The 55337-nt window shown below is 70.1% G+C and carries 56 protein-coding genes and 1 pseudogene; 32 read left to right on the top strand and 25 right to left on the bottom strand.

Annotated elements, in window-relative coordinates:
- Nucleotides 1–2: 2 nt before the first annotated feature.
- The 3 genes from ACFQS9_RS02340 to ACFQS9_RS02350 form a co-directional block, all read right to left on the bottom strand.
- The gene (locus tag ACFQS9_RS02340; protein WP_378401157.1) at nt 3–647 is read right to left on the bottom strand and encodes a TetR/AcrR family transcriptional regulator; all 645 of its coding nucleotides are present in this window, start codon (nt 645–647) and stop codon (nt 3–5) included.
- A gap of 43 nt (nt 648–690) precedes the next feature.
- Nucleotides 691–2895: a phosphocholine-specific phospholipase C gene (locus ACFQS9_RS02345; RefSeq protein ID WP_378401159.1), complete on the bottom strand. Its 2205-nt coding sequence runs from the start codon at nt 2893–2895 to the stop codon at nt 691–693.
- 168 nt (nt 2896–3063) lie between these two features.
- Nucleotides 3064–3903 (bottom strand): alpha/beta hydrolase, encoded by an 840-nt coding sequence (locus ACFQS9_RS02350; protein WP_378401161.1) that lies wholly within the window; start codon nt 3901–3903, stop codon nt 3064–3066.
- 72 nt (nt 3904–3975) lie between these two features.
- On the opposite strand from ACFQS9_RS02350, the gene ACFQS9_RS02355 reads away from it, so the two are divergent.
- Nucleotides 3976–4908, top strand: a complete 933-nt coding sequence (locus ACFQS9_RS02355; RefSeq protein ID WP_378401164.1) for a DUF5996 family protein — start codon at nt 3976–3978, stop codon at nt 4906–4908.
- Nucleotides 4909–4939: 31 nt separating this feature from the next.
- Nucleotides 4940–5800: a DUF6929 family protein gene (locus ACFQS9_RS02360; RefSeq protein ID WP_378401166.1), complete on the top strand. Its 861-nt coding sequence runs from the start codon at nt 4940–4942 to the stop codon at nt 5798–5800.
- Between the two features lie 30 nt (nt 5801–5830).
- On the opposite strand, the gene ACFQS9_RS02365 is transcribed toward ACFQS9_RS02360, so the two are convergent.
- On the bottom strand, nt 5831–7168 hold the full coding sequence (locus tag ACFQS9_RS02365) for a YhgE/Pip domain-containing protein (RefSeq protein WP_378401168.1): 1338 nt from the start codon (nt 7166–7168) through the stop codon (nt 5831–5833).
- Nucleotides 7169–7247: 79 nt separating this feature from the next.
- Nucleotides 7248–7970 carry an SIMPL domain-containing protein gene (locus tag ACFQS9_RS02370; RefSeq protein ID WP_378401169.1) on the bottom strand — a complete coding sequence of 241 codons (723 nt, stop codon included), beginning with the start codon at nt 7968–7970 and terminating at the stop codon, nt 7248–7250.
- A 185-nt stretch (nt 7971–8155) separates the two neighbouring features.
- Between ACFQS9_RS02370 and ACFQS9_RS02375 the strand changes: the two genes are divergently transcribed.
- From ACFQS9_RS02375 to ACFQS9_RS02415, 9 genes are all read left to right on the top strand, one after another.
- Nucleotides 8156–8902, top strand: coding sequence for an alpha/beta fold hydrolase (locus ACFQS9_RS02375; protein WP_378401171.1), 747 nt, complete (start codon nt 8156–8158; stop codon nt 8900–8902).
- Entirely contained in the window at nt 8878–9261 is a 384-nt protein-coding gene (locus tag ACFQS9_RS02380; protein WP_378401173.1) for a Zn-ribbon domain-containing OB-fold protein, read from the top strand. The genes ACFQS9_RS02375 and ACFQS9_RS02380 overlap by 25 nt, the downstream gene beginning before the upstream one ends.
- 97 nt (nt 9262–9358) lie before the next feature.
- Nucleotides 9359–10324, top strand: coding sequence for a pirin family protein (locus ACFQS9_RS02385; RefSeq protein WP_378401175.1), 966 nt, complete (start codon nt 9359–9361; stop codon nt 10322–10324).
- On the top strand, nt 10321–11103 hold the full coding sequence (locus ACFQS9_RS02390; protein WP_378401177.1) for a pirin family protein: 783 nt from the start codon (nt 10321–10323) through the stop codon (nt 11101–11103). Before ACFQS9_RS02385 ends, ACFQS9_RS02390 begins: the two co-directional genes overlap by 4 nt.
- A gap of 164 nt (nt 11104–11267) precedes the next feature.
- Nucleotides 11268–12041 carry a pirin family protein gene (locus tag ACFQS9_RS02395; protein ID WP_378401178.1) on the top strand — a complete coding sequence of 258 codons (774 nt, stop codon included), beginning with the start codon at nt 11268–11270 and terminating at the stop codon, nt 12039–12041.
- An 86-nt stretch (nt 12042–12127) separates the two neighbouring features.
- Nucleotides 12128–13033: a PaaI family thioesterase gene (locus ACFQS9_RS02400; protein WP_378401180.1), complete on the top strand. Its 906-nt coding sequence runs from the start codon at nt 12128–12130 to the stop codon at nt 13031–13033.
- A 98-nt stretch (nt 13034–13131) separates the two neighbouring features.
- Complete coding sequence (locus ACFQS9_RS02405; RefSeq protein WP_378401182.1) at nt 13132–13824, top strand: DUF4190 domain-containing protein; 693 nt, start codon at nt 13132–13134, stop codon at nt 13822–13824.
- 99 nt (nt 13825–13923) lie between these two features.
- Nucleotides 13924–14820 carry an intradiol ring-cleavage dioxygenase gene (locus ACFQS9_RS02410; protein WP_378401184.1) on the top strand — a complete coding sequence of 299 codons (897 nt, stop codon included), beginning with the start codon at nt 13924–13926 and terminating at the stop codon, nt 14818–14820.
- 24 nt (nt 14821–14844) lie between these two features.
- Complete coding sequence (locus tag ACFQS9_RS02415; RefSeq protein ID WP_378401186.1) at nt 14845–16803, top strand: M13 family metallopeptidase; 1959 nt, start codon at nt 14845–14847, stop codon at nt 16801–16803.
- 34 nt (nt 16804–16837) lie between these two features.
- Here ACFQS9_RS02415 and ACFQS9_RS02420 read toward each other — a convergent pair whose 3' ends face one another.
- The gene (locus tag ACFQS9_RS02420) at nt 16838–18217 is read right to left on the bottom strand and encodes a DUF2252 domain-containing protein (protein ID WP_378401188.1); all 1380 of its coding nucleotides are present in this window, start codon (nt 18215–18217) and stop codon (nt 16838–16840) included.
- A gap of 20 nt (nt 18218–18237) precedes the next feature.
- Nucleotides 18238–20001 (bottom strand): ABC transporter ATP-binding protein, encoded by a 1764-nt coding sequence (locus ACFQS9_RS02425; RefSeq protein ID WP_378401190.1) that lies wholly within the window; start codon nt 19999–20001, stop codon nt 18238–18240.
- A gap of 79 nt (nt 20002–20080) precedes the next feature.
- On the opposite strand from ACFQS9_RS02425, the gene ACFQS9_RS02430 reads away from it, so the two are divergent.
- Entirely contained in the window at nt 20081–20659 is a 579-nt protein-coding gene (locus ACFQS9_RS02430; RefSeq protein WP_378401192.1) for a TetR/AcrR family transcriptional regulator, read from the top strand.
- 79 nt (nt 20660–20738) lie between these two features.
- On the opposite strand, the gene ACFQS9_RS02435 is transcribed toward ACFQS9_RS02430, so the two are convergent.
- From ACFQS9_RS02435 to ACFQS9_RS02465, 7 genes are all read right to left on the bottom strand, one after another.
- Nucleotides 20739–21668 carry a L,D-transpeptidase gene (locus ACFQS9_RS02435; RefSeq protein ID WP_378401194.1) on the bottom strand — a complete coding sequence of 310 codons (930 nt, stop codon included), beginning with the start codon at nt 21666–21668 and terminating at the stop codon, nt 20739–20741.
- A gap of 217 nt (nt 21669–21885) precedes the next feature.
- On the bottom strand, nt 21886–23097 hold the full coding sequence (locus ACFQS9_RS02440) for a serine hydrolase domain-containing protein (RefSeq protein ID WP_378401196.1): 1212 nt from the start codon (nt 23095–23097) through the stop codon (nt 21886–21888).
- A 5-nt stretch (nt 23098–23102) separates the two neighbouring features.
- A complete protein-coding gene (locus ACFQS9_RS02445; RefSeq protein WP_378401198.1) occupies nt 23103–23690 on the bottom strand; it encodes an HdeD family acid-resistance protein in 588 nt (195 codons plus the stop codon).
- A gap of 108 nt (nt 23691–23798) precedes the next feature.
- Nucleotides 23799–24878, bottom strand: a complete 1080-nt coding sequence (gene ligD / locus ACFQS9_RS02450; protein WP_378401200.1) for a non-homologous end-joining DNA ligase — start codon at nt 24876–24878, stop codon at nt 23799–23801.
- The gene (locus ACFQS9_RS02455) at nt 24878–25924 is read right to left on the bottom strand and encodes an ATP-dependent DNA ligase (RefSeq protein ID WP_378401202.1); all 1047 of its coding nucleotides are present in this window, start codon (nt 25922–25924) and stop codon (nt 24878–24880) included. Before ACFQS9_RS02455 ends, ligD begins: the two co-directional genes overlap by 1 nt.
- A gap of 77 nt (nt 25925–26001) precedes the next feature.
- The gene (locus ACFQS9_RS02460) at nt 26002–26769 is read right to left on the bottom strand and encodes an alpha/beta fold hydrolase (protein ID WP_378401204.1); all 768 of its coding nucleotides are present in this window, start codon (nt 26767–26769) and stop codon (nt 26002–26004) included.
- 104 nt (nt 26770–26873) lie between these two features.
- On the bottom strand, nt 26874–27086 hold the full coding sequence (locus ACFQS9_RS02465) for a dodecin (protein WP_378401206.1): 213 nt from the start codon (nt 27084–27086) through the stop codon (nt 26874–26876).
- A 129-nt stretch (nt 27087–27215) separates the two neighbouring features.
- Here ACFQS9_RS02465 and lppU point away from each other — a divergent pair, with 129 nt between their 5' ends.
- Complete coding sequence (lppU, locus tag ACFQS9_RS02470) at nt 27216–27791, top strand: LppU family putative lipoprotein (protein WP_378401208.1); 576 nt, start codon at nt 27216–27218, stop codon at nt 27789–27791.
- Between the two features lie 10 nt (nt 27792–27801).
- Here the strand turns inward: lppU and ACFQS9_RS02475 are convergent, their stop codons facing one another.
- Nucleotides 27802–28737, bottom strand: a complete 936-nt coding sequence (locus tag ACFQS9_RS02475; protein ID WP_378401600.1) for an endonuclease/exonuclease/phosphatase family protein — start codon at nt 28735–28737, stop codon at nt 27802–27804.
- Between the two features lie 92 nt (nt 28738–28829).
- On the bottom strand, nt 28830–29894 hold the full coding sequence (gene corA, locus ACFQS9_RS02480) for a magnesium/cobalt transporter CorA (protein WP_378401602.1): 1065 nt from the start codon (nt 29892–29894) through the stop codon (nt 28830–28832).
- Between the two features lie 443 nt (nt 29895–30337).
- On the opposite strand from corA, the gene ACFQS9_RS02485 reads away from it, so the two are divergent.
- The gene (locus tag ACFQS9_RS02485; protein WP_378401210.1) at nt 30338–31231 is read left to right on the top strand and encodes an Ig-like domain-containing protein; all 894 of its coding nucleotides are present in this window, start codon (nt 30338–30340) and stop codon (nt 31229–31231) included.
- Between the two features lie 340 nt (nt 31232–31571).
- On the opposite strand, the gene ACFQS9_RS02490 is transcribed toward ACFQS9_RS02485, so the two are convergent.
- From ACFQS9_RS02490 to ACFQS9_RS02515, 6 genes are all read right to left on the bottom strand, one after another.
- A complete protein-coding gene (locus tag ACFQS9_RS02490; RefSeq protein ID WP_378401211.1) occupies nt 31572–32240 on the bottom strand; it encodes a signal peptidase I in 669 nt (222 codons plus the stop codon).
- Entirely contained in the window at nt 32237–32788 is a 552-nt protein-coding gene (locus ACFQS9_RS02495) for a hypothetical protein (RefSeq protein ID WP_378401213.1), read from the bottom strand. Before ACFQS9_RS02495 ends, ACFQS9_RS02490 begins: the two co-directional genes overlap by 4 nt.
- Before the next feature lie 5 nt (nt 32789–32793).
- Nucleotides 32794–33315: an alternate-type signal peptide domain-containing protein gene (locus ACFQS9_RS02500; protein WP_378401215.1), complete on the bottom strand. Its 522-nt coding sequence runs from the start codon at nt 33313–33315 to the stop codon at nt 32794–32796.
- A 72-nt stretch (nt 33316–33387) separates the two neighbouring features.
- Complete coding sequence (locus ACFQS9_RS02505; protein ID WP_378401217.1) at nt 33388–35127, bottom strand: signal peptidase I; 1740 nt, start codon at nt 35125–35127, stop codon at nt 33388–33390.
- 7 nt (nt 35128–35134) lie between these two features.
- On the bottom strand, nt 35135–35746 hold the full coding sequence (locus tag ACFQS9_RS02510; protein ID WP_378401219.1) for a SipW-dependent-type signal peptide-containing protein: 612 nt from the start codon (nt 35744–35746) through the stop codon (nt 35135–35137).
- A 156-nt stretch (nt 35747–35902) separates the two neighbouring features.
- Complete coding sequence (locus ACFQS9_RS02515; RefSeq protein WP_378401221.1) at nt 35903–36424, bottom strand: alternate-type signal peptide domain-containing protein; 522 nt, start codon at nt 36422–36424, stop codon at nt 35903–35905.
- Nucleotides 36425–37063: 639 nt separating this feature from the next.
- Between ACFQS9_RS02515 and ACFQS9_RS02520 the strand changes: the two genes are divergently transcribed.
- The 6 genes and pseudogenes from ACFQS9_RS02520 (at nt 37064) to ACFQS9_RS02545 (ending at nt 42597) form a co-directional block, all read left to right on the top strand.
- Nucleotides 37064–37672: a helix-turn-helix transcriptional regulator gene (locus ACFQS9_RS02520; RefSeq protein ID WP_378401604.1), complete on the top strand. Its 609-nt coding sequence runs from the start codon at nt 37064–37066 to the stop codon at nt 37670–37672.
- On the top strand, nt 37669–38856 hold the full coding sequence (locus ACFQS9_RS02525) for a sensor histidine kinase (RefSeq protein WP_378401223.1): 1188 nt from the start codon (nt 37669–37671) through the stop codon (nt 38854–38856). Before ACFQS9_RS02520 ends, ACFQS9_RS02525 begins: the two co-directional genes overlap by 4 nt.
- Nucleotides 38853–39896 (top strand): hypothetical protein, encoded by a 1044-nt coding sequence (locus ACFQS9_RS02530; protein ID WP_378401225.1) that lies wholly within the window; start codon nt 38853–38855, stop codon nt 39894–39896. Before ACFQS9_RS02525 ends, ACFQS9_RS02530 begins: the two co-directional genes overlap by 4 nt.
- Before the next feature lie 199 nt (nt 39897–40095).
- Nucleotides 40096–40326 (top strand): annotated as a pseudogene (locus ACFQS9_RS02535) (LuxR C-terminal-related transcriptional regulator); the annotation flags it as partial.
- Nucleotides 40327–40351: 25 nt separating this feature from the next.
- On the top strand, nt 40352–41533 hold the full coding sequence (locus ACFQS9_RS02540) for an ATP-binding protein (protein ID WP_378401227.1): 1182 nt from the start codon (nt 40352–40354) through the stop codon (nt 41531–41533).
- Entirely contained in the window at nt 41530–42597 is a 1068-nt protein-coding gene (locus ACFQS9_RS02545) for a hypothetical protein (protein ID WP_378401229.1), read from the top strand. Before ACFQS9_RS02540 ends, ACFQS9_RS02545 begins: the two co-directional genes overlap by 4 nt.
- A gap of 37 nt (nt 42598–42634) precedes the next feature.
- On the opposite strand, the gene ACFQS9_RS02550 is transcribed toward ACFQS9_RS02545, so the two are convergent.
- On the bottom strand, nt 42635–43396 hold the full coding sequence (locus ACFQS9_RS02550; RefSeq protein WP_378401231.1) for an SDR family NAD(P)-dependent oxidoreductase: 762 nt from the start codon (nt 43394–43396) through the stop codon (nt 42635–42637).
- 170 nt (nt 43397–43566) lie between these two features.
- On the opposite strand from ACFQS9_RS02550, the gene ACFQS9_RS02555 reads away from it, so the two are divergent.
- The 11 genes from ACFQS9_RS02555 to ACFQS9_RS02605 all read left to right on the top strand — a co-directional run bounded on the left by ACFQS9_RS02555 (nt 43567) and on the right by ACFQS9_RS02605 (nt 53719).
- On the top strand, nt 43567–44289 hold the full coding sequence (locus ACFQS9_RS02555; protein WP_378401233.1) for a FadR/GntR family transcriptional regulator: 723 nt from the start codon (nt 43567–43569) through the stop codon (nt 44287–44289).
- The gene (locus tag ACFQS9_RS02560) at nt 44286–44966 is read left to right on the top strand and encodes a sterol desaturase family protein (protein ID WP_378401235.1); all 681 of its coding nucleotides are present in this window, start codon (nt 44286–44288) and stop codon (nt 44964–44966) included. Before ACFQS9_RS02555 ends, ACFQS9_RS02560 begins: the two co-directional genes overlap by 4 nt.
- A 184-nt stretch (nt 44967–45150) precedes the next feature.
- The gene (locus ACFQS9_RS02565; RefSeq protein ID WP_378401236.1) at nt 45151–46002 is read left to right on the top strand and encodes a 3-hydroxybutyryl-CoA dehydrogenase; all 852 of its coding nucleotides are present in this window, start codon (nt 45151–45153) and stop codon (nt 46000–46002) included.
- Nucleotides 46003–46088: 86 nt separating this feature from the next.
- The gene (locus ACFQS9_RS02570) at nt 46089–46763 is read left to right on the top strand and encodes a hypothetical protein (RefSeq protein ID WP_378401239.1); all 675 of its coding nucleotides are present in this window, start codon (nt 46089–46091) and stop codon (nt 46761–46763) included.
- An 18-nt stretch (nt 46764–46781) separates the two neighbouring features.
- The gene (locus ACFQS9_RS02575) at nt 46782–48245 is read left to right on the top strand and encodes an MFS transporter (RefSeq protein WP_378401240.1); all 1464 of its coding nucleotides are present in this window, start codon (nt 46782–46784) and stop codon (nt 48243–48245) included.
- 101 nt (nt 48246–48346) lie between these two features.
- Nucleotides 48347–48754: a hypothetical protein gene (locus tag ACFQS9_RS02580; RefSeq protein ID WP_378401242.1), complete on the top strand. Its 408-nt coding sequence runs from the start codon at nt 48347–48349 to the stop codon at nt 48752–48754.
- 102 nt (nt 48755–48856) lie between these two features.
- Nucleotides 48857–49630, top strand: coding sequence for a VOC family protein (locus ACFQS9_RS02585; protein ID WP_378401244.1), 774 nt, complete (start codon nt 48857–48859; stop codon nt 49628–49630).
- 18 nt (nt 49631–49648) lie between these two features.
- Nucleotides 49649–50236: a TIGR03086 family metal-binding protein gene (locus ACFQS9_RS02590; RefSeq protein WP_378401246.1), complete on the top strand. Its 588-nt coding sequence runs from the start codon at nt 49649–49651 to the stop codon at nt 50234–50236.
- Nucleotides 50237–50238: 2 nt separating this feature from the next.
- Complete coding sequence (gene ilvD / locus ACFQS9_RS02595) at nt 50239–51951, top strand: dihydroxy-acid dehydratase (RefSeq protein WP_378401248.1); 1713 nt, start codon at nt 50239–50241, stop codon at nt 51949–51951.
- Entirely contained in the window at nt 51944–52984 is a 1041-nt protein-coding gene (locus tag ACFQS9_RS02600; RefSeq protein WP_378401250.1) for an adenylate/guanylate cyclase domain-containing protein, read from the top strand. The genes ilvD and ACFQS9_RS02600 overlap by 8 nt, the downstream gene beginning before the upstream one ends.
- 69 nt (nt 52985–53053) lie before the next feature.
- Nucleotides 53054–53719: a GNAT family N-acetyltransferase gene (locus ACFQS9_RS02605; protein WP_378401252.1), complete on the top strand. Its 666-nt coding sequence runs from the start codon at nt 53054–53056 to the stop codon at nt 53717–53719.
- A 36-nt stretch (nt 53720–53755) separates the two neighbouring features.
- Here ACFQS9_RS02605 and ACFQS9_RS02610 read toward each other — a convergent pair whose 3' ends face one another.
- Both ACFQS9_RS02610 and ACFQS9_RS02615 read right to left on the bottom strand, forming a co-directional pair.
- Entirely contained in the window at nt 53756–54253 is a 498-nt protein-coding gene (locus tag ACFQS9_RS02610) for a DUF2871 domain-containing protein (protein ID WP_378401254.1), read from the bottom strand.
- Between the two features lie 31 nt (nt 54254–54284).
- Nucleotides 54285–54653 carry a DUF4267 domain-containing protein gene (locus ACFQS9_RS02615; protein ID WP_378401256.1) on the bottom strand — a complete coding sequence of 123 codons (369 nt, stop codon included), beginning with the start codon at nt 54651–54653 and terminating at the stop codon, nt 54285–54287.
- Nucleotides 54654–54734: 81 nt separating this feature from the next.
- On the opposite strand from ACFQS9_RS02615, the gene ACFQS9_RS02620 reads away from it, so the two are divergent.
- The gene (locus ACFQS9_RS02620) at nt 54735–55301 is read left to right on the top strand and encodes a TetR/AcrR family transcriptional regulator (RefSeq protein WP_378401258.1); all 567 of its coding nucleotides are present in this window, start codon (nt 54735–54737) and stop codon (nt 55299–55301) included.
- Nucleotides 55302–55337 lie beyond the last annotated feature (36 nt).

The raw sequence follows: 55337 nt of genomic DNA on the forward strand, positions 1-55337 counted from the left end.
ACCTAGGTCTCGGAGGCGTCGCGCGCCAGCGCGCTCAGCAATGTCGTCATCACCTCGACGAGACCGGCGACGGGGGGCCGCGGATCGGTGGTGCTCCACTGGTGCACCAGCGCCGTGAGCGCGCCGATGAAGGCCGTCGCGGCCAACGGGTACCCGCCCGGCGGTTCGAAACCCTCGCCGACGACACCCCTCAGCGTCGACTCGAAGAACCCGGCCCAGACCACCCGCTGGTCGAGTCGATGCTGCTCGACGCGGGGGCTGACGCCGACGATGTCGACGTACGAGATCTGCGCCCGCCGCGGGTCCGAGCCGATCGACTCGACGAAGGCCTCCATCGCGGCCGCGACGAGATCGCGCAGCTCCGACGAGGCCACCTCGGCGAGCGCCGCGACCATCGCCTCCCTGGCATCGGACTGGATCTGATCGTAGAGCGCGAGAAGGAGATCCTCGCGGCTGGCGAACTCGGCGTAGAACTGGCTCCGGGCGAGTCCCGCGGCGGCGCAGACATCAGCGACCGAGCTTCGCGCGTAACCCTTTTCGGTGAACACGGCGAGCGCCGCAGCGATGAACTGAGATCGGCGTTCGGCCCTGCGGGCCGTCACCGATCTCCCGCCGTACTGTCGCTCCACCTCACCCACCGCTTCCACCCCACCAGACTAGGTCCAGCAGGCGCCCGTCCCGATTCCCGAACTACGCCGACCCGGTGCCGAGCATCGACGACGCCCCGGCGAGCGACCCGGATCCCGCCTCCGGCGCCGCCGGCGGGGGTGGGGGCGTCCAGGTCAGGTCCCCGGTCGGGGCCACGACGACCGCGCCCTGGCTGACGCTCACCTTGCCGTTCTCGATGTGTCCGAGCCAGCGCCTGCGGAAGGAACCGTCCTCGGCGATGGACAGTTCCGCCTCGTACCAACCCTCACTCGAGGGCACCGACCAGGACGACTCGGCGCCGGCCGCGACCACCCCTCCGCGATCACGCCCGCCCACCGACAACCGGACGGTCACCGCCGAGGAGCCGGGGTTGCGCACGCTCACGCGCAGGCTCCGATCACCCTTATCGATGCTGGTGCGGACCGCCAACGCTGCGGCGGCGCCGGCCAGGCTGCCCCCGAACTCACGCCGGAACCCGTTGGGGCCGAGCGCGATCAGCGAGTACCGATCTCCCGGCACCGCCACGGCGGTGGAGGCCGACTCGGCGACGTCGAAGTGCAGCGGACGCTCGAACTCCTGAGCGTAGGGGTACAACGCGAAGTGCGCGCTCTCCGCTCCCTTGTTGGCGAAATCCACGGTCAGCTTCCGCGCGCCGGGGTCGAGGACCGCGCTCGCATCGGGCTGATAGGGAAGCGCCCTTGCCGGCCTGGTGCCCGATTCCTGGACCGCCATCTGCTGCGCCTGCGGCGGCGTGGGCGTCCATCGGGGATCCAGTGGCGGGGTGGCGGGCGGCCGGGTGAGCGTCGGTCGCGTGCGCGGCGTCTCGAAGTCGAAGGCCGAGGTCAGGTCGCCGCTGACGGTCCGGCGCCAGGCACTGATCTCGGGCTGCGTGAACCCGAACCGCTTCTCGAGGAACCGGGTGGTCGACGTGTGATCGAACACCTGGGAGCACACGAACCCGCCCACGGTCCACGGCGAGACGATGGTCATCGGGACCCGCGGCCCGAGCCCGAGCGGCTCGGCGCCGACGAACTCGTCGGCCACCTCCCGTGACGGCATCGGCGGCGGCACGTGGTCGAAGTAGCCGTCGTTCTCGTCGAAGTTGACGAACACCGCTGTCTTCGACCAGGTTTCGGGGTCGGAGGCGATCGCGTCGAGCACCTGGTAGAGCAGCGTCGCGCTCGCGGCGGGCGAGGATCCCGAGGGATGCTCCGAATCGACGGTGTTCGGTACCAGGTACGAAACCTGCGGCAGCGTCCCCGCCTCGACGTCCGCCCGGAAGGTCGACGCCAGCGTGCCGGGCCTCCCGCGACGCAGACCGCGATCGAACAACCGCCGGTCGGCGGGCGAGAGTCGACCCACCGCATCGTCGAGGATGCGGAGCAGCGCGTCCTGCGCCGGCGGCGGGAGGACACCGAGCGCGAGGTAGAACCCGGGCAGGGTCGCGATCTGATAGGGGACCAGCCCGGGGTGACCGAAGACCTGGGCGGCGACCCGCTTGAAGCTCGTGAAGTAGTCGAGGTTGTTGTCGGAGAAGTTGTCCCACTCCTGATAGGTCTTCCACGAGACCCCGGCCGCCTCCAGCCGCTCGGGCACCGTGGTCCAGTGGTACCCCTCGTGCCAGGGATCGTAGGCCGCGTTGGTCACGGCGCGGGACCCGTCGGCCTCGAATCCGGTATACCCGCTGACCCAGTAGTTGCGGTTGGGGCTGGTCGAGGTCGGGACCGAGCAGTGGTACGCGTCGCAGATCGTGAACGCGTCCGCCAGCTCGTAGTGGAACGGGATGTCCCGGCGATCGTAGTGCGCCATGGTCGCCGAGGTCTTGGCCGGAATCCACCCGTCGTGCCAGCCGCCCGCCAACGACTGGTGGCCGCCCTCCCACGAGTGATCGAGGCCGGTGATGTTCTGGGTGTCCATCCGCTGCGCCGCGGCGGACGCACGGATCGGGTACGGCACCACCACGCCACCGGCGCCGGGTTGCTCGAACACGGTGCGGCCGGTCTTGAGCGTCAACGCGTTCGGGTCACCGAACCCGCGGACGCCGCGGAGCGCGCCGAAGTAGTGGTCGAACGACCGGTTCTCCTGCATCAGGAGCACGACGTGTTCGACGGAGTCGAGCCCGCCGGGAGCGACGGGGGCCGCCAGGGCAGCCTGCAGGGACGGGGGCAGCAGCGAGCCCGCCGCCGCGGCGCCGAGCGCGCCCGCGCCGAGGGTCAGGAATCGTCGGCGGGGCAGGTCGCGAGTCAAGGAACACCTAACCGTACGAGGGAGGGACGTCAGTGCCGGGACGAGGACCGCGCACCTCTGCGAGCGCGGTCGACCGAACCACCCGTAGCGTGCCATCGAGTTGGACGCCTGTCCAGATTTTGGCCCGATCGATCCTCGCGGGCGCTCGCGTCCAGGCTCGGGCTCGGGTCAGCTCTGGAGGCGCGGCTCCAACCACTCGACCACATCGTCGAGCACCTGCTCACGCTCCGGCTCGTTGAACACCTCGTGGTACAGGCCCTCGTACTCCGTATAGGTCAGGTCCTCCGAGCCGGCGATGTCCGCGATCATCCGGCTGCCGTTCACGTTCGCCAGCCCGTCCTCGCTGCCGTGCAACAGCAGCAGCGGAACCCGCAGCGTCGGCAGCCGGTCCGGCAGTGACTCGGCGTTGACGATCATCCCGCGGGCGATGCCGGCCGGCACCTTGCCGTGGTGCACCAGCGGATCCGCGTCATAGGCGGCCACCACGTCCGGATCGCGGGAGACCAGCTTCGAATCGAGCGACTCGACCGGCACCCGGGGCGCGTACCGGCCGAGGAACTTGCCCACCTCGACGACCACCCGCGGCACCCCGGTCGTCACGTCCACGGCGGGGGCGGACAGGATCAGCCCGGCCAGGTCGCCGGGGTGATCGAGCGCGTAGGACAGCGATATCGCCCCACCCATGCTGTGGCCGAGCAGGTACCGGTCGAGGCCCGGGTGCTCGGCGGCCGCGATGCCGAACAGCCGTCGCAGATCGTCGGTGAAATCCGACCAGTCCTTCAGCTCGACCCGCTTGCCGCCCGAACGGCCGTGACCACGATGGTCGGGGGCGTACACCACCAGGCCCAACCCCAGCAGACGCTCGACGACGTGGTCGTAGCGGCGGGCGTGCTCGCCGAAGCCGTGCGCGAGCACCAGCACCGCGATCGGCGCCCCCTCCGGCGTCCAGACGTCGTAGTCGATGCGGGTGCCGTGCTTGCCGGTGAACGAAGACTCGGTGTGCGCCACGGATCCGAGTCTAGGTGGCAGACTCGGATACGCATCGACGATTCCGGGGGCGCATTCACCGAGGGAGCAACGATGACCGAGACGACGGCAACCGATGCGTGGCCCACGCTGCGCGTCGACGACTGGACCGCCACCCGCGACACCCTGCACATGTGGATGCAGATCATCGGCAAGATCCGGCTCTCGTACGCGCCGATGCTCAACCACTGGTGGCAGGTGCCGCTGTACGTCACCCCGCGCGGACTCACCACCTCGACCATCCCCTGCGGGACGCGGGTCGTCGACATCGAGTTCGACTTCTGCGATCACCAGCTGCGCATCCGCACCAGCGACGGCGGCACGCGCCGGATCTCCCTCGAGCCGAAGTCGGTGGCCGAGTTCTACGCCCAGACCGTGGCGGCACTCGGGGAGCTGGGCGTCGAGGTGCGGATTCAGGCCAGCCCCAACGAGGTCGCGACGGCGATCCCCTTCGCCGAGGACGAGGTGCATGCGTCCTACGACGCCGACGCCGCCAACCGGTTCTGGCGCCAGCTGGTGCAGGCCGACAGGGTGCTGCACCTGTTCCGCTCCCACTTCGTCGGCAAGGTCAGCCCCGTGCACTTCTTCTGGGGCGGCATGGATCTCGCCTGCACCCGATTCTCCGGACGCACCGCGCCCACCCACCCCGGTGGCGCCCCCAACTGCGGCGACTGGGTGATGGTCGAGGGCTACTCACACGAGCTGAGCAGCTGCGGATTCTGGCCGGGCGGCGGCGAGGAGGGCGCCTTCTACGCGTACGCCTACCCGGAACCGGACGGCTTCGCCGACTATCCGGTCGAACCTCCGGAGGCGTTCTACAGCAAGGAATTCCGCCAGTTCCTGCTGCCCTACGAGGCGGTGCGGACCGCGGCCGACCCCGACGCGGCGCTGCTGGGGTTCCTGCACTCCACGTATCGGGCGGCGGCCGACCGCGGGGGCTGGGACCGTGCCGCGCTCGAGGCAGACCCCGCCCGGTGGGATCGGTAGCGCGCAGTAGCGCTCCCCTACTGTGTTGATCGTGCGATCGGAACTCAGTGCCCGCCTCGTCGCGGTACATCCCCTGCCCGGTGTGCGTGCCGGCTCGGCCCTGGTGCGTGTCGGCGACCGCCTGCTGGCGGTGCAGGACGACGCATTCTGCGCCGCCTGGGTCGATCTGCCCGGTCTCGCCGTCACCCCGATGCCGCTCAAGGGCGACGGCGCGGCGCTGGCCAAGAAGGACAAGCCCGACTTCGAGTCGGCCCTGCGCGCCCCGGACGGGACCGTCCACCTCCTGGGCTCCGGGTCGCTGGGGAACCGCTGCACGCTCGCTCGGATCGATCCCGTCGGCGCCGCCGTGACACTGCGCGAGGCGCCCGAGATCTACGAAAAGGTCCGGCTGGCCCTGGGTCTCGACGAGAGGCCCAACATCGAGGGCGCCGGTGTGGACGGCACCCGGCTGCGGTTGTTCCACCGTGGTGCGGGCCCCGCACCGAGTGCGAGCGTGGATCTGCCGCTGGGCGTCCTCGACGGCGAACGCCCTGAGGTGCTCGGGTGCACCTGGTTCGAGCTGGGCACGCTGGACGGCGTCGGCCTCGCCTTCACCGATGCGGTGATCCTCGGCCACCACCGCACGGTGTTCCTCGCCGCCGCCGAGCAGACGGACGACGCCGTCGCCGACGGTCCCGTCGCGGGCGCGGCGGTCGGTCTGATCGACGGCGCCCACGATCCGCACACGGTGCGCTGGACCCGCCTCCTGGAGTCCGACGGCCGGCCCAGCCTGCGCAAGGCGGAGGGCATCGCCGTGGACGACGACCTGCGCGGCGGCTGGCTGATCACCGACCCGGACGACCCGCGGCGGGCCGCCGAGCTGTGCCGGGTCGAGCTCGACGGATTCGGCTGAGGGCCCGGTCGATTCGCGACACCGCGACCGTCAGTCGGTGGACGTCGATCCCGACGGGCGTCGCCGCACCGACCACACCAGCGCGGCCGCGAGTGCGGCGGTGGTCGCCGCGAACACGATCGCGAGGTTCCGAGCGGTGAACAGCTCGGACCCCGCGTCGGATCCGCCGGTCTGGACGACCGCCACCGGCGCGCTGAGCACGGCCCCGATCCGTTCCTGCTGGGTGGCATTGCGGGCCGGAATCGTGTTGACGCCCTTGGTCAGTTGCTCGCCCAGCTCCGTCGACACCGACTTGAGCTGACTGACACCGGTCAGGATCTGGTCCTTGGTGGTGCCCAACAGCGCGGGCGCCTGCTCCGCGATGGGACCGATCCCGGCCTGGAGCTGATTGCCCGCGTCGGTGAGCTGCGCGGAGACGTCCTGCAGCCGGCCGAGCCCACCACGCAGCGCGCCACCCAGGTCGGTGTCGGGTCCGACGTCGGTGCCGAGCAGCCCGGTGATCGAGGTGAGCTGGTCCGATACCAGCGCGAGATCGGTCCGTGTCTGCTCCAACGTCCGCAGCGCATCGCCGCCGATCCCGGTGGCGCGCAGGGTCGCCGCCGCGGCATCGAGTCCGCCCCGCAGCTGCTCGGTGGAGCGGGTGACGTCGCCGAGGGTGACGCCGAGCTCGGTCAACCGCCCCGACACCTCGGTCGCCGGGCCCGCCGCGCCCTCCACCATCGCCGAGACCTGCCCGGCGACGTCGACGAGCTGGTTCGCACCGTCGTTCGCCGTGGCGAGGAGTGGAAGCACCTGGTCGGCCTGACCGAGCAGCTGTTGGGCCTGCGCGTCCGCGGCGTTCGTGGCCGCCGTCAGCAGCTGGGCGGGCAACAGCGTCTGCTGCAACTGCGCCCGCGCCGACGCGATCCCGGCCAGCACGTCTGTGATGCCCTGCGCCCCGGTCTGATCCGAGACGGTCGTCATCAACGCGGACATCGTCTCCCGGTCCGCGGACGAACCGTCGCCGTTGTAGTGCACCGCGAGTTCCGCCTGCCGGGGGGCATTGGTGGAGAGCGAGTTCACCGCGTCGGAGAAGTCCGCCGGGATGGTGACGGACGCCAGATACGTCTCGGCCGACCCCTCATCGGCCGACACCGTCTCCCAGTCGAAGTCGCCCGATTCCTGCAGCGCCGCGACGACCTGCTCGCCCGCGTTCATCGGCTTGCCGCCGACCACGGCACCCGCGTCCTCGTTGACGATCGCCACGGTTCTCGTCGACGTCCCCTCCGGCGAGACCAGGAGGTAGACCCCGGCAACAGCGGCGAGGAGCGCCACCACCGCGGCGATCACCCACGGCCCACGTCTCGAACTCGCATGTGCGGCAACCATATGCCGGACCGTACGGGCGTTCTCTGGCAAGGAGGTGGCGCGAGTGTGAGAAGACTGTGAGGAAGTGGGGCGTTCGCGATCAGTCGATCTCGTAGACGACCGCGACCGTCACGGTCAGCTCCTGGCTGCCCGGCTCGATCGGCGTCGACGCGGCCCGGTCGCCGAGGGCGGCCTCGGGATACGGCGCCGGCCCGGCCGCGGGCAGCTCGGTGATCGAGCGCACCCCACCGAGTCCGACCCCGGCGGCCGCCGCGATCTGGCTCGCCTGCGCCTGCGCCTGCCGCACCGCATCGGCCCGGGCCTGCGCGCGCAGGTCGCTGTCGTCGGCGATCGAGAAGGAGGTCTGCTGGACCCGCACGGCATCGCCTGCCGCGGCCGCGGCGGCGTCGATCAGCCCGCCCGCCGCACTCACGTCGTGCACGGTCGCCGTCACCTGGTTGGTGACCTGGTAACCGGTGATCGTGGACGGGTCCGGGCCGTATGTCGGCTGGACGCTCAGCCCGCTGGTCTGGATGTCCTCGGCCGCGACGCCCTTGGCCTCGAGGGTGTCGATGAGTGCGTTCGCCTTCGCCGCGTTGTCCTCGAGCGCGGCGTTCGCCTGTGGCGCCTGGGTCTGCACGGCGAGCACGACGGTCAAGGTGTCGGGCGTTCCGCTGACCTTCCCGACGGCCTGAGTGCTGATCCCCGGGGGAGCGGAGGTCCCCGACTGGGCGCCCGAGCCGTCGGCGCAGCCCGCGGCGAGCAGGCCGACGGTCGACACGGTCAGCGCCGCCGCGACGACGAAGGTTCGTTTGGTGGCCACGCACTCCACTATGACCGATCACGACCGGCCGCCGCCGAGTTTCGCCTCCCCCGGGCAGCGGCGACACCCGGCCCGCCGCACTCCGCGGGAAACAGGTAGGTACCCCCGTAGTTCTGCCGTCGTCCCCCGGTCCGACCGGAGGAAGAGTGTGATCCACACCACCACCCGCCACACCCGAGGTCCCGATGCCCCACCACCAGCACACCCACCCGCTCCCCGGCCCCGCCGATCCGACGACGCTGACCTCGCTGCGCACCCGCATCGACGGGCGATCCGTGTCCTTCGGTGTCGCAGGTCGGGGCCGTCCGCTGGTGTTCCTGCACGGATGGGGCCTGAGCCATCACACGTACCGGCGGGCGCTGGTGCGGCTCGCCCGCGACGGCGCTCGGGTGCTCGCGCCCTCGCTTCCCGGGTTCGGGGGGACGGCCGACCTCCCTCCGGGTGAGCGGAATCCGGCCGGTTACGCGCGCTGGCTCGGGCGGTTCCTCGACGCCGTCGGCGTCGAGGAGCCGGTGACCCTCGTGGGGCACTCCTTCGGCGGCGGCGTCGCCATCCAGACCGCCCACGATCTCCCCGACCACGTCGCTCGGCTCGTGCTCGTCAACTCGACCGGCGGGGCCGCGCGCCCTCCTTCCGCTGGGGACTCGCGCCCCGTCCGTCCCGGGCTGGTGCGCGAATGGCGCGTCACGACGGGCGGCGATCAGACGTGGCACCTCGCCCGCCTCGCGGGCCGGGGCCTCCCGGTCACCCTGCTGTGGTCCCGCGGCGATCGGATCATCCCGAGAACCGATTTCGAGTCGCTGCGCGCGGCGCTTCGGCGTCCGGCCGTGTTCACGGTCGAGGGCGCCCACGGTTGGCCGATCAGCGATCCCCAGTGCTTCGGGAACGCCATGAGGACCGTGCTCGCGTGGCCGTCGAGGGTCGCGGCATGACCGCGCCGGACATCGCGGGCGACCTCCCGCCGGCGGTGCTGATGATCAATCGTTGCGAGCACTGCGCCGCCCTGCTCGCGCCGCTGACGGCGACCTGCTCCTCGTGCCGGGGCTCGGAACTCCGCGCCGTCCCCTCCTCGGGCGCCGGGTCGGTCGTGTCCTGGAAGGTGACCCACCCGACGGACGACGCCGGCGCGGACTCCGGACCCGCCGTCGTCGGGATCGTCCGACTCGACGACGGCCCGTGGATCTACACGTGGATCGACGGTGAGCTCCCGGCGGGCGCAGACGTTCGCGTGGAGTACCGGCCGACGGCCCGGGGCGAGCGGTTCCCGGTGTTCGCCGTCCGATCGGACTGACGATCCACTCCGCACGACCGGGAATACCTCCGCTCCCCCGGTGTTGACTACGGTGAACTAGTTGAACAATCAACTACCTACCCCGGAGGAGCGCACCATGCCTGCCGTGACCGTCGACAACGTATTGGCCCTACCGCGCATCGCCGACACCGCGCCGGACGCCGCGGCGCGGCCGGTTCTGGCCGTGACCACGGCGCCCGTCGGATATGAGGGCGAGGGCTTCCCGGTGCGCCGCGCGTTCGCGGGCGTGGACCTCAAGCATCTCGACCCGTTCATCCACATGGACCAGATGGGTGAGGTGGACTACGCACCGGGCGAGCCCAAGGGCACCCCGTGGCATCCGCACCGCGGCTTCGAGACCGTCACCTACATGATCGACGGGATCATGGAACACCAGGACTCCAACGGTGGCGGCGGCACGATCGGCGGTGGCGACACCCAGTGGATGACCGCGGGCGGCGGCATCCTGCACATCGAGACCCCGCCCGAGCACCTCGTCGTCAGCGGCGGCCTGTTCCACGGCGTGCAGCTGTGGGTGAACCTGCCCCGCGACAACAAGATGGCGGCCCCGCGCTACCAGGACATCACCGGCAACAAGGTCGCGCTGCTGTCCTCTCCCGACGGCGGCGCCCTCGTCCGCGTCATCGCGGGCGAACTGGACGGCCATCGGGGCCCCGGCTCCACCTACACCCCGATCAGCCTGGTGCACGCGACCATCGCACCGGGGGCGAGCCTGACCCTGCCGTGGAACCCCGAGTTCAACGCACTCGCCTACGTGCTCGCGGGCGAGGGCATGGTCGGTGCCGAGCGCAGGCCGGTCCGGATGGGCCAGACCACCGTGTTCGGACGCGGCGACACGCTGACCGTCGCAGCCGCGGACACCCAGGACTCCCGGACCGAGTCCCTCGAGGTCTTCATCCTCGGCGGCAAGCCGATCCGCGAGCCCGTCGCGATGGCCGGGCCGTTCGTGATGAACACAAAGGCCGAGGTCATCCAGGCGTTCGAGGATTTCCAGGCCGGCCGGCTGGGCTCGATCCCCGCCGCACACGAGACCCTGGCGTGACGGTGCCGTCCGTCGAGATCCGGCGCGGCAGCGACCGCGCGCGCCAGAACTACGGCTGGCTCGACTCCCGGCAGAGCTTTCCCTTCGCGGGCAACTTCGACCTGGCCGCGCACGCGCACGGGCTGCTGGTGGTCAACAACGAGGACATCGTCGACGCCGGGTCCGGCTTCGACACCCACCAGCACCGGGACGCCGAGATCGTCACCTGGGTGCTCAGCGGATCCCTGGTCCACCAGGACTCCGAGGGGCACTCGGGAGTGGTCTTCCCCGGGCTAGCGCAACGGATGAGCGCGGGCCGCGGGATCTGGCACTCCGAGCGCAACGACAGCAGGCGGGTGGACGGGGCCCGCGTCGCCGAGCCCGTGCACGTGGTGCAGATGTGGATCCCTCCGGACGAATTCGGGATCGAGCCGAGCTATCAGGAACTACCGATCGACGCCGAGCTCGACTCCGGGCGGCTGGTCACGGTGGCGTCGGGGCTGCCGCGGCACCGCCACCACGCCGCGATCGGCCTGCACAACCGGCACGCCGGTCTGCATGCCGCCAGATTACAAACTGGACAGTCGGTAACCGTGCCGGATGCGCCCTACGTGCACGTGTTCATCGCGCGCGGATCGGGCGACGTCGAGGGATTCGGCCGACTCGGCCAGGGGGATTCCTTGCGGCTCACCGGGATCGGCGGTCAGAGGTACACGGCGGCCGAACCGACGGAAGTGTTGATCTGGGAGATGCATGCCGCGCTCCGCAAACCTGTCGACGGTCATCACGGATCAGGTTAGGCAGCAACATGTTTCGAGATATCCAGCCAACGCCGGCGGACCGGCGCACATCGATGGGCAACGGCCGATCGTGCAACGGTCCCGCATCGGAGCCGACAACCGTGTGACGAGTCCTTGCCACCCTCGTACCCTGGAAACTCGAAGCACCACAAAGGAGGACGCCCATGACGGCACCCACCACCCCGCACGTCGACATCCACCGTGCGGGCGATCGGATGAAGACCCGGATCTCCTGGCTCGACTCGAAACACTCCTTCTCGTTCGGGCAGCACTACGACCCGGACAACACCCATCACGGGGTGCTGATGGTCAACAACGACGACATCGTGCTGCCGGGTCAGGGCTTCGACACCCATCCGCACCGCGACATGGAGATCGTCACCTGGGTGCTGCGGGGATCGCTGGTGCATCAGGACTCGATCGGGCATTCCGGGGTCATCTACCCGGGCCTGGCCCAGCGGATGAGCGCGGGCACCGGCATCCTGCACTCGGAGAAGAACGACTCCTGGCGGCTGCCGGGGTCCCAGCACGACGAGCATGCCGAGCCCGTTCGGTTCATCCAGATGTGGGTGCTGCCCGACGAGCCGGGCATCGACCCCGGCTATGAGCAGCTCGAGATCGACGACGAGCTGATGCGCGGCGGCCTCGTGCCCGTCGCCTCCGGCATGCCCGCGCACCGGAACCAGTCGGCCATCACGATCGCGAACACGGGCGCGGCGCTGCACGTGGCACGCCTGCAGCCGGGCGGCTCCGTGCAACTCCCCGAGGCGCCCTACCTGCATCTGTTCATCGCCCAGGGCGAGGTGTCGCTGGAGGGCGCGGGAATCCTGTCGGAAGGCGACGCCGTCCGGCTCACCGCGTCCGGGGGGCAGCGATTGTCCGCCGACGCCCCGGCCGAGGTGCTGGTCTGGGAGATGCACGGCCGCCTCGGCGGCTGATCGCCCCCCTGGCCGGCGCCGGGCGGGGCGGCCGCGGATCGGGACCGCATCGGCGAGCCCGCACGGCCCCGGTGTAGAGAAGATGCATGACCACCACTGAGAACCAGCGAATCGACCGGCTCAACGAGCTGATGGGCGTGCAGGCCCTCGAGCTTGCACCCGGCCTGGTCCGGTTCCGCCAGGAGGTCGGGCCGAGGTTCCACGACCACCGCGGCCGGACGGTCCTCGGGTCGATCGGGGTGCTAGCCGACAACGTGCCCGGCCGGGCGATCGGCATATCGGTGCCCGAGGGAACCCAGGTGGTGCTGTCGCAGGTCACGGCCGCGATGGCGGGGCCGCTGCCCACGACGGGCGCGATCGAGGCACGGGGCAGCTCGGTCCGCCTCGATCGCGCGACGGGCACCGGCCTGGCCACCGGCGACATGCGCGGCCCGGACGGCGAGGTGCTGGTGGCGCTGCAGTCCCGCGGGATGGTGGTCACCCGGGAGGCCGCCAACGCCGAGGCGGTGCTCCGGGGCGACGCCCTGCCCGTCGAGCCCGCCGAACCGGTCGCGGACGCCGCCGAGCTCGCCGACCGCGCCGGGCTGGAGATCGTGGAGGACATCGCGCGGGGCGCACTGGCGCGCGGCCCGCTCGCCGGGCTGCTGGGCATGGGCCTGACCGAGGTCGGCAGGGGCAGGGTCATCGGCGAGTTCGCGCCGCGGGAGTGGATGAGCAACCCGCTCGGGTCCATCCAGGGTGGGGTGCTCATCTCCGCGGCGGACCTGATCACCGGTCTGGCCGCTCAGACCCTCACCGCCGCCGGCCAGGGATACGAGTCGCTGGACCTGAGGATCGACTTCGTTCGCTCCCCCGAGGTCGACGGCCTGCCGATCCGCGCCGAGGCCGAGGTACTACGGGCCGGACGGCGGGTGGCCCTGATCGAGTCCCGGCTCGTCGACTCGACCGGGCGACTGCTCGCGCGGGCGGCCGCCAGCGTGCAACTGCTCTGAACCCGGTCGCGGCAATACCGTCTCTCGGCCCGACGACCGGACTACTCTGCGGGTGCCTTGACTTTTCCGGCGCCCACGGGTGAATCCGAGGAGAGACGATGACGAACCAGCCGCCGAATCCGCCGGAGGGAACCCCGCCGCCGGAAGGCCAGCAACCGCCGTACCCCGTCCCCGAGCATGGCACCGGGCCCCAGTATCCGGGCCAGCCATATCCGGGCCAGCCGTACCCCGGCCAGCCGTACCCCGGCCAGCCGTACCCCGGCCAGCCGTACCCCGGCCAGCCGTACCCCGGCCAGCCGTACCCGGGCCAGCCCCAGCCCGGCCAGCCGTACCCGGGGCAGCCGTATCCGGGACAGCCGTATGCCGCGCAGCCCTATCCGGGACAGTCGCCCGCGCAGCCCCGCAACGGAGCGGGCATCGCCGCACTCGTCCTCGGCATCCTCGCGGTGCTCTCCGTCTGGACCATCGTCGGCGGCATCCTCCTGGGCGCCGTCGCGATCATCCTCGGCATCGTCGGTCGGTCGCTCTACAAGAAGCAGCAGGCCACCAACGGTGGGATGTCGCTGGCGGGCATCCTGCTCGGGCTCGCCGGGCTGATCATCTCGATCGTGCTGATCGTGGTCGGGGTCGGCCTGTTCAACAAGGTCGGCGGCCGAGACTTCGTCGACTGCCTCCGGGACGCGGGCAACAACCGGGCCGCCCAGCAGCGGTGTGAGGATGAGTTCCAGAGCAACATCGAGGACAAGTTCTCGGTGACATTCGAGGCCCCGAACGTGGTCCCGCCACGCTGATCGCGCCGGACGCCCAGGCACCTCGCAGCCCGCTGCCAGGGTTCTCCCAGCCGCCCGGTCGACGATGGTGCGCACCATCGACAGCGAGCGGAGATCAACGTGAACGAGGACATCGAGCGCAGCCGCGCCCGCGTCAGCCGGCGGCGAGCGCTGGCCCTGGGCGGGACCGTCGGGTTGAGCGGCCTGATCGCGGCCTGCGCGGGCGACGGCCCCGGCGGGACCGCGACGAGTGTGTCCACGCCCGCCACCGGTGCGGCGGCCGCCGCGAGCGGCGACGTGACCGCCCTGCTCGCCCGGGCCCCGCAATGCGTCATGACCGCCGAGGAGACTCAGGGCCCGTATTGGTTCGACGTCGACTCGATCCGCAACGACCTGCGTGAGGACCGGCCCGGCGCCACCCTCGAGCTGGCGATCCGGGTTCAGGATCTGCAGCAGTGCACCCCCGACGGCTCGGTCGGCGGGGTTGCGAACGCCGTCGTGGAGATCTGGCACTGCGACGCGGGCGGGGTGTACTCCGGCTTCGAGTCCGGTTCGCAGGCCGCGAACGGTGGCCCCCCGCCGGGTGGTCCGGGCGGCCCCGGCGGCGGTGCTCCCGGCGGGCCCGGTGGTGGCGCGGCGGAGTACTCCGACGGCTCGTACAGCAGTGGCGACGCCGAGTCGGCCACCACCGACGACGGCACCTACCTGCGCGGTGCGCAGACCACCGACGCAAACGGGATCGCGACGTTCACCACCATCTTCCCGGGCTGGTATCAGGGCCGCACCACGCACATCCACCTCAAGGTGCACGTGAACAGGGCCACCGTGCTCACCTCACAGCTCTACTTCGAGGAGGCGCTCATCGACGAGGTGTACGCGTCGGCCCCGTACACCGAGCACACCGGGCGCGAGAACAACGTCGACAACGCCGCCGACGGCATCTTCGACGCGTCGGGCATGGTGACGACCGCCAAGACCGCCGACGGCTACCTCGGCGCCATCAACATCGGCGTGTGACACAGCTGCGGTAGAAAGGACTGCATGACGCATTCCGGCATCGACCACACCCACCTCGACGAGGCCACCCGCGCCCAGGACGACCTGTTCGTCCACGTCAACGGCAAGTGGCTCAACGACTACGTCATCCCCGCCGACCGGGCCGTGGACGGCGCCTTCCGTACTCTCTACGACCAGGCCGAGATCGACGTGCGGGCGATCATCACCGAGGCCGCGGAGGCCCGCGGCGCGGAGGGCACCGACTTGCAGCGCATCGGCGACCTGTACAGCTCGTTCATGGACGCCGACACCGCCGAGCGGGCGAGGCTCGAGCCGATCGCGGGCGAGCTCGCCGCGATCGACGCGGTGAGCGATCTCTCGGCGCTCGCGGGCCTGCTGGGCGAGATGCAGCGCACCGGCGTCTCCGGGGCGATCGGCAACTACGTCGACACCGACGCCAAGGATTCCTCCCGCTACCTCGTCCACCTGACCCAGTCCGGGATCGGGCTGCCCGACGAGTCCTACTACCGCGAGGACTCCTACGCGGAGACCCGCGCGGCCTACCTCGAGCACGTGCAGAAGATGCTCGCCCTGGCCGGCCGCCCGGATCCGGCGGCCGACGCGCGGACGATCCTCGACCTGGAGACCCAGATCGCCGCAGGCCATTGGGATGTGGTGCGCAGGCGCGACGCCGAGCTGAGCTACAACCTGGTCACGCTGGCCGATCTGTCCACCGAGAACACCGGGTTCGACTGGACCGCTTGGGTGTCCGGACTCGGCGGCACCCAGGAGTCATTTGCGGAGTTGGTGGTCCGTCAGCCCAGCTTCCTCACCTCGCTCACCGCGCTGTGGACCGAGCGCCCTCTCGACGAGTGGAAGGCGTGGGCGGCCTGGCAGGTGATCCATTCGCGCGCGCCGTATCTCAACGAGGCCGTGGTCGCCGAGAACTTCGCGTTCTATGGACGCACCCTCACCGGCGCCGAGGAGAACCGGGAGCGTTGGAAGCGCGGGGTCAGCCTGGTGCAGGACCTGCTCGGTGAGTCCGTCGGCAAGCTGTACGTGGAACGCCACTTCCCGGCGCACGCCAAGGCGCGCATGCAGGAGCTCGTGGCGAACCTGCAGGAGGCCTACCGCCGCAACATCTCCGAGCTCGAATGGATGGGCCCGGAGACCCGACAGGCCGCGCTGGCCAAGCTGGAGAAGTTCACCCCGAAGATCGGCTATCCGGACAAGTGGCGGGACTATTCTGGGCTGTCGATCTCGGCGGACGACCTGGTCGGCAACTACCGCCGTGGATACGCCGCCGACCACGACCGCGACCTGGCCAAGCTCGGCGGGCCGGTCGACCGTGACGAGTGGTTCATGACCCCGCAGACCGTCAATGCCTACTACAACCCGGGGATGAACGAGATCGTCTTCCCCGCAGCGATTCTGCAGCCGCCGTTCTTCGACGCCGGCGCGGACGACGCCGCCAACTACGGCGGAATCGGCGCGGTCATCGGGCACGAGATCGGACACGGATTCGACGATCAGGGCGCCAAGTACGACGGCGACGGGAACATGGTCGACTGGTGGACGGACAGCGACCGCACCGAGTTCGGCAAGCGCACCAAGGCGTTGATCGAGCAGTACAACGAGTTCGAGCCGAAGGCACTGCCGGGCCACAAGGTCAACGGTGAGTTCACCATCGGTGAGAACATCGGCGACCTCGGCGGCCTGTCCATCGCGGTCGAGGCGTATCGGATCGCGCTGGACGGCAAGGACTCCCCGACGATCGACGGCCTGACCGGCCTTCAGCGCGTCTTCTTCGGCTGGGCACAGGTGTGGCGGACCAAGGCCCGCAACGAGGAGGCCATCCGCCGCCTCGCCGTCGATCCGCACTCGCCGCCGGAGTTCCGCTGCAACGGCGTGGTGCGCAACCTGGACAGCTTCCACGACGCGTTCGAGGTCACCCCCGGCGACGCGCTCTACCTCGAGCCGGAACGCCGGGTCCGCATCTGGTGACGCGCCTGCGGCGCAGTGGTGCGGCTACGGAGCCTCAGGACTCCGTGACCGCACCACTGCGGCACCGCCGCACCCGTTCGTAGTCCAGGCGGTTCTGTTCGCCGTAAGCCACCGCGAACTCGGCGATGGCCTCGTCGAAAACTGTTCCGCTGCCGAGATATCCGGCGATCGCGGCCGGGTCACCGGTGCGGGCGTGGGCCCTGGCCAGCGCGATCGCGCACAACCGCGCATAGGCCTGCAAACCGGGCGGCTTCATCGTGGCGATGCTGAAGGAACCCTTCATGTCCCGGAGCTGCCTGACGTAGAAGTCGCGACCGTATGTGCCTGACCCGGGAAACCATCCGAGGAACGGATCGCTCGCGCTCTGGATCAACCGCTGACCCTCGACCACCCGCCTGCCCTGGTCGCGATAGGTCGCGCCCGCGACATACGGGGCGAGCACCGACGGCTGCGCCTCCTTGATCTGCAGGAACAGCGGGTCCTGCGCACTCGCCCCCACGAACAGCGCCATGAAACCGAGCATGCCGACCGACCCGACCCCGACGACCTTGCCGGCGATGTCCTGGAATCGGTACCGGGCCACCAGTTCGCGCCGGTCCGACGCCAGGGTGCCGAGATAGCGCTCGAAGGAACGCCCGATCAGGTCCGTCACCTCCTCCTGCCGGTCGTGCGGGAGCCGGGTGATCAGGGGCGGCTCGTCCTTGATCAGAAACCTGCCGTTCTCGTACCGGGCGAACCGGTCGAGCGACCCGAGCTGGGTTCGCTTCTCCGCCTTGGCCATAGTCCGCGCGACGACCCCTAGCTTTCGGGTGGAGAACTGATCGCGCAGCCCCGCCAGGACCGTGTCCGCCTCGATCCGGGCGTGCCAGACGTCCAACGCCGGCATCTGCGCCGCGCGCTGGATCCTCTCCCGGTATGCGGCGCCCACGATCCGGGCCGCGGCACGTGCGTCCGCCGCACCGTGACCGTTCACGGTCGCGGCCACCAGCACCGAGGTCGCGAGCCGCTTGACGTCCCATTCGAAGGGACCGCGGTGTACCTCGTCGAAGTCGTTGAGGTCGAAGACGAGCCGACGGTCCGGACTCGCGAACAGACCGAAGTTCGCGAGGTGGGCATCTCCGCTCGCCATCACGGTCAGGTCGGTTCGCGCGCAGTGCGCGAGATCCCACGCCATGATGGCGGCCGAGCCACGCAGGAAGGCGAACGGCGAGACCAGCATTCGCTCGAATCTCAGCGGAACCAGTTCGGGTACCCGTGTCGCGTTCTGCCGGTCGAGGATCGACACCGGATCGGGCCGGTGCGCGGAGGGCGCCCACGAACCGAGCGACCGGCGCGGGATCCGGGCACGCAGATGCTTGCCTCGTCGCCGGCGTTCGGCTGCGGGCTCGGGCGGATCGAAGGCTGCGACGGCCATCGTTCGAGCCTACCGCCGCCCTAGACGGCGACCTGGAGGTCGACCCCGATCCTCAGCGCCGACACCAGTTCCCGGTACAGCTCGTCCGACTTCAACAGCTCGAGGTGCGTGCCGCGCGCCCGGACCCGCCCGCCGTCCATCACCAGGATGGTGTCGGCGTCGATGACGGTCGACAGGCGGTGCGCGATGGTCACCACCGCGCCGGTCTGCGACAGTTCCCGGATCACCTCATGGATGGCGGCCTCGGTCCGTCCGTCCAACTGGGCGGTGGCCTCGTCGAGCAGCAACACGTCCGGACGCTGAACGATGGCCCGCGCCAGGGCGATTCGCTGCCGCTGTCCGCCGGAGACACTGGTTCCGGACAGCTCGCTGTCGAGCCCGTCCTCGAGCGCGAGCACCGTCTGGTCGAGGTGAACCGCGCGCAACGCGTCCCACACCTCGTCCTCGGTGGCCTCCGGGTGGGTGAACATCAGGTTCGAGCGCACGGTGCCCGGCACGATGGGCGTCTCCTGCTCGACATACGCCAGGCGCGAGCGCACCTGGTCGAACGGCAGCTCCGAATAGGGGACGCCGTCGAGCAGGATCTCACCGGACTCGGGGTGCAGGAACCGGAGCAACAACGAGAACAGTGTGGTCTTGCCCGCGCCGGACGGTCCGACGATCGCGGTGTGTCCCCGCGCCGGGATCTGGGCGCTGACGCCGCGCACGGAGGGCTCGGTGCCCGGGGCGTACCGGGCGACGACGTCGCGGAGCTCGAGCACCGGCACATCCGGGGCCGGCCGCAGCGGCCGCACCTCGACGGACTCGCGCTCCTCGACCTCCATGTCCTGCACCTCGCGGATGCGGCCCGCCGCCGCGATCCCGGACTGCACCAGTGCGACGTTCTGCGCCATCGAGGTGACCGGTGCGGTGAGCATGAAGGCGTACAGCAGGAACGCGACCAGACCGGAGACCGCCAGCGCGCCCGTGCTCACCCGGTATCCGCCGAAGGCGAGGATCCCGACGATCGCGAGCTGCAATCCGCCGCCGGCGATGATCCAGACCAGGGCGGTGATCCGAACCGCACGGACGGTGTGCAGCTGCGAGTCCTTCGCATCGATGATGATCCGCTCGGCCTCGCGCGCCTCGGCGCGGCTGGACTTCACCGTCCGGATCGCCCGCAGCGCCCCCTCGAGCACACCGCCGAGCCGTCCGACCGATTCCTGGGCCCGCTTCTGCGACTTCGCGACCTGCGGCATGAGAACCAGGGTCAGGCCACCGACAACCAGCAGGGCCGCGACGGTGGCGCCGAACAGGACCAGGTCGAGCGTCGCCATCAGGACGAGGGTGCCGACCACGCTGATGATGCCGTTGGACAGCTCGACCAGGCTGGACGACGTCGCCTCCCGGAGCAGGACGGTGTCGGAGGTGACCCGGGTGACCAGTTCACCCGACGGCCGCGCCGTCAGGCTGCCGACCGTGGACCGGAAATACCTGCGCACCATGGATTCCCGGGCGTCGTAGACAACCCGGGCGGCGAGCGATCCGAGCAGGATCCACTGGATGTATCCGACGACACCGGTGACCACGAGCACGCCGACCAGGACGACGACGGGCACGAGCATCGAATCGCCGTCGCTGAGCGTGTCCAGGATGTACTTGATGACCATCGGCGTGGCCAGACCCGCGGCCGTGACTATGAGCCCGAGGAACAAGCCCAGGCTGAGCACCTTCCGGTGCGGCCGGATGAAGGACCACAACAGCCGCACGTTCGGCCAGCTCACGGACGCCGGGGAATCACTCATGTCCACCAGTGGAACATCGACGTCCCATTTTTGTCAATGAATGTTCTATTTCGAAACGATTGACTGCTACCGTAGGCGCATGTCCACCGAGACCGTCCCCGAATCGGGCACCAAGGCGCGCACCCGCCGCGCCATCCTCGACGCGGCCGTCGACGTGCTCGGCAAGAACGCAGGTGCCTCCCTCAGCGAGATCGCCGCCGAGGCCGAGGTCGGCCGCAGCACCCTGCACCGCTACTACCCCGAGCGCGTCGACCTGATCCAGGCGCTCGGCGAGGACGCCCTCGACAAGCTCGGTGCCGCCCTCCGACGGGCACGCCCCACCGAGGGCGATGCCGCCGCCGCACTGCGCCGGATGAGCCACGAGTGCTTCGACCTCGGCCCGCTGCTCTCGCTCATGTTCGGTGACCCGCAGGCGCTCTCGAACGCGGCGTTCTGGGAGGGCCTCGGCGCGATCGACGCCCCACTGCTCGCGGTGATCGAGCGCGGCCAGTCCGACGGCACGTTCACCTCGACGCTCAAGGTCCGGTGGATCCGCCGAATGCTCTGGTGGTGCCTGCTCACGGGATGGGAGGGCTTCAACAACGAGGGCTACTCGCGCACCGAGGCGATCGAGGCGATCGACACGACCGTCGCCCGCATCACCAACCCCGACCACTGACGCGCAACGCCGTCACCTGAACGAAAGCGCGCACGATCACCGGGTGATCGTGCGCGCATCTCGTGCGATGAGGAGCCGGTTACCGGTTCCAGTCACCGAGTCCGTCGGAGCCGTTGAGCGTTCCGCCGCTGGTGTTCGTCACGATCACCGGGTCGCCCTTCTTCGCGTTCTCGAAGAACCACTTGCCGTCCTCGGTGCTCACGTTCAGGCAGCCGTGACTGACGTTGGAGTAGCCCTGCTGGTTCACCGACCACGGCGCGGCGTGCACGAAGATGCCGCTGTTGGAGATGCGGGTCGCGTACTCGACGTACGTGCGGTAGCCCTCCGGCGCGTCGATCGGGACTCCGTAGGTGGACGAATCCATGTACATGTCGCGGAGCTGCTCGCCGACGATGTAGGTCCCGTTCGGCGTCTCGTGGCCGGTCTTGCCCATCGAGGTCGGCATCGTCTTGACCACCTCACCGTTGCGGGTGATCGTGATCGTCTTGGTGTTGTCGTCGGCGGTGGCGACCAGCGCGTCGCCGATCCTGAACGCGGAGCGCGCTCCGCCCGCCTCGACGACGACCTCGGCACCCGACGGCCAGAACTCGGTCGGCCGCCACCGCACCTGGCTGTTGTTGATCCAGTAGAAGGCGCCGTCGACCTTCGGGGTGGTGGTGATCTTGATGGCCCGCTCGGCGACGGCCCGGTCCTCGATGCTCTCGTCGAACCGGATGATGATCGGCTGGGCGACACCGACCACCTCGCCCTCGGACGGGTTCAGGCTGGGCGCCGAGAAGTTGGCGGGCCCGACCTGCGGCTCGGCCGGGGGCAGCGGCACCAGGGGCGCTGAGGGCGCCTGCTGGCCGGGGAGGGTCGGCAGCACGACGTCGGGGCCACCGGGGAACAGCGGCACGGCCTGCGCGGGAACGACCAGGGTCGCGCCCACGGCGGCGACACCGATCAGGGTCGTCGCGACCCGACTCGTCCAGCGCCGACGACTGGTGGTCCCGGTCTCGATCTTGCGCATTCAAGTCCCATCATCCGACTGCAGAAGAAATCGGTGAAGCCCGCATCCACGGGCTTCGCCGATTCCAGTAGACACAACAGGTTCGTCGTTGGCCAGGAGCCACTCCGCCCAGACGGCCAGGTCGTTCGGCTCCGGCCCAGGTCGCGGGCGTGCCGAACCCGGTGGGTGATCCGGCTCTCACCGGCCGGTTCACCGGGCCCAGCGGCCCGGCGGCGCACTAGCGACCGCGCACGATCTTCTGCGCCACCGCACCGAGCCGAGCCAGCCGCAGGTCGCCGAGCGCGGTGACCGCATTGCCCATCCGATTGGTGACGAAGCCGAGCGCGAGGCCGGTCTCGGGGTCCGCGTACGCCCCCGACCCGCCGACGCCGTAGTGCCCGAACGCGGTCCTCGGCTGGGACCGGTTCGCGACGAACACCGGGTGATAGCCGAGCCGCCAGTTCACCCTCGCCCCCAGCACGTAGTCCCGCCCGTAGGTCTGCACCTCGCCCATCTGCTCGACGGTGTCCGTCGAGAGGAACCGCCTGCCGTCGATGACGCCGTCGTTCGCGATCGCCGCGTACATCTTCGCGAGCGCCCGCGAGGTGAACACACCGTTCCAGCCGGGCATCACCGCATCGTGCACGATCGGGTCGCGGACCAGTTCGTCGAAGCCCTCCGGCATGCCCGCCTCCGCCAGGCCATTGAACGGGCGCAGCCGCGACATCACCGAGGAGGCCACGCCCCAGGAGACCGCACCGGGGCTCAGATGTGGGAACAGTCTGGCGATCCGGTGCCGCTGCTCGGGCGGCACCCGGTACCAGAACTCCTCGACACCGAGCGGCTGCGCGATCTCGGTGCGCACCACGTCGGTGAAGCTGCGCCCGGTCGCCCGCGCCACGGTCTCCGCGACGATCCACCCGAACGTGACCGCGTGATAGCCGGGACCGCTGAGCCGGCGGGGGTCCGGCCGCGCCGCCGCGAGCGCGGCGACCACCCGGTCGTAGTCGAGGAGCCCGGCCTTGCCCGGGACCAGCCCCCGAACCCGGTGCAGGCCCGCCCGATGGGTGAGTACGTCGCGGATCGTGATCCGCTCCTTGCCCGCGGACGCGAACTCCGGCCAGTAGGTGGCCACGGGCTCGTCGTAGTCGACGAGCCCGCGATCGGCCAGCCGGTGCAGCACGGTGCTGGCCACGCCCTTGCCCGTGGAGAAGGACAGCGCGACGGTGTCCCGCCGCCAGCGACGGTCGCGGTCCGCCCATCCGGCCCAGATGTCGAGCACCAGCTCGCCGTTCACGTAGGCGGTCAGGGCGCCGCCCCCGTTGTGCGGCTGCCGGTACAACGCGAAGAACCGGTCGGCCAAGGGCAGGAACCGCGCGTCGACGTGCATCTCGGTCGGTGCGCTCCCGCCCGCCGCGACCATGCGCGAACGACCGCCTCGACTGTTCATACCGCTCAGACCACTCCCGCGCGCTTGGCAGCCGCACGGAGCTGGAATGCCCCGAGCACGAACACGATCCCGAAGACGATGGCGAAGAATCCGACCAGCCAGACGAGGCTACTGACGCCTTCGACGGGGAAGATGACCATCAGCAGGCCGAACAACACCGCAAGGATGCCCGCGATCAGGAGCCAGACCCACTGCCCGCCCACGGATTTCACCTTGAACGCGCCCATGATCTCGAGGATGCCGACCAGGATCGCCCAGAACCCGATCACGTACACGGCCACCAACACGGTGATCTCGGGCCATGCGAACGCCACGATGCCGGCGAGCACGGACACCACGCCGCCGATCAGCCACCACACCCAGCCGGTGACGATCTTGCGTGCCTGGATCGACCGGACCACGTCGACGAGGCCGTCGACGATCGCGTACACACCGAACACGATCACCATCGCCCACACGGTGACGCCCGGCCAGACCAGCGCGACGATGCCGAAGATGACGGCGAAGATGCCGCGGATCAGCAGCAGCCACCAGATGTCCTTGCCGATGCGCAGCATTGCCTCGTTGCTGTCGACGATGGGGTTCTCCGTCATCGCGTCCTCCGATGCTCGTACGTGCCTGGACAGCTGATTCGGAGCCTAGTGCCTCGTGCGCGAAGTCTCTCGGCGATTGACGGGGATCCACGTGGCGAGCGGAAGACGCTACTTCCGGTCGCGGTCCTTGCTCGGCTGCACCCGCTTCGGCTCGCCGGGCATCTTCGGGTACTGCGGCGGATACGGCATGTCGCCCAGCCCGTTCGCCGCGTCCCGCTCCGCCATCTCCAGCAGCGCCTCGAGCGAGTGGGCGATGTCGTCGATCCGGGCGGCCGGGTCGCCGCGCCTGCTCACGAGGTCGGGCACGGTCGCGATGGTGAAGTCGTCCGGCTCGACGTCCGGCAGCTCCGCCCAGGTGACCGGGGTCGATACCGTCGCCCGCGGGGTCTTGCGAACCGAGTAGGCCGAGGCGACGGTCTTGTCCCTGGCCGTCTGGTTGAAGTCGATGAAGATCCGTTCCCCGCGTTCCTCTTTCCACCACGCGGTGGTCACCCTGGCCGGATCGCGGCGCTCGATCTCCCTGGCCACCGCGATGGCCGCGCGGCGCACGTCGATGAAGTCCCAGCGCGGCTCGATCCGTACGTAGACGTGGATCCCGCGCCCACCGGAGGTCTTCGGGAATCCGACCAGTCCCAGCTCGTCGAGCAGCGGCGCGACGATGTCCACCGCGACCGCCCTGGCCTCCGCGAACCCGGTGCCCGGCTGCGGATCCAGGTCGATGCGCAGCTCGTCCGGACGGTCCGGGTCGGCGCACCGCACCGGCCACGGATGGAAGGTGACGTTGCCCATCTGCGCCGCCCACACGATGTCGGCGGCGTGCCGCACCCGCAAGGCGTCGGCGGTGCGGCCGTTGGGGTTGGTGACCGTGCAGGTGTCGAGATACTCGGGCCGCTTGGCGGGCAGCCGTTTCTGGTAGATCTCCTCGCCCTCGATGCCGTCCGGAAAGCGCTGCAGGTGAGTGGGCCGGTCCCGCAGGGCCGTCATGATCCCGGAGTTCCCGCCGTCGAAGAGGGCGATGGTCCGGTAGTACTCCACCAGGTCCCGCTTGCTGCCACCCTCCGCGCCGAGCTGCGGGAAGTAGATCTTGTCGGGACTCGACAGCCGGACGGCGACGCCGTCGACGTCGAGTTCCAGGGCCGGGGCTTTTGCGCTCCTTTTCGTCGGTCGCTCCGCTCCATCGAGTGCCATCAGTTCTCCCCCGCCAGCACGTCGCTCAGGTCATATCGCACCGGGACCTCCAGTTGCTCGTAGGTGCACTCGCGCGCCTCACGGTCGGGTCGCCAGCGCAGGAACCGCGCGGCGTGCCGCAGCCGGTCGCCCTCCATTTGGTCGTAGGCCACCTCCACCACCAGTTCCGGTCGCAGCGGCACCCATTGGCGGTCCTTGCCGGTCGACCACCGGCTGGCCTCCCCGTCGTACACCACGTCCTCACCCTCTCGGTGGGGCTGCAGCAGTTCGAGCATCTCGATCCGCTTGGCCGCGGTGAACGCTGATGCCCCGCCGATCATGCGCAGCTCCTCGCCGTTGTAGAGGCCCAGCAGCATCGACCCGATGCCGGGCTGACTCTTGTGCGGTCGGTACCCGATCACCACGCAGTCCGCGGTCCGCGCATGCTTGACTTTGATCATCTCGCGCTTGTTCGGAAGATAGTGCCCGGCAAGCCTCTTCGCGACGACGCCGTCGAGCCCGGCACCCTCGAACGCGTGGAACCACTCCTGGGCGAGTCCGGCGTCGGTGGTGGCGGTGGTGACGTGGCAGGACGGCCCGCCGCCGACGTAGTCGAGCAGGATCTCCCGACGCAGGGCGAACGGCCGCTTGGTCAGGTCATCGTCGCCGAGCGCGAGCATGTCGAATCCGACGAGCTGCGACGGTGTCTGCTCGGCCAGCAGGGCCACCCGGCTCTCGGCCGGGTGGATCCGCTCCGACAGTGCCTCCCAGTCCAGCCGGGTGTGGCCCTCGATCTCGCGCGGCACCACCAGCTCACCGTCGAGCACGCAGCGGACCGGGAGCTCGGCCCGCACCGCCACGATCATCTCGGGGAAGTAGCGGCCCAGGTCCTTTCCGCTGCGCGAGCTGAGCACGACATCGTCACCGTCGCGAAAGACGATGGCGCGGAATCCGTCCCATTTGGGTTCGTACGACCACACCGGCTCCTCGCCGTCGGGCTGCGCCGGGACCGCGGGGGCGGCCTTCGCCAGCATCGGCTGCAGGGGCGGAGTCAGCGGCAGATCCACGCACCCATACTTGCGCACCGAGCCCGTCTTGGCGAGAGAACGCGCCCCGGCCGCCTCCGATCGTCCGCGACGTGCGGTCATGCGAAGCGCGCCCGACGGATCGGTGCCATGGTCGGCACCGGTTCGGTGGTCAGGAAGTCCAGGATGATCCGGTTGCAGAGATCGGGTTTCTCCACCAGCAGGCCGTGCGAGGTGCCCGGTACCACCGCGAGCTCCGCATCCGGCAGGCCGCGGTACAGCGCGAGCGCGTGCTCGAGGGTCACCTCGTCGTCGTCCCCGAGCATCACCAGCGTCCGGCTGGTGACCCCGCGCAGGTCCTCCGCTGTCAGCGTCGGCTCCTCGACGTGCATCCGGTCCAGCTTCCGGGCCACGATCGGGTGGTGACCGGCCCCGTCCGGCGACACCTCGGCGTACATGTCCGCGAGGAAGGCCGGCGGATCGCGGTCCGGATCCACCACCCCGGGCTCCCATCCGTCCCGGTGATAGACGCCCGCGACGAAAACCAGCCGGCGGACCAGGTCGGGCCGGCGCAGCGCCACCAGCAGGGCCACGGTCGCGCCGTCGCTGCAGCCGAGCAGGTGGGCGGGCGTGCGCACCACCGATTCCAGGAACGCGATGGTGTCCCTGGCCATCTGCTCGTAGGTGATGGGACCCGTCAGGTCGGGGGTGTGACCGTGGCCCCGGCGCTCCGGGGTGAACAGCCGGAAGCGGCGGGCGAGCCCGTCGATGTTCGGGCCGAAGGCGCGCGCGTCCACACCGCCCGGGTGCAGCAGCACGAGCGGCTCACCCTCGCCGTGCTCGGCGTACCAGGTGTTCAGGTCCCCCAGCCGTACACTGCCCGCCACCGCCGGCCCTCCTCTGCGTCATGGTCACGGCACCGCCGTAAGCACTGCCGTAACTATGACCCCGCGGGGCGCCGAAACTCATCGGTCGGCGCGCGGGCGCCTGCTCATTCGACGTCGAGCCGGAACCCGAGCTTGAGGGTCACCTGGACGTGTCCGACGGCGCCGTCCACGATGTGTCCCCTCGTGCCCACCACCTCGAACCACTCCAGGTTGCGGACGGTCGTACTCGCCCGGGCCACCGCCTGCGCGATGGCGTCGTCGATCCCCTTGCTCGAAGAACCCACGACCTCGGTGACGCTGTAGACGTGATCGCTCATCGGTCTTCCTCACTCGTCGGCGACGGAACTCCCCGACCAGCGTATGGCCGTCTCGGGGTCGGCGGAAGGATTTCCCGTGACGACGGGACGACCAATGATCGAACCGGCGTCGGGTGCTCTAATTGCCGTATGACAAACACCCGCCTCAAGCGCGGACTCGCCGCCGTGGGCCTGACCCTGGCCGCCCTCTCGCTCGGTGCCTGCGGCAGCGAGGTCACCGGCCGAGCGGTGCCCGAGGCGGGCGGCGGTGTCGTGGCCGACACCCTGTTGCCGGACGAACCGCGGGCGGACACCGGGGGAACCGTCGAGATCGACGTCGAGATCGGCGAGTGCGTGGAACTGACCGGCACGGTCGACGACGCGAACGTGGTGAAGGCCCCGTGCGGCAGCGCCCCGGCGAACTACAAGGTGATCGGCAAGGCGCCGACCAACGCGCAGTGTGTGAGTGACGCCGACTCCTACTACTACGAGACCCTGATGGGTGACGAGCAGGGCGCGCTCTGCCTCGACATCGACTGGGTCGTCGGGGGCTGCATGGAACTGGCGGGTGATCAGCCGACGCACATCGACTGTGCGACCCCGGCCCGCGAGGGCGTCCGGGTGGTGGAGATCATCACCGACGTCACCGATGTCGAGAAGTGCTCCACCCCCAGCGGTTACGTCTACGACGAGCGCCGGTTCGCCGTCTGCACGGAAGACCTGTAGCTCCCCCTGATCACCGCACCACCAGCTCGGCGATGACGGCTCGGTGATGCCCGCCGGGCACGTCGACGATCCGCACCGCGGTCGCGCCGATCGCAGGTCCCGCGGTCAGCACGTGGTCGAGCCCCACGCCAAGCAATCGCGGGAGGTCCGCGGGCCACGTGGTGGCCGCGCCCGCACCGACCTCCTCGGCCGAGTCCCGGCAGCCGGCTCGGATCAGGGCACGGAAGCTCGAATGGTTCGCGGTGGTGTTCAGGTCGCCCGCGATGACTGTCGGGACTCCCGTTCGACAAGAGTCGCGCAGCGTGTCGAGATCGTCGTTCCAGGCCGCCTCGGCGAAGGGAGACGGCGAGTTCGGATGCACGCCGAGCACGTCGACCGAGCTCCCGCCGACCCGAACGGTGACCCCGACCATCCCCAGGCTCAGCGGCAAGCGGGTCGGCTGTGCAGTCGCGGACACGCCCTCACGAACGAGCACGGTCGTGGCCGCCGGGGTGCGGACCGCCGCCTCGGGTGCCACGCTCGACCCGTCCGCGGCGGACCTCGGCGGGTATACGTCGGTGGTCGCCGAATAGCCCGCGTCGATCCGCCCGATCAGCGACTGCGCGTAGGCCGCGGACGCCTCGGGGAGCACCACGACCGCGGGCCCGTGCTCCTCGATCACGGCGGCCGTCGCGTCGAGGTCGGCCGAATCGGCGCTGACGTTGAGGACCAACAGCCGCAACGTATTCGGGCCGGATGGCGGCTCCGCACCGATCCACCGGGGGAGCACGCCCCCGAGCGAGACGAGGGCCAGCACAGCGAGGACCGCGGCCGCGGTCCTGTCCCACGCCCAGGCGAGCACAGCGGTACCGACGAGAGCGAGGACCGCTATGTGCACGCGGAAAGCCGTCGCCTGGGCGAAGACCGGGAAGCGATCGAGCGTGACCTCCACCATCGAGGGCAGCATGGTCACGAGCACCGCGATCGCGAGGGCGACCGCGCTCGCGGCGCAGAAGAGCGAGCGCCACTGCAGGCGGTCGCGCCCGCTCCGGCCGGTACCTACAGCCAGCCCTTCCGCTTGAAGATGGTGTAGAGGGTGATACAGGTGAGCGCCATCATCATCAGCGCCATCGGATAGCCGCCCACCCAGTGCAGTTCCGGCATGGTGTCGAAGTTCATCCCGTAGACGGTGCCGATCAGGGTGGGGGCGAACAGGATTGCGGCCCAGGACGAGACCTTCTTGATCTCCTCGTTCTGCGCGTAGCTGGCCTGGGTCAGCGCCGACATCTCCTCGTTCTGGGTCTGCGAGACCAGGGTCGCGTTCACGGTGAGGATGTTGCCCAGCAGCTGCCGGAAGCCGTCCGCGCGCTCGACCACCGTGGTCGCGTGGTCGGTGACATCGCGCAGGTACTTCTGCAGTTCCTCGTCGGTCTTGTACTTCTCGAACCCGGCGGACAGCCCGCGCAGCATGTCCAGCAGGGGCTTCGTGGCGCGCTGGAACTCGATGACCTCGCGGGAGAGTTCGTAGATGCGCCGCGACACCTTCGGGTCGCCGCTGAAGACCTCGGTCTCGATCTCGTCGATGTCGTTCTGCAGCCCGGCGACGACCGGGGCGTACCCGTCGACCACCGCGTCGAGGATCGCGTAGAGCACCGCTTCCGGACCGAGCTTGAGCAGCTCCGGGTCGTTCTCCATTCGGCTGCGAACCGCGGACAGGTCCGGCGATTCGCTGTGCCGCACCGTGATCACGAACGTCGGACCGCAGAAGACGTGCAGCTCGCCGAAGTCGACCCGCTCGGTCTCGTCCAGGTAGCGGGCCGCGCGCAGCACCACGAACAGGGTGTCCCCGTAGCGCTCGAGCTTGGGCCGCTGGTGCGCGACGATGGCGTCCTCGACCGCGAGCTCGTGCAGCCCGAACTGCTTCGCGGCGGCATGCAACTGCTCCTCGTCGGGCCGATACATCCCGATCCACGCCATGGACGATTCATCCGGCAGGCTGCGCAACGCCTCCGCGAGGCTGGACGGGGTCTCGATCCGGGCGCCGTCCCGATAGACCGCGCTGTTGACCACGCTCGCCTCCACCGGCGCGAGCGGCGAGGGGGGCGGCGTGGGGTGTGGGGCCATCGAGTGCTCGGGAACGATCAGATCGCTCGACGGGTTGGCGGACCGGCTGGGCAACAGCGGACGGAAGGATCGCTTTTCACGCATGGGGGCGGCTTTCGCATGAGTCGGATGCACGGGCGCGCGCCGCGAAAAGGGAGCGGCACGGGTGTGATCGGAGAAGTCGCCTGGCGCGGTGGGGCGTGCCCCGCGGGACTAGCGGCGACTTCGGTAGGTACTCGGAGGTTGGCTCTTCACGGCAAGCCACACCTCCTCTTCCCTCGACTCAACTGGACCTCGACACCTTACTCCCTTGCGGGCGACTTCGGCACACGAGCGCGCGTTTCACCCGCCGGGGCGGCGCGACGCGCACCCATGTCCTTCGTTTGTCCATAGTTGGACCGCCAACAAGATTCTTTGGCTCAAATCTGGACGCTTGGGTCACTCGCGGCACTAGGCTGCGCGCCATGACCACAACCATCAGCGCACCAGGCGGCCTCAAGCGGCTGACCACTGCCTTCGGCGGCGCGATTCTTGCACTGTTCCTGGCAGCGTTCGGTGCACTGATGACGCCGGCCGCGGCCCATGCCGACGCCGACACCCTCCAGTACTCCGGGGACAACTCGACCTGGGGCGACATGTCCCAGATCCCCGACTTCCAGGGCGAGCTGATCCCGGGCGGCGAGCTCACGACCACCTTCTGGGCCAAGAACCCGACCAGCCAGGGCGGGACCCTCCAGGTCTACCTGGGCAACTGGACCAAGACCGCCCCGGACATGCAGGCGTACGTGCGGGTGGAGATCAACGACGCCTCCGGCGACATCGTGGACCTGACCAACAACCTGGCCACCCCCGGCACCGAACTCAAGGCGACCCACGTCGGTCCCGGCCAGACCGCGAAGGTGATGCTCGTGGTCGGCATGCCCGCCGACGCCGGCAACGAGTCGCAGAACCAGTCCGTCAGCCCGGACTTCGCCCTCGACTTCGAACTCGACGCTGAAGCGGTCGCCACCACCACCACCCTGACCGGCCCCGCGACCGCCACCACCACCACCTCGTTCGAACTGACCGCCACCGTCGCCCCCGCAGGCGCCACCGGCACGGTCCAGTTCAAGGACAACGGCGTCAACATCGGTAACGCGGTGCCGCTGACCGACGGTGTCGCCAAGCGGACGCAGATCCTGGCGGCCCCGGGCGCGCACAGCATCACCGCCGTCTACAACGGCGCCGACGGCTTCATCGCCTCCACCTCCGAGGTCCTCACGGTCACCGTCACCGCCACCCCGGTCGAGCCCGGCACGGGTTCGGCTGGATCCTCCTCCGGCTCGCTCGGCGACCTGGGCAGCATCTTCGGCTCGTAATCGACTGGAGCATCACCGAAAAACGCCCCTCACCGCAACGGTGGGGGGCGTTTTCGTGCGTGCGACACCCCGGGGCGCCCGGCCGTCTCGACAATGCCTGGCGCGGTACGCACACCCGTTGACAAGATCGCACCCCTTCTGGCGGCACAAGGTGGGTGCGTTCTTGTCAGAGGGTGTGCGGCGGTTAAGGCGAGGGTGGGAGCCCGTACGCCACCGCCTGTGTGTCCTCGCCAAAGGCGGCGCGATCTCCCCGGCTCCGTCGGCGTCGCCCACGCAAGTCCGCCGAACGCAGAAGGCCGCCGACGGGACGATCCCATCGACGGCCTCTAGCGAGTCGGCACTACCAGCGTGAACCGCCGTTCGTTCGACGGTGGGCGGACCTCGATACCGCGGCGCCGGGATCCACGGCCTGGAGCACGACGGTATCGGCATTGTCTGTGTCGACCTCGGGCACATCGTCGCGGGGCCGCCCCCTCTCCCGGAAGGCCCCGACGAACATGAAGGCGGCATAGACAAAGAGGCCGCCGACCACGATCGTGATCATCAGCGCCCGCTGCTTGCCCGTGATCAGGCTGTTGACGTACCCCATGTACGGCACGCTGTACCAGACCTTGCCCCGAACCTGCTCCGGGACAATGGGATTGTCCGGCGATGGGTTCGCGTCGCCCTGGGTGACGAAGGTCGTCTCGCCCTGCGAGTTCTGCCGCACCATGATGATGCGGTGGGTGACCACCTCGGGGTTCCCGGACTCCTTCTGGAAGGTGATCGCGTCGCCCGCGACGAGCGCCGCCGGGTCCTCCGGCTTGACCACGATCAGCGTGCCCGGCGGGTAGGTGGGGCGCATCGAGCCGGTGAGCACGGTGTAGGGCGTCGACCCGGTCAGCCGAGGGATGACGATCGTCAACGCCAGGATCGCCAGGACCACGAGCAGCAGCAGCCAGGAGACGATGCTCTTGACCCACCCCCACACGCTGGTGTCCTGATCGACGCCCTGCACCGCATGACTCATCGGGATTCGGCCGCGAACGTGAACGTCACCGACGTGCTGGTGCTGTGCGGCGCGTCAGCGCCGATGGTGGCCCGCATGCACAGCACCTCGCCGGCGCCCGGCTCCACCGAGCGCCACTGCGGGGCCGCCGGTGCCTGTGCCCCGATCATCGGGCCGTTGTAGAGCTCGGTGGCGCCGGTGGGGTCACCCTGCGCGGGACAGGCGGCCTCGGACGCGACCGCGGACACGGTGAGCGTCATCGGCATGGCGGCCGAGGACTGCGCCGCGTTCTGCAGTCGATACTTCATCAGCACGTCGCCGGAGTTGTGGATCGGCACCGGCGCCTGGGCGTACCCGCCCGGGCCCATGTTCGCCCCCGCCAACGCGGTGAAAGGGTAGTCCGTGGCGCCCCCCTGGCCCACCGAGAGATCCAGAACGCCCGAGTGGATCGTTCCTGCATCGAGGGTCTCGGACTTGCTCCACAGTGCTCCGGTCTGCTGGCCCGACAGCAACGCGACTCCCGCCACGGCCGCGCCGACGAGCACCACCCAACGAGTCTTGTTCGACATGGCGACTACACCTGCTTCAGAGTGACGTTGAAGTTGGACAGATTGATCTGGGCGGTCTGGGCAACGGCGCCCGAGGTCGCCGGCTGGAAGGTGAATATCACCTTCACATCGACGATCTTCCCGTTCTGCGCCGGGGTGACCACCGCGCCGCCGGCGCCGGTCGGCAGCGGGACCCCGTTGACGGTGGCGGTGACCGAGGTCGCCATCGCCGCCTTGAGCGCCGGGTCCCCGGTGATGGTGGCATTGTCCACGGACAGGTTCGCCCGCAGGTTGGTGCCCTTCGCCGTGATCTTGAAGCTCCCGGTGTAGGTGACGGTGTCGCCGGGCACCGCGCGGAAGTCGGTGATCGCGACCGAGCCGTGCTGGTCCTTCCAGTTGGGCGTGCCGCTCTGGGTCAGAGCCAGGCCGCCCGAGCCCACCGCTCCGCCGCCGATCCCGCCGCCGCCGGTGAACGCGGCCATGCTGCCCGCGCCCCCCGCGAGCAGGACGGTCGCCGCCCCCGCCGCGATCGCCCCCTTCGTCCTCATGTTCATCTCGTGCTCAGCTTTCGTCGGACCCCTTGCAGGGCAGAGGAATACGGCAACATGGCTCTGCTTCTCTTACCTTGCGACCAGTGCCGCGACCTCGGCCGGCACCGTGTCGGACGACGGGTCGACGTCCTTCTGCGAACCCGTGGCCGCGTCCACGACGGACAGCTTGGTGCCGTCGACGATCCACAGCTGGTCCGAGTCGGCAGCCCACTGCGCGATCGCCTTCGTCCCGACCGAGGTGGTGAACACCTGCGCACCGGACTTGTCGGTGATCGTCGCCGACGTGCCGCTCACCGCGGCCGAGTACTTGCCCGATGCCGAGGCGTTCGCCATGGTCAGCCCGCCGGACGGGGCGTCGGCAGGCGCGGCGACCGCCTCGGTCGTGGTGGTCGGCGCCGGAGCAGTGGTCGTGGATTCCGTTGTCGTCGTCGACTTCTCGGCCGGGGTGGTGGTCGGCGCCGTCGTGGTGGTTGTGGTCGGCGCTGTGGTGGTGGTCGCCGTCGCACTCGCGCTCGGTGCGGTCGTGCTCGTGGTGGTGGTCGGGGCCGCGGACGTCGAGGTGGCCGTGGCGGAGGTCGCCGTGGTCGTGGTCGGCGCCGTCGTCGTCGACGGGGCGGGCGCGGCCATCCGAGCCGCCGCGACCTCGGCGCCACCGCCGCTCGGGGCGGTCAGCGAGGTCTGGTCGCCGCCGCCCACGTGTGCACCGTTGCACCAGGCGGTCCAAATAGTGCTTGAGTAGATCTTTTCGCCGATCCACGACGTGCCGGTCACGCCGTTGCGGATGGTCCGGACCTCGACGTACGAAGTCGTTGCGGTCTTGTAGATGTTGTTGTAGGTGCTGATGTTGAGGGTGACGGTATCGCCCTTGTTCGCCGGGATCGACGGTGCCACCGTACTGCTGTACGCGTTGATCAACTGCACCTGGTAGGTGTATCCGGGACCGAGGTGCTCCCACCTCAGGGTCTGGCCGCTGTTGCCCGACGCTGTGGTGCAGCCGAGGTACTTGGGTGCCGGGACCAGCGTGCTCCGCGAGGCGAACGAGCTCGCCGCGCCGGCGGTGTCGGTGAATGCGGCACTCGTTCCCGCGGTCGTCCCGACCAGCGCGACGAGGCTCAGTGCTCCGGCCGCCATCGCCGTCCGCGCGGGCATCCGGCGGCGCATCGAGAAGCGCGGCGCGCGGAACTGTTCGGTCGGCGCCTCGAACTCGCTGTGCGCGTGCGCAGCCGGCTGCTCGATCGCCTCGTGCGACCCGGGTTCGCCTCCGCCACCGTTGCCGGCATCGGAGTCCGAGTCATCGTCCTTGCGCTTGGCCGAGGGCCCGAACGCGAGCACCATCACGCCACCGACGAGCGCGCCGCCGAGGAAGATCGCCGCGGGCGATGACAGCCACGCCACCGCGTAACCGAGACCGGGGACGCTGAAGAACACCCGGTCCGCCTCCGTCACCGTGTACGGCGAGATGTCGGCGTCCTTGTTCGCATCACCCTTGAGGATGAGCACCGACGTGGACCCGTCGGAGGAGACGATCTCCTTGACGCGGTGGGTGATCCGGACGCCCTGCTCGTTCACGACGCTGACCACATCGCCCACCGCGAGGTCCGCGGCCGGGGTGGACTTCGACAGGGCGAGGGCGCCGGTGGGGATGTCGGGGGACATGGAACCGGACCGGAAGAGCAGCGGCTTGATGCCGAAGAAGAACGACATTGCGGCGACCAGCACGCAGATCAGGCCGGCGACGGCGCCGACGTTGAGGGCGATCTCACGCCCGCGGGAACGGCCGGACGCGGGCGAGTTCGTGTGAATGTCCATGGCGCACTCAGGCCGTCGTCGCGTTGAAGTTGAAGGAGGTGTTGACCGTCTGGTTCTGGACGGACACCGGTGCGGCCGCGTCGAGGGTCACCTGGAAGCACAGCGTCTCGCTGGCACCGTTGGCCAGCGTGCGCGCCGTCGGGATCAGGTTTGCGGCACCGCCCGAGGTGAGGGGGAGGTGGTTCGCGATCACCGTGCCGCCGCTGCATGCGGTGCCGTTCGAAGTGCCGGTGGAGACGAGCACCTTCAGCTGCGGCGCGAGCACCGACGAGGTGGAGTTGGCGACCATCGAGTACTTGAACGGGACCGTGCCGGTGTTCTGCACCGGAAGCGTCGCCGCCACCGAATCACCCGGCATCATGCCGGTCTTGGTCAGGTTCGCGAACGCGTACGCACCCGGATTGCCCTGGTTGCCGTTGAGCTGCAGGTCGACCGACCCCGTCGAGAACACCCCCGAGGTGGCGGTCGCGGAGTCGCTCCACGCGGCAAGGGTGCCGATCGCGCCCAGCCCCAACACGATCCCCAGCGACGCGATCGCCCGCGGCTTACCGCCCGACATCAGCTCGCGTGCCCGGGCAGCGAACCCCGAGCGCGAACCGGAAACCTCATGACGAGACATTCAATGTGCCTTTCCTGCTCGTAAAACTGGGCGCCGCGCGGCGCGGGAGAAGATCTGGTGTGTGACGGAATCGCCGTGGTAGCCCGCGGATGCGCCGGCCGGGAGGGGCCGGCGCACCCGCGGGAGTCGGTAACGCGCCGTATCAGCGGGGCGTGCCTAGTTCTGCTGCAGCTTGACGGCGAAGTTGGACAGGTTGACGGTCTGCCCCTGCGCGGTCGTGCCCGTGGTGGTGTCGTCGAAGGTGAACTTCACCTTGACATTGACGGTGTTGCCGTCGTTGGCCGAGGTGATGGTCCCTCCGGCCAGCGGGGTGCTGCCGATGGACGCTTCGGTTTCCTGATCGAGAGCGGCGAGGAGCTCGGCGCCACCGGTGATCGTCGCGGGGTCGGCCGTCAGGGTCGCGGTCAGGTTCTTGCCCTTCGCGCCCACCGTAAAGCTCGCGTTGTAGACGACGACATCGCCTGGCACGGCCTTGAACTGAGCGATGTCAGCGATTGCGGTGCCGTCGCCCTCGGTCCAGCCCGTGGAGCCCGTCTGGGTCAGCGAGAGGGTACCGGAGTTGACCGCGCCGCCGCCGACGGTCTGCGAGGAGTTCCACGCGGCCATGGTGCCCGCGCCACCGGCGAGGAGGAGTGCGGCCGCACCGGCGGCGATGGCGCCCTTGGTCTGCTTGTTCATGTAGTTGCTCAGCTTTCGTCGGACCCCCGTCGGGAGAGGGTCAGGGAGAGTCGGTGATCGGATCTGGTTACGTGCGCCCGGTCGGGTGGGCTCGGTTTCGTACATCCGTGCTCGGTCAGAGGGTCGCGACATCGGCACTGGTTCGCCGGCATAGACGGGCGTCTGAGCCGGTAACCGGTTCGCGATTCAACGTGTTTATCACAACGATGGGCGCGATTTGTGGGCTTTCAGGACATCTGTCCAAATGATCTTGAACAGGTGTCCAAATGCCATTCCATAAACGCGTACAGCAGGGCCAGATCCATCGCCTACCAGTGAATATCCGTTACACATATGAACTGAACGGCTGTCCATCATTTGGCGGATACCGGGTCGAGAACGAAATACGTAATGTGATTTCATTCGGCATGGAATGGTGGATATCGGCTGTCGAACACCGACAGCCCCATCGAGCCCGTGGTAGTCCGGGCCGGCTGTTAACGTCACCCGCAGCCTGCCCGATACCGCGATAGGCATGGTGCCGAGAACCCCGGTGCGAGGAGCACATTGACCGAGAATTCGTCGTACGCAGGCGGCCTCCCCCTGGCCGAACCGGGCCCGCGCCGGATCGGCATCGTCGAGGACCACGAATCCGTCGTGATGGGCCTCGAGGCGATGCTGGCCGATCAACCGGACCTGGTCATCGCGGTTTCGGCACCCACCGTGCCCGAGTTGCTCGCACAAGGCGCCGATCTGGACCTCGTGATCCTGGACCTTCGGCTCTCCGACGGCTCCTCCCCCAAGTCGAACGTCGAGCAACTCCGGGCGGCCGGCCTGGAGACCCTGGTGTTCACGGGAGCCGAGAATCCCTACCTGGTGCGGCTGGCCGCGAAGGCCGGGGTGCTCGGGGTACTGCGCAAGTCCGAGCCCACCGCGACCGTCATCGCCGCCATCACCGCGGCCGCGAACGGCGAACAGGTGGTGACCACCGAATGGGCCGCCGCGATCGACGGCGACCCCGGACTGCACGACGTCGGCCTCAGTCCACGCCAACGAGACGTGCTCGCGCTCTACGCCTCTGGCGAGAAGGCGGCCCGTGTCGCCAGCCTGACCGGCCTGGCCCCGCATACCGTCAACGACTACCTGGCCCGGATCCGGGCGAAGTACGCGGAGGCCGGCAGGCCCGCCCGGACCAAGACGGATCTGTACAAGCGGGCGGTCGAGGACGGTTGGCTGCCGCCGCCGCTGCTGCATCCCGGCCACCCATGACCACACCGGCGGACGATCGGCGACGCGAGTCCGCCGATCACATCTCCCGGATGGTCGCGCGCTTGATCAGCGCCGGCTACGCCGTCTACCTGATCCTGCTGTTGCCCGCCGTGACCTCGATGGCGCCGCGGATGGACGCGTGGTGGACCCCGGTCACGGTGGCCGCCGTGTACGGGTCCGGGCTGCTGCCCGGGTTGCTCTCGCTCCGCCACGACACCCGCCCGATGCGTATCGCCTCCGGGGTCGCGGCAACGGCCTTCCTGGTCGCGGTGTTCAGCTGGCCCCTGGCCTGGAACGGCCCGCCCCTCCCGAGCGGCGAGATCCTGTGGTTGGCCACCTTTCCCGGCTTGGCCAGCCTCGCCGTCGCCACGACGTGGCCGACCTGGATCATGTTCGTGCACTTGGTGATCGGATGTGTCTCCGTCCAGATCGTCAATTTCGCCGCGCACGAGGACGCCCCCCGGGCACTGCTGCTCCCCGAGATCACATTCGCCATCATGTTCTGCACGCTCTTCGTGGGAGCCGCGGTCATGGCGCTGCGCACCGCCCGGGTCCTCGATGCCACCACCGACTCCACCCACGCCGCGGCCGCGGCCGCCGCCGCTCGTCGCGCCCGCACCGTCGAGCGGGAACGGTTCGACGCGCTGATCCACGATGGCGTGATGTCCACCCTGCTGGCCGCGTCCCGGCAGGGCGCGACGCCCGCGGTCAGCCTCCTCGCGGCCAGGACGCTCCGCCAGCTCGACGCCCTGCGCGACGGGCCGGAACCACAGGAGCGGTTCGGCTGCGACGAGACACTCTCGCATCTTCGCGCCGCGGCGACCGACGTGGACGAGGGGATCACCTTTCGGGTCGAAAAACAGGATGGTGCAGAGACTCTCACCATGCCGGCCGAGGCGGCCCGCGCCCTCGCCGCCGCCCAGGCCGAGGCGCTGCGCAACAGCTGGCGGCACGCGGGCGAGTCCGTCACACGCTCCGTGGACGTCTCCGTGACAGGGGACGGGATCGCCGTGCTGGTCGCCGACGACGGACGGGGCTTCGATCCCGGCGCGGTGCCCGCCCATCGGCTCGGTGTGTCGGTGAGCATCCGGGGACGGATGCGTCAGCTCGACGGCGGAACCGCCCGGATCGTGACCGCGCCGGGAGCCGGCACCCGGGTGTACCTGGACTGGAGCGCACCGTGACCGCCCAACCCGGCACCCGGGACGTGCGCGAGCTGCTCGGGCTGCACACACGCGGGGCCAAGGCCCTCGTCGCCGCGTACGTGCTGACCTTCCTGCTGGTCTCCCTCAGCACGAGTCCCGGACCCGATGCGGTGGTGGCGGAGCTGACGGCCTGGCTCGTCGTCAGCGCCGGGGCGGTCACCCTCGTCCGAATCGCGGGGGACCCCTTGCCATTCCGGCCGGCCGTGGCGCTGACCCTCGCCGGTGCGATCGCCCTCAACCTGGTGTTGCCCGTCCTCCCGGTCCCGATCGACGGGCTCCTGCAGACCTGGCCGCTGGGGGCGGGCACGGCGATCCTGGCGTACCTGTGCGTGCGCGGCCGGATCGCGCTGGGCTGGCTCGGCATGGCCGCGATGCTCGCCAGCTGCGCGTTGTGGGCGATGCGCACCGGGCAGGGCGCCGGCTACGGGCTGGGCATGTCGGCGATCAACATGGCGCCGCTGCTGATGGCCACCTTCGTCGCATACACGGTCCGCCCGTCGGCGAAGGCGATCTTCGAGCTCCGCGAGCAGACCACCCGCCGCATCGCCGCCGAGGCCGCCGACGCCGCCGTGCTCGAGGAACGCGACCGGCAGCTGCGGCGCCTCGACGAGCTGGCCCGGCCCCTGCTCGATCGCATCGCCACCGGCGTCGACCTGGACGAGCACGAGCGGATCGCGTGCCGGCTGCTCGAGGCACATCTACGCGACATCCTGCGCGCGCCGGGGCTTTCCGACCCCGCCGTCGCCGCGGCGGCCCGCGCCGCCCGCGGCCGGGGGGTCGAGGTGATCCTGCTCGACGACCGCGGTGCGGACGACGCGGTGGGCGATGCGCCGCAGGGGCTCCTCGGCATGGTGGCGGCCGAACTCGCCGCGGCCTCCGACGGGGCAGTGACGGTGCGCGTCCTGCCGCCCGGCAGGAGCGCGATGGCGACGGTACTCGCGAGCGGCACCGACCGGGTGCGACGCACCGAGTTCGGCCACGGCGGGCGCGCCGCGGACGCCGAAGCTTCGCTCGGCTAACCATGCCCCTCGTTCTGCGGGCAGGGAACTGCCGTCTCGGCAGATCACGTTCCACCCCCTAGCCTCGGATCCGCAAGGAGGGCTCGCGACGAGGGGTCGAGCCCTCGACCAGCCGCGTCCGCCCGGGGGTCATGAGATGAGAACCGCAGTCGACGAACAACACGAGTACGCGCCCGCGGTGCGAGCGGAATCGCGCAGCCTGCGCCGTCCGTCGCTCTCGCCCCGCGAGGTCGAGGTGCTGCTCCGGTGGCTGCGCTGCGATTCGAAGAACGCCGTCGCCGCCGACCTCTATCTGTCCGTCGGCACCGTCAACACCCACCTCGCACGCATCCGCGCCAAGTACAACCAGGTGGGACGCTCGGCCCCGACCAAGGCCGCCCTGGTCGCCCGCGCCGTGCAGGACGAGTTGATCTCGCTCGACGAACTGTGATGCCGCCGCGGCGGGAGCGACACCGATGACGGTGCGCGGCAGGCCGATCGGCACCGCCGAGGAGAGGATCATCCGCAGTTTCGCCCGCTTCCTCAGCGCGGGCGCCCTGCTGTTCGGCCTGCTGCTCGCACCGTCGATCGTCGCCCAGTCACGGGCACTCGCGCCGTGGTGGACGCCGCTCGCCGTGGTGCTCGTCTTCGGCCCCCTGCTCGCCCTGTGGCCGGCCAGCTTCGCCCCCGACCTGCGGTGGGTCCACCGGTTGGGAGCACTGGCCGCGGGCACCTACCTCCTGGCGGGGCTCGGCTGGCTGATCGCGCTGCAGGACCCGCTGCCGCCGACCCGCGACGTGTGGCTGTCGACCTTCCCCGGCCTGGTGACCATGGCTGCGGCCCTGGGCTGGCGGCCCGCGCTGAGTGTGGCGTACCTCGTGGTCAGCGCCTGCCTGGCGGAGACACTCCGGCACCTCTCCCGGACGGCGCCACCGGGCCCATGGCTGCCCGACGCCTTCAACCTCGTGATGTTCTGCAGCCTGTTCGTGCTGGCGACGATCACCGCGGTGGAGACCGGGCGCACCCTCGACCGCGCCATCGTCACCGCGAAGCGCCAGTCCGCCGCGACCGCCGCGGTCGCGGCACGGGACGTCGAACGCAAGCGCTTCGACGCCCTCATCCACGACCGCGTGATGTCGACGCTGCTCGGCATCTCCCGGCACGGCAACACCGGGCAGCTCAGCGAGCAGTCGGGCATCGCGCTGAGCGAACTCGATCGGCTGCGGACGAGCGATGTGGCCACCGAGGACCTGGAGATCGACGCCGCGGTCGCGATGATCCGCACCGCCCTGGTCGACGTCGACGAGGATGTCGCCGTCGACGTCGAGGTTCGGGTCGCGTCGCGGACCGTCCCCCGGGAGGCGATCCGCGCCGTGGCCGCCGCCGCGGCCGAGGCACTGCGAAACAGCCTGCGGCACGCCGACCGTCCGGACCGGGCCGTCGACCGGCTGGTCCTCGTCGACGCGGACGCCGAGGGTCTGCGGGTGATGGTCGCCGACAACGGGCGCGGATTCGACCCGGACCGGGTTCCGCCCTACCGCCTGGGGATCGGCGTGAGCATCCGGGCACGGATGGCCGCGGTCACCGGCTGCACCTCGGAGATCCGGTCGACTCCTGACCTCGGCACCCAGGTGACACTCCGTTGGGCGGCAGCATGACCCGCGCCCCGTCGCGAGATGTGCGCGAGCTGCTCGGCATGGACCGGCCGGCCGCGAGGGTGGTCGTCGCGCTGTTCTGCCTGAGCTTCACCCTGCGTGCCCTCACCGACCTCGACGGCGTGCACCACGTCTGGCCCATCGTGTTGGCGGCCGCCCTGCTGACCGCCGCCGCGGTCGTCATCATCGCCGTCCCCGGCGACCCGATGCCGATCGTCCCCACCCTCGCGCTGACCGCCGTCGGGCCCCTCGCGTGCGCCCTGGTGCTGTGGCAGCTGCCGGTGCCCGGCTGGACCGTCGACGACACCTGGCAGCTGCGCGCGGTGACCGCGGTGCTGACCTACATGTCCGTGCGCGGCAGGGCCTTTCACGCGTGCATCGGCGCCGCGCTGATGGTGCTCGCCTGCGGCCTCTGGAGCGAGAGCACCGGTCAGGGTTGGGGCGCGGGGCTGCGGATGGCCTCCCTCAACCTGGCCCCGGTGCTGATGTCGGCGATCTTCGCCGTCACCGTCCTGCCCGTCGGCTACGCGGTGTTCAGGCTGCGCGAGCAGGAGTCCGAACGGGCCGCGGACGAGGCGATGACGCATGCCGTGCTGCGCGAACGCGACTCCCAGCTCGGCCGCCTGGACGTGCTGGCCCGGCCGATCCTCGAACGATCCGCGGACGGGGCCGAGTTCGACGCCGAATCGCGCGGGGAATGCGGACTGGTGGAGGAGCGCTTGCGCGACACCCTCCGCGCTCCCCTGCTCGCCTCCGACGAGGGGGTCAGCCGCGCCGTGGACGGCGCCAGAAGGCGTGGCGCCAAGGTGATCCTGCTCGACGACGGCGGCCTCCGTGACGGACCGCGGGCCCTCGTGTCCCGGCTGCACAGCGAGCTGATCGACGCCCTGCACGAGGTCACGGGTGGGACGTTGACCGCCCGGGTGCTCCCGCCGGGCCGGGACACCGCGGCCACCATCGTGTCCGAGGACGGCGCGCGGGTCAGTCGCGTCGAGCTCGGCCACGACGGTCGGGTGCGGATCGAGGTCCGGCACGGTGGCATGCGCGAGATCGTTCCCCAGCGATAGCCCGGCGCGCACCAAGGGCACCGCTGCGCCGGTCCGATCAGGTGATGGTGAGCCCGCCGTCGACCGGAATCGTCTGCCCGGTGACGTACGCGGCCGCGTCGGAGGCCAGCCAGACGAGGGTGGCGGCGAGCTCCTCCGGGTCGCCGATCCGGCCGAGCACCAGCCGCGGCGCCATGCTGTCGAGGTACCCGTCCTGGTAGGCGTCGGTCATCTCCGACTTGAAGAAGCCCGGCGCGATCGCGTTCACCCGGATGCCCTTTCGGGTGCCCCACTGCTGGGCAAGGTCGCGGGTCAGTCCGATCAGCCCGGCCTTGCTGGCGGCGTAGGCGGCCTGCGGCAGTCCCGCGGTGGTGAGTCCGAGCACGCTGGAGATGTTGATGATCGCCGACCCCGGCGCCATCACCCGGCCGCAGGCCTGCGCCGCCCAGTAGGCACCGTTGAGGTTGATGTCGATCACCTGCCGGAACTGCTCCGGTGTCTCCCGTGTCGCGGGGTGCGCGGTGCCGATCCCGGCGTTGTTGACCAGCACGTCCACCCGGCCGAAGCGCTCCACCGCGGCGTCGACCATGCGCTGGGCCTGATCCGGATCGGCGACGTCGGTCGACACGCACAGCGCCTCCCTGCCGACGCCGCGCACCATTTCGGCTGTCCGCTCGAGCTTGTCGACGCGTCGGGCCGCGAGCACGACGTCGGCGCCGGCCTCCGCGCAGGCGACCGCGAAGGCGACCCCGAGCCCCGACGAGGCCCCGGTCACCACGACCACCTTGTTGTCCAGCCGGAACCTGTCCAGGATCCCCATGGTCTTCTCCTTGTGTTCGGACGCCGGCGACACGAGGGCCTGCCGGCCTCCCCAGACAAATCTAAGCGTTTGCTTATTTCTACCACGGCACCGGCGGGCCCATCGCGACGGAACCGCGAGTACTGGTCTGACCACTTGACCACTGACCACTCGGGGCCTACCGTCGAGCCATGGCCTTCGACCCGATCGTGCGGCAGTCCGCATCAGGCGCCGTGTTCGAGCAGATCTCCGCCCGCGTCCTCGGCGGCGAGCTCGCCGCCGGCGATTCGCTGCCGAGCGAGCGTCACCTGGCGCAGGTACTCGGCGTCTCCAGGCCCGCCGTCCGGGAGGCGCTCCAGAAGCTCTCGCACGCCGGGCTGGTGGAGGTGCGGCAGGGGGATTCGACGTCCGTCCGGGACTTCCGGCGCCACGGCGGCCCCGAGTTGCTGCCGAGCCTCCTGATCCGCGGCGGTCAGCCGGACTGGGCGGTGGTTCGCAGCGTCCTCGAGGCCCGCGCGATGATCGGCGCGCAGGTCGCGCGGCTGGTGGCCACCCGGTCCGGGCCCGAACTGACCGAGCAACTGCGGGACACCGTTCGCGCGCTCGGCGCCGACGACGACCCGGTCGGCCGCCAGCGGCACGCGCTGAACTTCTGGGAATGCGTGGTCGACGGCGCCGATTCCCTCGCGTTCCGCCTCATCTTCAACAGCCTGCGGCAGGCCTACGAGCCCACGATGGCCGCGCTCGGCGAGGTGATGAAAGCCGAAGTGGGCCAAACGGATGCCTACCTCCGCCTCGCCGACGCCATCGCCGCGCACGACGAGGACGCCGCGGAGCGGGCGGCGGTCGAACTCCTGGAACTGGGCACCACCGCGATCAGCACCGTCATCGACAACCTGGAGGGAACGTCATGAGCACGACCGCACGATCCACGCGAGGCAGGAAATCCGTCGACCTGCGTGCCGCGGGCGCGGAGTTCTGGCGGCACCCCTCCCCGTGGATGATCTCGGCGATGCTGGTGGCCGCCCTGGTCTGTCGGCTCGTCGTCGGCGACTGGCAGCCGAGCGACGCCGTGACGCCGCTCGTCATGCTGGCCGCGTTCCCCTTCGTCGAATGGACCATTCACGTCTGCATCCTGCATTGGCGGCCGAAGCGTGTCGCCGGAATGACCCTCGACTCGCTCCTGGCCCGGAGCCACCGAGAGCACCACGCCGACCCCCGCGACGTGCCGCTGATCTTCATCCCCTGGCAGACGCTGGTCTGGCTGATCCCGGTGTTGACCGCGCTGGCGCTGTTCGCCTTCCCCCGGACCGGACTCGCGCTGACCTTCCTCACGGTGCTCGGCGCGATCGGGCTCGTGTACGAGTGGACGCACTACCTGATCCACAGCGACTACCGCCCAAAATCTCGTATCTATCATGCGATCTGGCTCAACCACCGGCAGCACCACTACAAGAACGAGCACTACTGGTTCACCGTGACCACCTCCGGCACCGCCGACCGGATCCTGCACACCTACCCCGATGTCAAGCAGGTGCCCACCTCGCCCACGGCGAAGAACCTGCACGCGGGCGCGGGGCACGGAGCCTGAGACCACCGACCTCGCGGTCGTGGGGGCGCCAGGGAACATCGCCTTCGCCGCGGACCTGCCCCGGGACCCCCACCGGGATGCTCCTCAATCAAGTACCAGCTACGGTCCGGCGCTGCGGCCGCTACCCGCGGGTAGCAGAATGACCCCGAGACAAGACGACCGACACGCGTTTGGAGAGATGACAGTGGAGCTAGTCGGAGTGATCGGTGGCGGCACCATGGGTGCCGGCATCGCAGAGGTGTGCGCCAAGGCCGGGAGCTCGGTTCTCGTCCTGGAGACCAAGCAGGAGTTCGCGGACGCCGCGCAGGCCAGGATCGCGACGTCGATCGGCCGTGGCGTCGCCAAGGGCAAGATCACCCAGGAAGAGGCGGACGCCGCGATCGCGCGGGTGCGCGTGACCCTCGACATCGAGGAGTTCGCGGACCGTGACCTGGTCATCGAGGCCGCCCCCGAGATCGAGTCGCTGAAGTACGAGATCTTCGGCAAGCTCGACAAGATCGTCAAGCCGTCCGGCATCCTGGCGACCAACACCTCCTCGATCCCCGTCATCAAGGTCGCGGGCGCCACCCAGCGCCCCGAGCAGGTCGTCGGCGTGCACTTCTTCAACCCGGTGCCGGTGATGCCGCTGGTGGAGATCATCTCCACGCTGGTGACCTCCCCCGAGGCCGCCAAGGCCGTCACCGACTACGCCAAGAACACCCTGCGCAAGACCACCGTGCAGGCCGGCGACCGCTCGGGCTTCATCGTCAACGCGCTGCTCATCCCGTACCTCACCTCCGCGATCCGGATGCTCGAGTCCGGCTACGCCACCGCCGAGGACATCGACGCGGCCATGAAGGGCGGCTGCGGCTACCCGATGGGCCCGCTCACGCTGCTCGACACCGTCGGCCTCGACGTCACGCTGGCCGCGGCGGAATCGCTGTACGCCGAGTTCGCCGAGCCGCACTACGCCCCGCCCGCGCTGCTGCGCCGGATGGTCGAGGCGGGTCGCCTCGGCAAGAAGTCGGGCCGCGGCTTCTACGAGTACAGCAAGTAGGCGCTTCGCGCCTGTGCGCGGTTGACGAGTCCCTGGACTCATCAACCGCGCACGGGCGGCGCAGCCGCCTAACGAGGGAGGCAACGATGACTCTGCTGATACCCGGCCGATTCAACGGCCCGGACACCTCCGGCAACGGCGGCTACGTCGCCGGCCTGCTCGCCGCCACCCTCGGCCCGGGACCGGTCACCGTCTCGCTGCGCCGCCCGCCGCCGCTCGACACCCCGATGGATGTGGCCACCGCGGACGGTCGATCCGTCGCGCAGGACGCCGACGGTGCCATCGCCGAGGCCCGAATCGCCGCCGCCGAGGAGGAGCTGCCGCGGGTGCACGCGGTCGACCTGTCCGCCGCCCGGGCGGCGGCCGAGCGGTTCCCCGGCCACGTCAGTCACCCGTTCCCGCGCTGCTTCGTGTGCGGCAGCGCCCGCGACCGCGGCGACGGCCTGCGGCTGTTCTCGGGGCCGCTCGACGACGGGCGCTCCGCGTGCGTCTGGCACGTCGAACCCGACGTCGCCGGGCAGGCGGAGTTCGTGTGGGCCGCACTCGACTGCCCCGGCGCGTGGACCGCGCACGACAAGATGCCGATGGTGCTCGGCTCGATCACCGGACTGGTCTCGGCGCTGCCCGAACCCGACGAGGACTGCGTCGTCCTCGGCGAGTTCCTCGGCACCGAACGTCGCAAGGTGTGGACCGCGACCACCGCGTACGGGTCGGACGGCCGCGAACTCGGCCGCGCACACGCCACGTGGATCAGGATCTAGCGGCGTAGCGTTCGGCGCATGGACGCGCTGGGTGCGACGGTCCGACTGCGCTCGACCAAGGGCCGCTGGGTGGTGCTCGCGACGGTCCTCGGCTCCGCGCTGGCCATGCTCGACGCCACCGTCGTCAACGTGGCGCTGCCGCGGATCGGCGAGGACCTCGACACCGACGTCGCCGGACTGCAGTGGGTCCTGAGCGGGTACACCCTCACCCTGGCCTCCCTGATCCTGCTGGCAGGCGCGCTCGGCGACCGACTCGGCAGACGCAAGGTGTTCATCTGGGGCACCGTCTGGTTCGCCGCCGCCTCGCTGCTGTGCGGGCTGGCCCCCAACATCGAACTGCTGGTGCTCGCCCGGATCCTGCAGGGCATCGGCGCCGCCCTCCTCACCCCCGGCAGCCTGGCCCTGCTGTCCGCCGCCATCGACCCCGACGACCGGGGCGCGGCGATCGGGCTGTGGTCCGGGCTCGGCGGGGTCGCCGGCGCGATCGGTCCGCTGCTCGGCGGCTGGATCGTCGAGGTGTCGAGCTGGCGCGTGGTGTTCCTGATCAACCTCCCGCTCGCGGCCGCGGTGGTGTGGGTGGCCGCGCGGCACGTCCCGGAGAGCCGCGACCCCCACGCGCACGGCCGGCTCGACGTGCTCGGCGCCGCGCTCGCCGCCCTCGCCCTCGGCGCGCTGACCTTCGGCCTGATCGGCGGGCGGTGGGCGCCGGTCGTCCTCGGGATGCTGCTGTTCGCGGCGTTCGTCGTGGTCGAGCGGCGCTCCGACAATCCGCTGGTACCGCCGTCACTCTTCCGCTCGCGGGTCTTCGTCGCCGCGAACCTGGTGACCCTGGCCGTGTATGCCGCGCTGGGCGGGGTCTTCTTCCTCCTGGTGCTGCAGCTGCAGCTCGCGGCCGGCTACTCGCCGCTGGCCTCCGGCCTGGCCACCCTGCCGATCACCGCCCTGATGCTGGTGCTCTCGTCGCGGGCGGGCCGCTTCGCCCAGCACCACGGGCCGCGACTACTGATGACGGTCGGGCCGCTGCTCGCCGCCGCGGGCCTACTGCTGATGCTGCGGATCGGTCCGGACGCCTCCTACCTGACGGACGTGCTGCCGGGGGTCGTCGTCTTCGGGCTCGGTCTGTCCGCACTGGTGGCGCCGCTGACCGCCGCGGTGCTCACCTCGGTGTCGACCGATCGGGCCGGGATCGCGTCGGGGGTGAACAACGCGATCGCGCGGAGCAGCCAGCTGCTCGCCGTCGCCGCGCTGCCCGGGCTGGCCGGGATCGCAGGCGCGGACTTCGCCGATCCGGAGGCCTTTACGCGCGGTTTCGACGTGGCGATGCTGATCTGCGCCGTCCTGTTGGTGCTCGGCGCGGTCCTCGCCGCCGCCATGATCCCGGCCGGGGTACCGGCGGTGGTCGACGAGGAGTCGGTGGCCTGCCGACCGCACTGCGACATCTCCGCTCCCGCCGTGCAACCGGAGCCGGCGGCCCGGTCCTGAGTCCGGACGGCCCGCGGCGCGAATCCGTCGGCTGCGCGTGCTTGGATGTCATGCGGCCGACTCCGGTCGCCGTCCTCCGTCAAGAGAGAGTGAGAGTGTCGATGCCCCGGTCCCGGCGAATCCTGACAGCGGGCCTGTGCGCGGCCGCCTGCGCAATCGCGTTGTCCGCGTGCAGCGCTCAGGACATGGAGGGCGCGGTGTCGCAGCTCTCGGCGAGCGCGCAGCGGGCGCTGGACGACTCCGCCGCCGCCCGCGAGATCCTGAACGCGGACAGCGGGATCGCCGCCGCGTCCGCGGCCTGCCGGCTCTACGCCGGGTGGGAGGGACTGCAGGCCGACGTACGGTCCGCGCTCGCCCCGGCCCTGACCACACAGCTCGAGCGGTACGCCACCGATGCCGATCCGGCGGTGTCCTCGGTGGTGCAGCTGACGGTCGCGCTCGTCAACGGCGGCGTCGACACGAACCAGACCGTGGTCGCGAATCTGCGGGAGGCCTGCCGGGCCATCTGACGGCGGCTCGATTCGGGCGGGGTTGCCTCTTCCCAAACGTCGCGGGTGCTGGAACCGTGGTCGGTGGGGCGTCGCAGCCCGCACCGACCGAGAGGAGCAGCAATGCCCACCCGTTCGAGCTACAAGCAGGGGACCCCGAGCTGGGTCGACCTGTCCACCACCGATCCCGAGGCCGCGAAGGTCTTCTACGCCCGGCTCTTCGGCTGGGAATTCGAGGACATGCCGACGCCCGACGGCGGCACCTACTCGATGGCCACGTTGCGAGGCCAGTACGTCGCGGCGGCCTCCGCGATGCCGCCCGACGTCCCCGAGGACCTGCCGCCGGTGTGGAACACCTACCTGGCGGTCGACGACGTCGACGCGGCCACCGCCAGGGCGACGGCCGCGGGGGGTCAGGTGCTGACCGGTCCCTTCGACATCGACCCGTCGGGGCGGATGTCGTACGTCGTCGATCCGTCCGGCGCCGCGGTCGGCCTGTGGCAGGCCGGAACCCACATCGGCGCAGGCCTGGTCAACGAGGCGGGCACGCTGATCTGGAACGAGCTGGTCACCCCCACACCGGAGAAGGCGCTGCCGTTCTACGAGGCGGTGGTCGGCCTGACCGGCAACACCGGGGCCATGGAGGGATACACGATCCTGCAGGTCGGCGAGGATCAGGTCGGCGGCTGCACCGCCCCACCCAGCCCGGACCTGCCCGCCTACTGGCACGTCTACTTCGCGGTCGAGAACACCGACGCCACCGTCGCCGAGGCCAAGAACCTCGGGGGCAGGGTGCTCGCCGAGCCGTTCGACGTGCCCGAGGTCGGCCGAATTGCCGTGGTCGCGGATCCGCAGGGAGCAGTCTTCAGCGTGATCAAGCCACCGGCCGGGCAGTGAGAACCGGAGAAGCCTGAGATGGCACTGGGTTGGCTCGAATTGCTACGCCGGTCTCATCGGGAGTTCTCGGCCCGGGTGGATGCTGTCACCGATTGGTCCGCGCCGACCCCCGATACCGATTGGGACACCGCCCAATTGGTGCGGCACGTCACCGTCGAGCAGCAGTGGGTGCCGCCGCTGCTCGGCGGTCTGGAACTGACCGAGGCAGAGGCGCACGTCCATCCGCTCGGCGACGACCTGGTCGCGGAGTGGCACCGCTACTCCGGCCTGGCGGCCGCGGCCTGGGAGGTCGCGCCCCCGTCGACCATGGTCCACCTGTCCTATGGCACTGTGCCGATCGAGCGGTACCTGCGCGAGCAGGTCTTCGATGTCACCGTGCACAGCTGGGACCTCGCCCGGGCGGCCGGGCTGGACGAGAGCCTCGATCCCGACCTGGTCGCCGCCGTCTGGGAGGACGCGGACGCCCAGCGCGAGATGCTGAGCGCCACAGGATTGTTCGACCCTCCCGTCCCCGTGCCGGACGACGCCCCGCTCCAGGTGCGGCTCCTGGCCCTGACGGGACGCGATGCCCGTTCCGCGCCCACGCCGGACCCGACCGGAGGATGATGATGACCGTGCCCGACGACCCGAACGCCCCCGACATCAAGCCCCGCAGCCGCGATGTCACCGACGGCCTCGAGAAGACCGCCGCCCGCGGCATGCTGCGTGCGGTGGGCATGGGCGACGCCGACTGGGGTAAGTCCCAGATCGGGGTCGCATCGTCCTGGAACGAGATCACCCCCTGCAACCTCTCGCTCGACCGACTCGCCAAGGCCTGCAAGGACGGCGTGTTCGCGGGCGGCGGCTATCCCCTCGAGTTCGGCACCATCTCGGTCTCGGACGGAATCTCGATGGGGCACGAGGGCATGCACTTCTCGCTGGTCTCCCGCGAGGTCATCGCCGACAGCGTCGAGACGGTGATGCAGGCCGAGCGTCTCGACGGCTCGGTGCTGCTCGCCGGCTGCGACAAGTCGCTGCCGGGGATGTTGATGGCCGCGGCCCGGCTCGACCTGGCCAGCGTGTTCCTCTACGCCGGCTCGATCCTGCCCGGGATCGCGAAGTTGTCCGACGGCAGTGAGCGCGAGGTGACGATCATCGATGCGTTCGAGGCGGTCGGGGCGTGTTCACGTGGGCTGATGAGCCGCGCGGACGTGGATGCCATCGAGCGGGCCATCTGTCCCGGCGAGGGCGCCTGCGGCGGGATGTACACGGCCAACACCATGGCCAGCGCGGCCGAGGCGATGGGAATGTCGCTGCCGGGCAGCGCTGCCCCGCCCGCCACCGACCGGCGCCGAGATGGCTACGCCCGGCGCAGCGGCGAGGCGGTGGTGGAGCTGCTCCGGCGCGGGATCACCACCTCGGACATCATCACGAAGGAGTCGCTGGAGAACGCGATCGCCGTGGTGATGGCCTTCGGCGGCTCCACCAACGCGGTCCTGCACCTGCTGGCGATCGCGCACGAGGCGAACGTCGAGCTGAGCCTGGATGACTTCGCCCGCGTCGGCGCCCGTGTCCCGCACCTGGCCGACGTGAAACCCTTTGGCAAGCATGTGATGACGGACATCGATCGCATCGGCGGGGTGCCGGTGATGATGAAGGCGTTGCTCGACGCGGGGCTGCTGCACGGCGACTGCCTGACGGTCACCGGGCGCACCGTGGCGGAGAACCTCGCCGACATCGCCCCTCCCGACCCCGACGGCAAGGTCGTCCGGGCCATGGACACACCCATCCATCCGACCGGGGGCATCACGATCCTGCACGGGTCGCTGGCGCCGGGCGGCGCGGTGGTCAAGTCGGCCGGCTTCGAGTCCGACGTGTTCACCGGCACTGCACGGGTTTTCGATCGCGAACGGGCGGCACTCGACGCCCTCGAGGACGGCACCATCACCGCGGGCGACGCGGTCGTGATCCGGTACGAGGGCCCCAAGGGTGGTCCCGGTATGCGCGAGATGCTCGCGATCACCGCGGCCATCAAGGGTGCCGGCCTGGGCAAGGACGTGCTGCTGCTCACCGACGGGCGGTTCTCCGGGGGTACCACCGGGCTGTGTGTCGGGCACGTGGCGCCCGAGGCCGTCGACGGCGGCCCGATCGCGTTCGTGCGCGACGGCGACCGGATCCGGCTCGACGTGGCATCGGGCCGACTGGACGTGGTGGTCGAGGAGGCCGAGCTGACGCGTCGGGCAGAGGGCTGGTCGCCGCTGCCACCGCGCTACACCCGGGGAGTGCTGGCCAAGTACTCGAAGCTGGTCGGCTCGGCGTCGCGCGGAGCCGTGTGTGGCTGAGGACGCGGCGGGCGCCCGGCCGGCCACACCGGAGTTCGCGCTGGTCCAGGCCGAGGTGGAGAAGAACCTGCTCGGCGGCGACGTCAAGTACACGCGCGCGCAGGCGACCGCGGCGGCAGGCGTGCCGCTCGAACGCGCGCAACGGCTCTGGGTGGCGATGGGCTTCGCGGTGGACTCGAACCCGGACACGCCGATGTTCACCGATGTGGACGTCGACGCACTGCGCACCATCACCTCGCTGGTCGACATGGGAATCATCGACGCCGAGCTGGAGGTGCCGGTTACCCGCGCGCTGGGTCAGTCCTTCGCGCGGCTGGCGGAGTGGCAGCTCGGGCTGCTCAACAGCCACATCCTCGACCGGGTGAAGCAGGCGGGCGGATCCGATCAGGCCGACGTGCTCGCCGTCGCGGCGCAGGCGACCCTGGTCGCCGAACAGATGCTGCCCGCGCTGGAGAAGCTGCAGTCGTACGTGTGGCGCAGGCATCTGGCCTCCAGCGCCGCCCGTTTCCTCGACAGCGCGGGCGAGGGGTCCGACAGCCGCACCCTCGTGATCGGATTCGCGGACATGGTCGGGTACACCAGCCTGACCCGGCGCATCGACATCGACGAACTGACCCGCCTGCTCGAGGACTTCGAGTCGACCGCGATGACGGTGATCAACCAGGGGCGCGGTTGGGTGATCAAGAACCTCGGCGACGAGGTGATGTTCGCGGTCGAGGACCCCGCCGACGCCGCCCGGATCGCGCTCGCCCTGCAGGACGCCGCCCTCGCGACCTCTGATCTGCCCGCGCTGCGGGTGGGCCTGGCCATGGGCACGGTCCTGCTGAGGTTCGGCGACGTGTACGGATCCGTGGTGAACATCGCTGCACGCCTGACCAGTTCGGCCCGCCCCGGTGCGGTACTCGTCGACGCCACGCTCGCGGCCGCACTGGAGACCGACGACGACGTCTCGCTCCGGTCGCTCCGGTCGCTGCGGGTGCGGGGGTTCAGCCGGCTCAAGGCGTACGCGCTGCGGCGGGCGCGCGACGCCTGAACCAGACCGACGCCGAGCGTCAAATCTGTATTCACCGGCCCGTCACCTCAGGCCTGCACACTGCGGCCCATGCCAGCAGTACGACCCCCGGTTGCGCCCCTCCGCGGCCGGTACATCAGTCTCGAACCCCTCTCTCCCGCAGACCTTCCCGAGCTCCGCACGGCGATCGCACACCCCCGGGTGTTCGCGGGCGGCTTCGGCGGCGGCAGCGCGGGCTACCGGGCCGACCGGGCCGACCGGGCCGACTTCCTGGCCTGGGCGGGCGAGTACCTGCAGTTCGGCCGCTGCAACGTCTACGGGGTCCGGATCCGCGGTGGCGCGCACGACGGCGCCCTCGTCGGCACCACCTCCCTCGGCGACTTCGACGAGGCCACCGAATCCGCCCACATCGGCTGGACCGCCTACGACCCCCGGGTCTGGGGCAGCGCGGTCAATCCCGAGGCAAAGCTCCTACTGTTCGGGCTCGCCTTCGAGAGCGGCTTCGGACGGGTCAAGATCCAGGCGGACGCCGCGAACGTCCGCTCACGCTCGGCCATCGAGCGCCTCGGCGCCGTGCTCGAGGGCGTGCACAGGCGGGACAAGCGGAGAGCGGACGGCGCGTGGCGTGACACCGCGATCTACTCGGTGCTCCGGACGGAATGGCCTGCCGTCCGGTCGGGTCTGCACGCGCGGCTCGATGCGCTCGGGGGCGAACCCATCTGCTACCGGAACGCCGACGAACCGGTGAGCGCCTGACCTGGTCGCGGAAACCGTGGGCACGGGCGTGGGCGGTCAGGCCGACGCCGGCACGGTCTCCCGGTCCACGGACCCCGGCCTCGCGGGCTCGTTGAGTCGCTTGCCGAGCAGAATGAACAGCAGGATGAGCCCGACCGTGAGGACGATGTGGCCCAGGCCGGCGACCAACGACACCGCCTCTGGGACATCGTTGCCGAGCACTGTCTGGGTCCCACGGAAGACCATCGCCAGGACGGTGACCGCTATGCCCGTGTTGTAGAACCAGAAGAAGTACGTGAATTGTCGCGCCCCGGACAGGTTGAACTGCTTGTCGAGGGCGAGCACGATGAGGAAGCCCAGCATGCCCAGGGTGAGCAGGTGGGTGTGCACGACCGACAGCTGGGTGTCACCCTCGAATTCGTTGATCTTGGTGATCTCCCGGTAGTACAGCCCGGAGAGCACTCCGAGGATCATGTAGATGTGCGCCGCGTGGTAGGACTTTCGCATCTTCGCGCTCGCCCGGCCCGGTTCCACGGTGTGGTGCTGATCGGTCATCGCATTCCCTTTCGTTGCAGTGGGTTTCGCCTCAGGCGATCAGCAGTCCGGCGGCGGCGATCATCGCGACCGCGGTCGCCCCGTGGATTCCGTACGCGGCCTTGCGATCACCCCGGTTGGACAGGATGACCAGCATGTCGCCGAACGGAATGACGGCGAGCACCAACATGAGGAGGGCGAGCTGGTCGCGCGCGGCGAAGGTGAAGACGATCACCAGCAGGCCGGAGGCGATGTCGCGAACGCCCTTGATCTGCCACCAGGCTCGGGCGTCCGGCGCCGGACTGGTGGGCAGCCCGAACCCCGCGGCGTTCTTCGCGCTCTTCGCCAGGTAGGCCGCACCGATGACGATGATCCCGAGTGCCACGATCCAGCTGATGACGAGTCCGATCCAGGTCAACATCGCAGAGCCTTTCGTTTGTAGTGTTTCTATCGACGTTAGGTTACTTATGGCTGAATGTCTATCGGTGTTAGAATTTCGGGCATGGGAGTTCGGGAGCGCAAGGCAAGGGACCGGGAGGACCGCGAGCGCAGGATCATCGAATGTGCGCGCGGCATCGCCGAGAGCGAGGGGTGGCCGGCCGTGACGACTCGGCGCCTGGCGAACGAGATCGAGTACAGCCCGCCGGTGCTCTACGGGCATTTCCCGGAGGGCAGGGACGGCATCGTCAATGCGGTGGCGCTCGCGGGGTTCCGGGATTTCGCCGCCGCCATGCGGCGCGCCATGGACGACGCGGACGGCGCGAGCCGGCTGACCGCGTTCATCGCTGCCTACCTGGATTTCGCGGCGACCAATCCCGCCACCTACGAGGCCATGTTCTCGATGCGCCTGGGGGTGCGCTTCGCACACGAAACGACGCCGCCGGAACTGCGCGAGGGATTCGCGCTCCTGATCGCGGCGATCGGCGACCCACCTGCGGGCGACGCCGGGACCAGGGCCGAGGTCTTCTGGAGCGCGTTGCACGGGATGGCGGTGCTCACCCGCGGCCAACGACTCGACCCGGGAAACCAACGCGCACGGCTCGAGGAACTGGCCGAACTCTTCGGTTGAACGAGGTTGCCCCCTTGGTCCGACATGGCTTCCCTT

Origin of the sequence: Rhodococcus daqingensis, assembly GCF_042665615.1 — a bacterium.
In the GTDB taxonomy this organism is placed as follows: domain Bacteria; phylum Actinomycetota; class Actinomycetes; order Mycobacteriales; family Mycobacteriaceae; genus Rhodococcus_G; species Rhodococcus_G daqingensis.

Excerpts from the sequence above, each read along its gene's own strand:
- ACFQS9_RS02355 (WP_378401164.1), top strand. The coding sequence starts at position 3,976 with ATGACCGAGACGACGGCAACCGATGCGTGGCCCACGCTGCGCGTCGAC.
- ACFQS9_RS02365 (WP_378401168.1), bottom strand. The coding sequence starts at position 7,168 with ATGGTTGCCGCACATGCGAGTTCGAGACGTGGGCCGTGGGTGATCGCC.
- ACFQS9_RS02375 (WP_378401171.1), top strand. The coding sequence starts at position 8,156 with ATGCCCCACCACCAGCACACCCACCCGCTCCCCGGCCCCGCCGATCCG.
- ACFQS9_RS02385 (WP_378401175.1), top strand. The coding sequence starts at position 9,359 with ATGCCTGCCGTGACCGTCGACAACGTATTGGCCCTACCGCGCATCGCC.
- ACFQS9_RS02395 (WP_378401178.1), top strand. The coding sequence starts at position 11,268 with ATGACGGCACCCACCACCCCGCACGTCGACATCCACCGTGCGGGCGAT.
- ACFQS9_RS02400 (WP_378401180.1), top strand. The coding sequence starts at position 12,128 with ATGACCACCACTGAGAACCAGCGAATCGACCGGCTCAACGAGCTGATG.
- ACFQS9_RS02405 (WP_378401182.1), top strand. The coding sequence starts at position 13,132 with ATGACGAACCAGCCGCCGAATCCGCCGGAGGGAACCCCGCCGCCGGAA.
- ACFQS9_RS02415 (WP_378401186.1), top strand. The coding sequence starts at position 14,845 with ATGACGCATTCCGGCATCGACCACACCCACCTCGACGAGGCCACCCGC.
- ACFQS9_RS02420 (WP_378401188.1), bottom strand. The coding sequence starts at position 18,217 with ATGGCCGTCGCAGCCTTCGATCCGCCCGAGCCCGCAGCCGAACGCCGG.
- ACFQS9_RS02425 (WP_378401190.1), bottom strand. The coding sequence starts at position 20,001 with ATGAGTGATTCCCCGGCGTCCGTGAGCTGGCCGAACGTGCGGCTGTTG.
- ACFQS9_RS02430 (WP_378401192.1), top strand. The coding sequence starts at position 20,081 with ATGTCCACCGAGACCGTCCCCGAATCGGGCACCAAGGCGCGCACCCGC.
- ACFQS9_RS02435 (WP_378401194.1), bottom strand. The coding sequence starts at position 21,668 with ATGCGCAAGATCGAGACCGGGACCACCAGTCGTCGGCGCTGGACGAGT.
- ACFQS9_RS02440 (WP_378401196.1), bottom strand. The coding sequence starts at position 23,097 with ATGAACAGTCGAGGCGGTCGTTCGCGCATGGTCGCGGCGGGCGGGAGC.
- ACFQS9_RS02445 (WP_378401198.1), bottom strand. The coding sequence starts at position 23,690 with ATGACGGAGAACCCCATCGTCGACAGCAACGAGGCAATGCTGCGCATC.
- ligD (WP_378401200.1), bottom strand. The coding sequence starts at position 24,878 with ATGGCACTCGATGGAGCGGAGCGACCGACGAAAAGGAGCGCAAAAGCC.
- ACFQS9_RS02465 (WP_378401206.1), bottom strand. The coding sequence starts at position 27,086 with ATGAGCGATCACGTCTACAGCGTCACCGAGGTCGTGGGTTCTTCGAGC.
- lppU (WP_378401208.1), top strand. The coding sequence starts at position 27,216 with ATGACAAACACCCGCCTCAAGCGCGGACTCGCCGCCGTGGGCCTGACC.
- ACFQS9_RS02475 (WP_378401600.1), bottom strand. The coding sequence starts at position 28,737 with ATGCTGCCCTCGATGGTGGAGGTCACGCTCGATCGCTTCCCGGTCTTC.
- corA (WP_378401602.1), bottom strand. The coding sequence starts at position 29,894 with ATGGCCCCACACCCCACGCCGCCCCCCTCGCCGCTCGCGCCGGTGGAG.
- ACFQS9_RS02485 (WP_378401210.1), top strand. The coding sequence starts at position 30,338 with ATGACCACAACCATCAGCGCACCAGGCGGCCTCAAGCGGCTGACCACT.
- ACFQS9_RS02490 (WP_378401211.1), bottom strand. The coding sequence starts at position 32,240 with ATGAGTCATGCGGTGCAGGGCGTCGATCAGGACACCAGCGTGTGGGGG.
- ACFQS9_RS02495 (WP_378401213.1), bottom strand. The coding sequence starts at position 32,788 with ATGTCGAACAAGACTCGTTGGGTGGTGCTCGTCGGCGCGGCCGTGGCG.
- ACFQS9_RS02500 (WP_378401215.1), bottom strand. The coding sequence starts at position 33,315 with ATGAGGACGAAGGGGGCGATCGCGGCGGGGGCGGCGACCGTCCTGCTC.
- ACFQS9_RS02505 (WP_378401217.1), bottom strand. The coding sequence starts at position 35,127 with ATGGACATTCACACGAACTCGCCCGCGTCCGGCCGTTCCCGCGGGCGT.
- ACFQS9_RS02510 (WP_378401219.1), bottom strand. The coding sequence starts at position 35,746 with ATGTCTCGTCATGAGGTTTCCGGTTCGCGCTCGGGGTTCGCTGCCCGG.
- ACFQS9_RS02515 (WP_378401221.1), bottom strand. The coding sequence starts at position 36,424 with ATGAACAAGCAGACCAAGGGCGCCATCGCCGCCGGTGCGGCCGCACTC.
- ACFQS9_RS02520 (WP_378401604.1), top strand. The coding sequence starts at position 37,064 with ATGGGCCTCGAGGCGATGCTGGCCGATCAACCGGACCTGGTCATCGCG.
- ACFQS9_RS02525 (WP_378401223.1), top strand. The coding sequence starts at position 37,669 with ATGACCACACCGGCGGACGATCGGCGACGCGAGTCCGCCGATCACATC.
- ACFQS9_RS02540 (WP_378401227.1), top strand. The coding sequence starts at position 40,352 with ATGACGGTGCGCGGCAGGCCGATCGGCACCGCCGAGGAGAGGATCATC.
- ACFQS9_RS02545 (WP_378401229.1), top strand. The coding sequence starts at position 41,530 with ATGACCCGCGCCCCGTCGCGAGATGTGCGCGAGCTGCTCGGCATGGAC.
- ACFQS9_RS02550 (WP_378401231.1), bottom strand. The coding sequence starts at position 43,396 with ATGGGGATCCTGGACAGGTTCCGGCTGGACAACAAGGTGGTCGTGGTG.
- ACFQS9_RS02555 (WP_378401233.1), top strand. The coding sequence starts at position 43,567 with ATGGCCTTCGACCCGATCGTGCGGCAGTCCGCATCAGGCGCCGTGTTC.
- ACFQS9_RS02560 (WP_378401235.1), top strand. The coding sequence starts at position 44,286 with ATGAGCACGACCGCACGATCCACGCGAGGCAGGAAATCCGTCGACCTG.
- ACFQS9_RS02570 (WP_378401239.1), top strand. The coding sequence starts at position 46,089 with ATGACTCTGCTGATACCCGGCCGATTCAACGGCCCGGACACCTCCGGC.
- ACFQS9_RS02575 (WP_378401240.1), top strand. The coding sequence starts at position 46,782 with ATGGACGCGCTGGGTGCGACGGTCCGACTGCGCTCGACCAAGGGCCGC.
- ACFQS9_RS02580 (WP_378401242.1), top strand. The coding sequence starts at position 48,347 with ATGCCCCGGTCCCGGCGAATCCTGACAGCGGGCCTGTGCGCGGCCGCC.
- ACFQS9_RS02585 (WP_378401244.1), top strand. The coding sequence starts at position 48,857 with ATGCCCACCCGTTCGAGCTACAAGCAGGGGACCCCGAGCTGGGTCGAC.
- ACFQS9_RS02590 (WP_378401246.1), top strand. The coding sequence starts at position 49,649 with ATGGCACTGGGTTGGCTCGAATTGCTACGCCGGTCTCATCGGGAGTTC.
- ilvD (WP_378401248.1), top strand. The coding sequence starts at position 50,239 with ATGACCGTGCCCGACGACCCGAACGCCCCCGACATCAAGCCCCGCAGC.
- ACFQS9_RS02605 (WP_378401252.1), top strand. The coding sequence starts at position 53,054 with ATGCCAGCAGTACGACCCCCGGTTGCGCCCCTCCGCGGCCGGTACATC.
- ACFQS9_RS02610 (WP_378401254.1), bottom strand. The coding sequence starts at position 54,253 with ATGACCGATCAGCACCACACCGTGGAACCGGGCCGGGCGAGCGCGAAG.
- ACFQS9_RS02615 (WP_378401256.1), bottom strand. The coding sequence starts at position 54,653 with ATGTTGACCTGGATCGGACTCGTCATCAGCTGGATCGTGGCACTCGGG.
- ACFQS9_RS02620 (WP_378401258.1), top strand. The coding sequence starts at position 54,735 with ATGGGAGTTCGGGAGCGCAAGGCAAGGGACCGGGAGGACCGCGAGCGC.